At 71.5% G+C, this 43,302-nt stretch carries 38 protein-coding genes (1 of these 38 only partly in view); 18 read left to right on the top strand and 20 right to left on the bottom strand.

Going from position 1 to position 43,302, the window contains the following annotated elements; genetic code table 11:
• Positions 1–99: 99 nt before the first annotated feature.
• From AB0M54_RS07140 to AB0M54_RS07125, 4 genes are all read right to left on the bottom strand, one after another.
• On the bottom strand, positions 100–369 hold the full coding sequence (locus AB0M54_RS07140) for a hypothetical protein (RefSeq protein WP_364320472.1): 270 nt from the start codon (positions 367–369) through the stop codon (positions 100–102).
• A gap of 390 nt (positions 370–759) precedes the next feature.
• Positions 760–3,042: a TIM-barrel domain-containing protein gene (locus tag AB0M54_RS07135; RefSeq protein ID WP_364469672.1), complete on the bottom strand. Its 2,283-nt coding sequence runs from the start codon at positions 3,040–3,042 to the stop codon at positions 760–762.
• Positions 3,042–4,220, bottom strand: coding sequence for a class I SAM-dependent methyltransferase (locus AB0M54_RS07130; protein WP_364320468.1), 1,179 nt, complete (start codon positions 4,218–4,220; stop codon positions 3,042–3,044). Before AB0M54_RS07130 ends, AB0M54_RS07135 begins: the two co-directional genes overlap by 1 nt.
• A 63-nt stretch (positions 4,221–4,283) precedes the next feature.
• Positions 4,284–5,303 (bottom strand): LacI family DNA-binding transcriptional regulator, encoded by a 1,020-nt coding sequence (locus AB0M54_RS07125; protein WP_364320466.1) that lies wholly within the window; start codon positions 5,301–5,303, stop codon positions 4,284–4,286.
• A gap of 177 nt (positions 5,304–5,480) precedes the next feature.
• Here AB0M54_RS07125 and AB0M54_RS07120 point away from each other — a divergent pair, with 177 nt between their 5' ends.
• Genes AB0M54_RS07120 through AB0M54_RS07100 form a run of 5 tightly spaced genes read left to right on the top strand, consistent with a single transcriptional unit; the run spans position 5,481 to position 10,234 of the window.
• Positions 5,481–6,704: an extracellular solute-binding protein gene (locus tag AB0M54_RS07120; protein ID WP_364320464.1), complete on the top strand. Its 1,224-nt coding sequence runs from the start codon at positions 5,481–5,483 to the stop codon at positions 6,702–6,704.
• Positions 6,704–7,585, top strand: coding sequence for a sugar ABC transporter permease (locus AB0M54_RS07115; RefSeq protein WP_364469670.1), 882 nt, complete (start codon positions 6,704–6,706; stop codon positions 7,583–7,585). Before AB0M54_RS07120 ends, AB0M54_RS07115 begins: the two co-directional genes overlap by 1 nt.
• 8 nt (positions 7,586–7,593) lie before the next feature.
• Positions 7,594–8,397 carry a carbohydrate ABC transporter permease gene (locus tag AB0M54_RS07110; RefSeq protein WP_364320460.1) on the top strand — a complete coding sequence of 268 codons (804 nt, stop codon included), beginning with the start codon at positions 7,594–7,596 and terminating at the stop codon, positions 8,395–8,397.
• Between the two features lie 9 nt (positions 8,398–8,406).
• On the top strand, positions 8,407–9,183 hold the full coding sequence (locus AB0M54_RS07105) for a ThuA domain-containing protein (RefSeq protein ID WP_364320459.1): 777 nt from the start codon (positions 8,407–8,409) through the stop codon (positions 9,181–9,183).
• On the top strand, positions 9,176–10,234 hold the full coding sequence (locus tag AB0M54_RS07100; protein ID WP_364469668.1) for a Gfo/Idh/MocA family oxidoreductase: 1,059 nt from the start codon (positions 9,176–9,178) through the stop codon (positions 10,232–10,234). Before AB0M54_RS07105 ends, AB0M54_RS07100 begins: the two co-directional genes overlap by 8 nt.
• 57 nt (positions 10,235–10,291) lie before the next feature.
• Here AB0M54_RS07100 and AB0M54_RS07095 read toward each other — a convergent pair whose 3' ends face one another.
• The 3 genes from AB0M54_RS07095 to AB0M54_RS07085 form a co-directional block, all read right to left on the bottom strand.
• Complete coding sequence (locus tag AB0M54_RS07095) at positions 10,292–10,666, bottom strand: hypothetical protein (protein WP_364320454.1); 375 nt, start codon at positions 10,664–10,666, stop codon at positions 10,292–10,294.
• Between the two features lie 203 nt (positions 10,667–10,869).
• On the bottom strand, positions 10,870–12,306 hold the full coding sequence (locus tag AB0M54_RS07090) for a GGDEF domain-containing protein (protein ID WP_364469666.1): 1,437 nt from the start codon (positions 12,304–12,306) through the stop codon (positions 10,870–10,872).
• A gap of 80 nt (positions 12,307–12,386) precedes the next feature.
• The gene (locus tag AB0M54_RS07085) at positions 12,387–13,394 is read right to left on the bottom strand and encodes an alcohol dehydrogenase catalytic domain-containing protein (protein ID WP_364469664.1); all 1,008 of its coding nucleotides are present in this window, start codon (positions 13,392–13,394) and stop codon (positions 12,387–12,389) included.
• 151 nt (positions 13,395–13,545) lie between these two features.
• Here AB0M54_RS07085 and AB0M54_RS07080 point away from each other — a divergent pair, with 151 nt between their 5' ends.
• The 4 genes from AB0M54_RS07080 (at position 13,546) to AB0M54_RS07065 (ending at position 17,245) form a co-directional block, all read left to right on the top strand.
• Positions 13,546–14,241 (top strand): hypothetical protein, encoded by a 696-nt coding sequence (locus tag AB0M54_RS07080; RefSeq protein ID WP_364469662.1) that lies wholly within the window; start codon positions 13,546–13,548, stop codon positions 14,239–14,241.
• Positions 14,238–14,702 carry a helix-turn-helix transcriptional regulator gene (locus AB0M54_RS07075; protein ID WP_364320446.1) on the top strand — a complete coding sequence of 155 codons (465 nt, stop codon included), beginning with the start codon at positions 14,238–14,240 and terminating at the stop codon, positions 14,700–14,702. The genes AB0M54_RS07080 and AB0M54_RS07075 overlap by 4 nt, the downstream gene beginning before the upstream one ends.
• A 129-nt stretch (positions 14,703–14,831) precedes the next feature.
• Positions 14,832–16,655 (top strand): multicopper oxidase family protein, encoded by a 1,824-nt coding sequence (locus AB0M54_RS07070; protein ID WP_364469660.1) that lies wholly within the window; start codon positions 14,832–14,834, stop codon positions 16,653–16,655.
• Between the two features lie 188 nt (positions 16,656–16,843).
• Complete coding sequence (locus tag AB0M54_RS07065; RefSeq protein WP_364469658.1) at positions 16,844–17,245, top strand: hypothetical protein; 402 nt, start codon at positions 16,844–16,846, stop codon at positions 17,243–17,245.
• A gap of 205 nt (positions 17,246–17,450) precedes the next feature.
• Here AB0M54_RS07065 and AB0M54_RS07060 read toward each other — a convergent pair whose 3' ends face one another.
• Together AB0M54_RS07060 and AB0M54_RS07055 are read right to left on the bottom strand one after the other, a co-directional pair.
• Positions 17,451–18,611, bottom strand: coding sequence for a hypothetical protein (locus AB0M54_RS07060; protein WP_364469656.1), 1,161 nt, complete (start codon positions 18,609–18,611; stop codon positions 17,451–17,453).
• Between the two features lie 107 nt (positions 18,612–18,718).
• Positions 18,719–19,453 (bottom strand): SDR family oxidoreductase, encoded by a 735-nt coding sequence (locus tag AB0M54_RS07055; RefSeq protein WP_364320436.1) that lies wholly within the window; start codon positions 19,451–19,453, stop codon positions 18,719–18,721.
• Between the two features lie 103 nt (positions 19,454–19,556).
• Here AB0M54_RS07055 and AB0M54_RS07050 point away from each other — a divergent pair, with 103 nt between their 5' ends.
• Positions 19,557–20,378 (top strand): helix-turn-helix transcriptional regulator, encoded by an 822-nt coding sequence (locus AB0M54_RS07050; protein WP_364320434.1) that lies wholly within the window; start codon positions 19,557–19,559, stop codon positions 20,376–20,378.
• A gap of 110 nt (positions 20,379–20,488) precedes the next feature.
• Positions 20,489–23,722, top strand: coding sequence for a S8 family serine peptidase (locus AB0M54_RS07045; protein WP_364469654.1), 3,234 nt, complete (start codon positions 20,489–20,491; stop codon positions 23,720–23,722).
• Between the two features lie 69 nt (positions 23,723–23,791).
• Here the strand turns inward: AB0M54_RS07045 and AB0M54_RS07040 are convergent, their stop codons facing one another.
• Both AB0M54_RS07040 and lepB read right to left on the bottom strand, forming a co-directional pair.
• A complete protein-coding gene (locus AB0M54_RS07040) occupies positions 23,792–24,016 on the bottom strand; it encodes a hypothetical protein (RefSeq protein ID WP_364320430.1) in 225 nt (74 codons plus the stop codon).
• Between the two features lie 23 nt (positions 24,017–24,039).
• The gene (lepB, locus tag AB0M54_RS07035; RefSeq protein ID WP_364320428.1) at positions 24,040–24,675 is read right to left on the bottom strand and encodes a signal peptidase I; all 636 of its coding nucleotides are present in this window, start codon (positions 24,673–24,675) and stop codon (positions 24,040–24,042) included.
• 131 nt (positions 24,676–24,806) lie between these two features.
• On the opposite strand from lepB, the gene AB0M54_RS07030 reads away from it, so the two are divergent.
• A complete protein-coding gene (locus tag AB0M54_RS07030) occupies positions 24,807–25,739 on the top strand; it encodes a helix-turn-helix domain-containing protein (RefSeq protein WP_364320426.1) in 933 nt (310 codons plus the stop codon).
• A 30-nt stretch (positions 25,740–25,769) separates the two neighbouring features.
• Here AB0M54_RS07030 and AB0M54_RS07025 read toward each other — a convergent pair whose 3' ends face one another.
• Entirely contained in the window at positions 25,770–26,510 is a 741-nt protein-coding gene (locus AB0M54_RS07025) for an SDR family oxidoreductase (protein WP_364320424.1), read from the bottom strand.
• A gap of 107 nt (positions 26,511–26,617) precedes the next feature.
• Positions 26,618–26,857, bottom strand: coding sequence for an Atu4866 domain-containing protein (locus AB0M54_RS07020; RefSeq protein WP_364469688.1), 240 nt, complete (start codon positions 26,855–26,857; stop codon positions 26,618–26,620).
• Between the two features lie 52 nt (positions 26,858–26,909).
• Between AB0M54_RS07020 and AB0M54_RS07015 the strand changes: the two genes are divergently transcribed.
• The 4 genes from AB0M54_RS07015 to AB0M54_RS07000 all read left to right on the top strand — a co-directional run bounded on the left by AB0M54_RS07015 (position 26,910) and on the right by AB0M54_RS07000 (position 32,667).
• Positions 26,910–27,548 carry a helix-turn-helix domain-containing protein gene (locus AB0M54_RS07015; RefSeq protein WP_364469652.1) on the top strand — a complete coding sequence of 213 codons (639 nt, stop codon included), beginning with the start codon at positions 26,910–26,912 and terminating at the stop codon, positions 27,546–27,548.
• Between the two features lie 193 nt (positions 27,549–27,741).
• Positions 27,742–30,741 (top strand): TIM-barrel domain-containing protein, encoded by a 3,000-nt coding sequence (locus AB0M54_RS07010; RefSeq protein WP_364469650.1) that lies wholly within the window; start codon positions 27,742–27,744, stop codon positions 30,739–30,741.
• Between the two features lie 32 nt (positions 30,742–30,773).
• Positions 30,774–32,369: an acetolactate synthase large subunit gene (locus tag AB0M54_RS07005; protein WP_364469648.1), complete on the top strand. Its 1,596-nt coding sequence runs from the start codon at positions 30,774–30,776 to the stop codon at positions 32,367–32,369.
• 106 nt (positions 32,370–32,475) lie between these two features.
• On the top strand, positions 32,476–32,667 hold the full coding sequence (locus AB0M54_RS07000; protein ID WP_364469646.1) for an SDR family NAD(P)-dependent oxidoreductase: 192 nt from the start codon (positions 32,476–32,478) through the stop codon (positions 32,665–32,667).
• A 323-nt stretch (positions 32,668–32,990) separates the two neighbouring features.
• Here AB0M54_RS07000 and AB0M54_RS06995 read toward each other — a convergent pair whose 3' ends face one another.
• Both AB0M54_RS06995 and AB0M54_RS06990 read right to left on the bottom strand, forming a co-directional pair.
• The gene (locus AB0M54_RS06995; protein WP_364469644.1) at positions 32,991–34,136 is read right to left on the bottom strand and encodes an acyltransferase; all 1,146 of its coding nucleotides are present in this window, start codon (positions 34,134–34,136) and stop codon (positions 32,991–32,993) included.
• A 102-nt stretch (positions 34,137–34,238) separates the two neighbouring features.
• Positions 34,239–34,925, bottom strand: coding sequence for an SDR family oxidoreductase (locus AB0M54_RS06990; protein WP_364469643.1), 687 nt, complete (start codon positions 34,923–34,925; stop codon positions 34,239–34,241).
• A gap of 260 nt (positions 34,926–35,185) precedes the next feature.
• Between AB0M54_RS06990 and AB0M54_RS06985 the strand changes: the two genes are divergently transcribed.
• Positions 35,186–37,153 (top strand): right-handed parallel beta-helix repeat-containing protein, encoded by a 1,968-nt coding sequence (locus AB0M54_RS06985; RefSeq protein WP_364469641.1) that lies wholly within the window; start codon positions 35,186–35,188, stop codon positions 37,151–37,153.
• 10 nt (positions 37,154–37,163) lie between these two features.
• Here the strand turns inward: AB0M54_RS06985 and AB0M54_RS06980 are convergent, their stop codons facing one another.
• A complete protein-coding gene (locus tag AB0M54_RS06980; RefSeq protein WP_364469639.1) occupies positions 37,164–38,198 on the bottom strand; it encodes a peptidoglycan bridge formation glycyltransferase FemA/FemB family protein in 1,035 nt (344 codons plus the stop codon).
• A 166-nt stretch (positions 38,199–38,364) separates the two neighbouring features.
• Here AB0M54_RS06980 and murJ point away from each other — a divergent pair, with 166 nt between their 5' ends.
• The gene (gene murJ, locus AB0M54_RS06975) at positions 38,365–40,056 is read left to right on the top strand and encodes a murein biosynthesis integral membrane protein MurJ (protein WP_364469637.1); all 1,692 of its coding nucleotides are present in this window, start codon (positions 38,365–38,367) and stop codon (positions 40,054–40,056) included.
• Between the two features lie 9 nt (positions 40,057–40,065).
• Here murJ and AB0M54_RS06970 read toward each other — a convergent pair whose 3' ends face one another.
• From AB0M54_RS06970 to AB0M54_RS06955, 4 genes are all read right to left on the bottom strand, one after another.
• Positions 40,066–40,758: a hypothetical protein gene (locus tag AB0M54_RS06970; RefSeq protein ID WP_364469635.1), complete on the bottom strand. Its 693-nt coding sequence runs from the start codon at positions 40,756–40,758 to the stop codon at positions 40,066–40,068.
• Positions 40,755–42,704 carry a peptidoglycan-binding domain-containing protein gene (locus tag AB0M54_RS06965; protein WP_364469634.1) on the bottom strand — a complete coding sequence of 650 codons (1,950 nt, stop codon included), beginning with the start codon at positions 42,702–42,704 and terminating at the stop codon, positions 40,755–40,757. Before AB0M54_RS06965 ends, AB0M54_RS06970 begins: the two co-directional genes overlap by 4 nt.
• A gap of 99 nt (positions 42,705–42,803) precedes the next feature.
• Positions 42,804–43,250 (bottom strand): GtrA family protein, encoded by a 447-nt coding sequence (locus AB0M54_RS06960; protein ID WP_364320403.1) that lies wholly within the window; start codon positions 43,248–43,250, stop codon positions 42,804–42,806.
• Positions 43,251–43,282: 32 nt separating this feature from the next.
• A protein-coding gene (locus tag AB0M54_RS06955) for a hypothetical protein (RefSeq protein ID WP_364469632.1) crosses the window boundary here: on the bottom strand, positions 43,283–43,302 show its final stretch. The gene runs 811 nt beyond the window's last position; the window shows 20 of its 831 coding nt (coding positions 812–831); its start codon lies beyond the right edge, outside the window — the gene reads right to left on this strand; its stop codon occupies positions 43,283–43,285.

Here is a 43,302-nt window from a genome sequence, read left to right as displayed (position 1 = left end):
AGCCCACGACCTCGTACGGATCAAGGAGACACGACGTCAGCGAGCGACCAACACCCATTTTCAGCCCGGAACGGGCCACCTCGCCAGAGGCGACACGGACTAGCCCCGGCTGTTCACCGCCGGGGCGGCGAGCGGGCTCCGCGGGTCCCGCGCGGCCCGGCGGAGGTTGCCGGCCAGGACGCGCCATAGGATCCGCGGCCTCAGCAGCGTCGCCGGCGGGTCCACCAGAGAGCTGACCCGGTGGAACTGCTTGACCACGACGTCATCGTGCTCGGCCGCGACCAGGAAGCGGTTCAGGTAGGCGCCGGCGACCCGCTCACCCGGCGACCGCGGCAGACCGAGTTGCGCCCGGTCGGACCGGACGGCCATCTGCCACGCCGGTTCGATGGACCGGGCGGCCGCGGCGAAGAAGCGGTGGGCGACGCCCTCGCGCCCATCAGCGAGGGTTCCAGCAGTCCCGGGAACAGCCCGCCGATCACCTGCGCGCCCCGGGGAAGCAGCGAATGCAGATGGCGGGCCTGAGGCACCCCCTTGCGGTCGCGCGTGTCGCCCTCGAGTGAGTCACGTTCCACGACCGTCACCCGCTCATGAGTGCCGGCAAGCACGCGCGCGGCCAACAGACCGGCAACGCTCGCCCCGAGTACAACGGCATGCCGGTCGACGCTTGAGTCCATGCGACAAGAACGGCGCGTGGCCGAGGAAGGTTCAGTCGACGCGGCTCCCGGTTCACCGATCTCGACCGCATCCTGGGGTGGCCGCTCAGGGACCGCTGACGAGAACCTCGGTCATAGCGCTGAGCAAGGGCTCGGGGACGTCCAGGGACTGGAGGCCGGAGAGCTTGCGCACGTCGTCGGCGTCGGCGGTGAGGATGGTCCAGGCGGCGAGTTTGCTCTCGTGTTGCCACTGGGATCGGGCCAGGATGTCGAACAGCCGGTCGGGGCGGCGGTCCGGGGCGGGGCCGGGGCGTACCCGGATGTGTTGTTCGGTGTCGGTTGCGGCGTCCTCCAGGGTGAGGACGTCGCCGGAAGGGCCCAGGACGCGGATGGTCCAGGTTCGGCGGGCGGGGACCACGGATGGGTCGGAGGCGGGGCCGACGGTCAGGGTCTGTGCGGCGTCGTCCCAGATCAGGGGGGTACGGGAGACGCGGTCGCCGTCGTCCTCGACGAGGTCGCGGGCCCCGTCGGCGCCGGGCAGCAGGAGCAGCTCGAAGGCCGTCGGGTTGGTGTCGGGGCGGGTGGAAGCGTCCGCCGCCAGGGGCAGCACCGCGCCGGCCCGCAGCAGCACCGGGATCGACTGCTGGTCGCGGTGCAGCCGGAGGTGCTGGCCGCCGGCGTGCGCGCGGTAGACCGTACCGGTGAAGATGTCGGCCCAGACGCCCTCCGGAAGCCACACCGGGGTCGATCCCATCAGGGTCGTCGGGTCGTCGGGGTCGGTGATCGGCGCGACCAGCAGCGAGTCGCCGAACAGGAACTGGTTGGGCACCTCGTAGGCGGCCGGCTCGGCCGGGTGTTCCCAGTACATCGGCCGGACCAGCGGGTCGCCCTGGGCCGCCCGGTGGTTCATGGTGTGCAGGTACGGGACCAGCCGGTGGCGGAACCGCAGCGCCGCGCCGAACGCGTCGCGGGCCGGTTGTGGGTAGGCCCACGGCTCCTTCTGCAGGAACGGGTTGGACGACGAGTGCAGCCGGTTGATCGGCGAGAAGACCCCGTACTGGAGCCAGCGGACGGTGAGCAGGTCGTCGCGTACGCCGAGGAGGTGGCCGCCGATGTCGTGGCTCCACCAGCCGTACCCGATGTTGGACGCGGTGGCCGTGAAGTAGGGCTGGAAGCGCAGCGAGTCCCAGGTGATGATCGTGTCGCCGCTGAAGCCGACCGGGTAGCGGTGGCTGCCCGGCCCGGCGTACCGGGAGAAAATGATCTTGTTGGTGGCGTCGGTGAAGTGCAGGTGGTTGAGCATCCACAGCGGATCGACGCCGGGCACGTTGGACAGCTGGCCCTGCTGCCAGTCGATCCACCAGAAGTCCACGCCCTGCTGCTCCAGCGGGTGGTGCAGAACGTCGAAGTACGCCTCGGCGAAGCGCTCGTCGGTGATGTCGAACGGCACGCCGACGTCGTCCGCCGGGTCGGCGCCCATCGCCTCGGCCATCGCCGGGAAGGCGTCCTCGAAGGGCTGGACGCCCTCGTGCGGATGCAGGTTGAGCGTCACCCGCAGGCCGCGACGGTGGAGCTCGGCCAGGAACGCCGCCGGGTCGGGGAACAGGGTCGGCTCCCAGCTGTAGCCGGTCCAGCCGGTGCCGTACCGCGGCGGGACGGACCCGACCCGGTGCCAGTCCATGTCGAGCACGGCCACCGAGAACGGCGCCCGCTCGGCCTCGAACCGGTCCATCAGCTCGAGGTATTCCGGGGCGCTGTACGCGTGGTAGCGGCTCCACCAGTTGCCCAGCGCCCAGCGCGGGAGGACCGGCGGCGCCCCGGACACCGCGTAGAGCGCCCGGACCGCGTCCGGATAGTCGTGGCCGTACGCGAAGACGTAGACGTCGCGCCGGCCGGACACCCGCCGGTCGATCCAGCCGTCGCCGGTGAACAGGAACGACTCGCTGTCGTCGAGCACCGCGACGCCGTCCCGCGACACCACGCCGTCGGCCAGCGGGATGGCGCCGTCGGCGTCGTCGAGCGTCCGCCCGGTGCCGCCGAGGGTCCGCGGTGCCGTGCCCCAGCGCCAGGTCGCCCGGTGCTTGCTGACCGCGCCGCGGACCCGCACCGACAGCCCGGCCGGGCTGAACGGCCGGCGGTCCCAGGCCAGGTGCAGCCGCTCGGTGATGATCTCGAGCTGCTCGTCCGACTCGTTCACGGTGAACGCCGGGGTCGGATGGTCGCGGTGGACGGCGAACGTCGACGCCCGGTCCTCGAAGCCGTCGTCGTCGCTCCACTCCAGCCGCAGCAGGCCGTCGAGCAGCACGGTGATCCGCCAGTGGTCCCCGGACAGCACCGACTCGGGACGGGCGGTCGGACGGGACCCGGTGAGCGCGAAGCGACCGGGCATCAGACCGCCGTTCCGGGGGCCGGGAGGCGTTGCAGGGTCCAGCGGTACGCCTGGACGAGCCGGGTGTCGAAGCCGGACGCCGAGCCCCACAGGAAGATCCGGAACCGCCGGTACAGCTCCTCACCCCAGCGGGCGGTGATCTCCTCGCGCCGGGCGTCCAGGCGCTCGGCCCAGGCCCGGCAGGTCAGGTAGTAGTTGTGCCGGTCGTCCTGCACGTTGAGCAGCTCGAACGGCGAGTGGGCGACCTGGCGCAGGTAGGAGTGCAGGAGCAGCGGCGCCGACCGGCCCGGGTAGACGTGCTGCTTGAAGAACGTCGACACGTGGAACTTGCTGCGCATGGCCAGCGCGTCGAGGTAGACCCGGCCGCCGGGGCGCAGCAGGCGCGCGTACGCCCGCAGGGAGGCGCGGTAGTCGGGCAGGTGCTCGGTCACACCCATGTTGACGATCGCGTCGTACGGCTCGGCCGACGCGTACCGCAGAATGTGCTCGCGTACGACCGTGACCGGAAGCTGCTCGCGGGCGAACAACCCGTTGAGGTACCGCTCCGACTCGGCCGCCAGCGTCACCGTGGTCACGTCGATGCCGCGGCGGGCGGCGTGCTCGGCGAACGCGCCCCAGCCACCGCCCACCTCGAGCACCCGGTCGCCCGGTTTGACCTGGATCGCGTCCAGGGCGAGGTCGAGCTTGCGGGTGACCGCGTCCTCCAGCGCCTCGTCGTCCGCGGCGAACACGCCCTGGGTGTAGCAGCGGTGCCGGCTGTCGAGGAAGGTCAGGAAGAACTCGGAGTCGAGGTCGTAGTGCTGGGAGATGGTCCGCCGGTCGTGGCCGGTGCGGCCCTGCCACAGCGACGGCATCCACCGGCCGAGGAAGGCGATCGGGTGCCGGTCGGAGAAGAACTTGCGGACGCTCAGCGCGGCCGCGATGTCGCCCTCGACGTCGAGGTGCCCGCCGAGGTAGGCCAGCGCGACCTGGAGCTGGTCGAGCGAGACCAGCGCGCGCTGACCGGGCTCGTCCCGGGCGACCAGGGTGAACAGCGGTTGGTCGCCGCCGAACGAGTGGGTCCGCCCGTCGCGGGTCACCACCTCGAACGGCACCGGCGTGCGGTCACGGAAGTATTCGTCGTAGCGGCGGCCGTAGACGCCGGCCAATGTCGTGGATGTCGAACGTTGAGGGTTCACTGCTGGCCTCCAGACGACCGAAGCACACCCTGATCAACATACGAAGTCCGGGCCTCGCGCGCACTACCGTGATTCGGCCACGGGGCCGGTTGAGGCGCCGATCACAAGCCGGCCGGTGGCGAGGACCGGTTTGACCGGAAAGCCCTCGAGATGCCGCAGCAGGGCCTCGACGCCCAGGGCGCCCAGTTCGGTGCCGGGCGTCGTGACGGTGGTCAGGTTGGGCGTGGACATCGCGGCCACGTTGACCGTGCTGTACATCGACATGACCGAGATGTCGCCGGGCACGGACCGGCCGCGCTGGATCAGCTCGGCGGTCAGGCCGGGGGCCGGCAGCTCCTTCATCACCAGGACGGCGGTCGCGTCCGGGAAGTCGGTCAGCAGCCGGCCGGCCGCGGCGCGGCCGTCGTTGACGGTCTGGCCGCAGAGCATCACCGCCGCCTCGAGGCCCCACTCGGCCATGATCGTGCGGTACGCGGCCTCGGTGCGCACGTACGGGCCGTACCCGTAGAGGTTGCCCTGGGCCGGGTCGCCGTTGACCAGGACGATCCGGCGGTGGCCGAGCCCGAGCAGATGGTCGAAGGCGAGCCGCACCGAGGCGTCGAAGTCGATGTCGACGTGGGGCAGGGTCTCGGCGTCCCGGGTGCGGCCGATCAGGGCGACCGGGACACCGATCTCGCCGAGGACGTCGACCCGCGGGTCGTCGGTGCGCACGTCCATCAGCAGGATGCCGTCGACCAGGCCCTGCTCGGCCAGCTTGGCCAGCTCGTGCCCGTCGTCCTCGACCGGCCACACGACCAGGTGGTAGTCGTGGTCGGAGGCGGTGCGGGCGGCGCCGATGATGAAGAGCCGCGCCGACGGGGACTCGTGGTGGTCGCTGAACGGGTAGGCCAGCGCGATGAGCCGGGACCGGCGGCTGGCCAGGGCGCGCGCGACCGGGTTGCGGCGGAACCTGAGCTCGGCCATCGCCTGCTCGATCCGCTGCGTGGTGTCGGGGGTCAGCGGCTTGGTGTCGTTGAGGAAGTAGGACACGGTCGCCGGCGACACGCCCGCGGCGCGTGCCACATCGCGAATCGTTGCCGCCATGCCGAGCAGCATACGGCACCGGTTATCCGGTTCACCAGGCGCCTTGACAGGCCCAATGTGACGCGGCACACTCCAGACCACTGGTGATCCGGTTAACCACATCGTCAAAAAGAACAGCTTTCTTAACTGAAAACGGTGCGCCGGTTATCCGGTTCACCGGAGGGAGAAACAGTTGTCATGAAGCGCTTCGTAGCGGCCGCCGCCCTGGTGACGCTCGCACCTCTGGCTCTGGTCGCCTGCAGCGGCGGCTCGGACGACAGCGGCGGCGGCGACTCGGCGGCGGTCGACAGCCTCACTGTGCTGGACTACTACAACGACGAGCCCAACAAGAGCGAGATCGGCGCCATGCTCAGCGCCTGCGGCACCTCGATCGGTGTCGCGAAGGTCGACCACCAGTCGGTGCCCGGCCCGACCCTGATCCAGAAGGTGCTCCAGCAGGCGTCCTCCAAGACGATGCCGGACGTGCTGATGCTCGACAACCCGGACATCCAGCAGATCGCCGCCACCGGCGCGCTGGCCCCGCTCTCCGACTTCGGCCTCAACGCCGACGGGTTCGCCAAGGGCCCGGTCGCCGCGGCCACCTACCAGGACAAGCTGTACGCGCTCCAGCCCGGCGCCAACACGATCGCGATCTTCTACAACAAGGACATCCTCACCGCCGCCGGCGTGCAGCCCCCCACGACCTGGGACGAGCTCAAGACCGCGGCGAAGAAACTGACCAAGGGCAGCCAGTACGGCTTCGCGTTCAACGCCACCGCCGACTACGAGGGCGCCTGGCAGTTCCTGCCGCCGATGTGGACCAACGGGGGCGACGAGACCCAGCTCAAGACGCCGCAGGTGGCTGAGGCGCTGCAGCTCTGGAAGGACCTCGTCGACGCCGGCTCGGCCTCCAAGAGCGTCATCAACTGGAGCCAGGGCGACGTCAACGACCAGTTCATCGCCAAGAAGGCGGCGATGATGCTGAACGGCCCGTGGCAGATCCCGGCGCTGGTCAAGGCCAAGGTCAACTACGGCGTGGTGCCGTTCCCGGTCAACCAGGCCGGCCAGACCTCGACCGCGCCGCTCGGCGGCGAGGCGTGGACCGTCCCGCTGACCTCCAGCGAGGCCAAGATGAAGAAGGCGGCCGAGCTGGTCGCCTGCATGAACACCGACGAGAACCAGCTCAAGCGGGCCAAGGAGGGCGGCATCGTGCCGACCAAGCTGGCCCTGGCCGACAAGTACAAGGCCGACAACCCCACCATGGTCGGCTTCGTCGACCCGGTCGCCAACGCGCGGTCGCGCACCGGCAAGCTCGGTGACAAGTGGCCCGACCAGGCGAAGATCATCTACACCGGCATGCAGCAGGTGCTGACCGGACAGGCGACGCCGGCCGACGCGATGGCCAAGGCGGGCGCGAGCTGATGCGGAAGGAGGCGATCGCCAAGGTCTTGTTCGTCGTACCAGCCGCCTTGGCGATCGTGTTCCTGTTCGGCTACCCGGTCGTCAAGAACGCGGTGATGAGCTTCCAGGACTACGGCCTGCGGACGTTCTTCACCGGCCGGGCCGACTGGATCGGGCTGGACAACTACGTCGCCGTCGTCAACGAGAACGTGTTCAGCAAGGCCGTGCTGAACACCGCCCTGTTCACGGTGGGCTCGATCGTCGGGCAGTTCATCCTCGGCATGCTGCTGGCGCTGTTCTTCAAGAAGAACTTCCCGCTCAACGGCGTCCTCCGGGCCCTGTTCCTCCTGCCCTGGCTCCTGCCGCTGATCGTCGGCAGCGCGGCCTGGCGGGCGATCATGGAGCAGGACAGCGGCATCGCCAACGTGGTGCTGCAGGGGCTCGGCCTGGCCGACCAGCCGGTGCCCTGGCTCACCTCGCCCGACGTGGCGCTGGTGGCGGTCATCCTGGTGAACATCTGGCTGGGCATCCCGTTCAACCTGACCCTGCTCTACAGCGGCCTGCAGGACATTCCCGACGAGCCGTACGAAGCCGGGGCGCTGGACGGCGCGAGCGGCTGGAAGGCCTTCTGGTACATCACCTGGCCGCAACTGCGGGCGGTGGTCAGCATCACGCTCATGCTGGGCGTCATCTACACGCTCAAGGTGCTGGACATCATCCTCGGCCTGACCAAGGGCGGGCCGGCCGAGGCGACCCAGACCATCGCGCTGCAGTCGTACCAGCATTCGTTCGTCTCGTTCAAGTTCGGCCAGGGCGCGGCGCTCAGCAACATCCTGATCGTGATCTCGCTGGTCTTCGCCGTCGTCTACCTGCGCGTCAACCGGCGCCGGATCGACGAGTAGGGGGCGTGATGGTCAAGAAACGGCTCCGCACCGCGATCGCGATCGTGCTGCTCGCCCTGATGCTCTTCCCGGTCTACTGGATGCTGAACATCTCGCTGCTGCCCAACGGCGGGGCGCTGCCCGAGTCGCTCTTCCCGAGCAGCCCCACCCTCGACGGGTACGTCACGGCGATCCACGACCAGGGCCAGAACCTGATCACCAGCCTGCTCGTGGCGTCCGGCACGGTGGTGGTCTCGCTGATCATCGCCGCACCCGCGGCGTACGCCCTGGCGCAGTTCCGCTTCCGGTGGATCAACTGGGCGCTGCTGACGATCCTGATCTGCCAGATGATCCCGGGCATCGTGATCGCCAACGCGCTCTACACGCTCTTCGAGAGCATCGGGCTGCTGAACAGCATCCCGGGACTGATCATCGCCAACACGGCCAACGCGATCCCGTTCGGCGTACTCATCATGAGGTCTTTCATGATGAGCATCCCGTCGTCGATCGTCGAGGCGGCACGGGTCGACGGGGCCGGCCTGGTCCGCTCGTTCGTGTCCATCGTGGTGCCGATCAGCCGCAACTCGCTGATCACAGTCGGCCTGTTCGCGTTCCTGTTCGCGTGGAGCGACTTCCTGTTCGCGCTGACCATGTCGACCAAGGGCCAGATCACGCCGGTCACCCTCGGCATCTTCACCTACCTGGGTACGAACGTCTCCCAGTGGAACGCGGTCATGGCCACCGCCATGCTCGCCTCCATCCCCGCGATCATCCTGCTGGTCATCGCTCAGCGCTACATCGCCGCCGGCGCAACCGGCGGCTCGGTCAAATGAGAGGTCATTGTGGCTGACAACCAAACCCTGCGCGTGCTCGTCTGGGGCGAGAACCGCCACGAGCAGATCGAGCAGCACGTCCGCGACATCTACCCGGACGGCATGCACTCCACGATCGCCGCGGGCATCTCGGAGAACCTGGGCGACGCGGCCCGGGTCACCACCACGACGCTGGACGAGCCGGAGCACGGGCTGACCGAGAAGGTGCTGGCCGACACCGACGTGCTGGTCTGGTGGGGGCACGCCGCCCACGGCGAGGTGGCCGACGAGGTGGTCGAACGCGTGCACCAGCACGTGCTCTCCGGCCTCGGCCTGGTCGTGCTGCACTCCGGGCACTGGTCCAAGATCTTCGGAAAGCTGATGGGTACGTCGTGCACGCTGCGGTGGCGCGGCGAGCACGACCGCGAACTGGTGTGGACGGTCAACCCGACGCATCCGATCGCCCAGGGCGTACCCCATCCGATCGTCATCCCCGAGCAGGAGATGTACGGCGAGTTCTTCGACATCCCGGCCCCGGACGAGCTGATCTTCCTGTCCACCTTCAGCGGCGGCGAGGTGTTCCGTTCCGGCTGCACGTTCCGCCGCGGCCACGGCAAGATCTTCTTCTTCTCCCCCGGCGATCAGGAATACCCGGTCTACCACCACAAGGACGTACGCCGGGTGATCGCCAACGGCGTCAGCTGGGTCCGCACCGACCTCCCGGAGCGGAAGATCCCGACGCTGCTGCGCTACAACACCGGCGAGTTCTTCACCGGGCACGGCTACACCGGGCCGATCGATGAGTGACATCGTTCGCCTGCTCCAGGTCGGCGCCGGCTCGATGGGCCGGGCCTGGCTCGGCGCCATCCGGGCCAACCCCGACGTGGAACTGGCCGGCCTGGTCGACCTCGACACCGGGCTGGCCCAGACCGCGGCGGTCGAACACGGCTACCCCGACGTCCCGGTCGGCGCCGACCTGACCGAGATCGCGGCGGCGGCCCGCGCCGACGCCATGATCAACGTGACCATCCCCGAGGCGCACCGGGACACCACGCTCGCCGCCCTGGCCGCCGGGCTGCCGGTGCTGTGCGAGAAGCCGCTCGCCCCCACCGTGGCCGAGGCCCGGTCGATGGTCGACGCCGCCGAACGCAGCGGCCGCCTGCTGATGGTCTCCCAGTCGCGCCGCTACTCCCCCCAGGTCGCCGCCTTCCGCCGGCTGATCGCCCGGATCGGCCCGCTCGGCACCCTGAACTGCCAGTTCTTCAAGGCGCCCCGGTTCGGCGGCTTCCGCGAGACGATGGCCGACCCGCTGCTGCTCGACATGGCGATACACCAGTTCGACCTGGCCCGCCTGCTGACCGGCGCCGACCCGCTCACCGTCAACTGCGACGCCTACAACCCGGCCTGGAGCTGGTTCGCGGGCAACGCCGCGGCCGAGGCGACGTTCGTGTTCGCCGACCACACCCGGTTCACCTTCAGCGGCAGCTGGGTCGCGCCCGGCCTGGAGACCTCGTGGAACGGCGCCTGGCGGGTGATCGGCGCCAACGGCACCGCCACCTGGGACGGCGACCACCCGCCGGTCGCCCGGCTGGCCGACGGCACCACCCTGACCGCCGACCTGGACGACGAGCCCGAGGGCATCGCCGGCTCGCTGGCCGAGTTCGTCCAGTGCCTGCGCACCGGCGCCCGCCCCGACGCGGCGGCCGCCCGCAACATCGTCAGCCTGGCCATGGTCGAGGCCGCCGTCCGCTCCGCGACCGACCACCGAAAGGTCACGATCGCCGACATCCTCACCACCGACCGCGTCCAGGAACCGGCCGCGGATCTGGCCTCGAGGCGACCGGCGGCCTCGCCATGATCGGGCTCGCGGGCCGGCTCGCCGCCGAACGCTGACCGGCCGCCCGCCCGGCGACCGTCACGCGCAGGCGGCGGCGACATCCTCCCGGGCGGTGGCGAACTTGGGCTCGAACTCCTGGAACTTGGGCGTCAGCGTGGTGACGCTGTTGTCGGACGTGAGGTTGGCCTGCTGGATGGTGTCGGCCAGGCCGACGATCGAGGTCTTGACGTCACCGGTGGCCGGGGCGGCCACCTCACGGAACTTCTTCTCGATGGCCCCGAGCAGCACCGCGCGGATCTCGACCACCGTGTCCTTCTGCGCGTCATACGCGCCGAGCAACGCCTGGACGTCGTTGCAGGCCTTCTCCGAGGCGGCGTCCCGGCCGCTGCCACAACCCGCCGCGACCATCGTCAGCGTGAGCGCCGCACCCCATGCCGCCCGTCGAATCCGCACCAGCAACCTCCGAGAGGTAGACATTCATCGAGCCCTGTTCCTCCACAGTGCACGACGACGTCCACAGGCAACTGTCAGCGTGTGGTCATGGCAGCGGGCACGGGTGGGTCGGGCCGGGTCCTTGGCGAGCGCCGCCGCTGGGCCTGGGCGCTGGGGCCCGCCGCCGGGCCTGGGCGCTGAGGCCCGCCGCCGGGCCTGGGCGCTCAGGTGCTCGCGTAGGTCGGGCTGAGCGCGACCCGGCCCTTGCCCGCGGCCTTCGCCTGGTAGAGGGCCGCATCGGCGTCCGACAGCAGCATCCCCACCGTGGCCCGGCCGGACCGCACGTAGGTCAGCCCGATGCTCGCGCCCACCCCGGTGGCCGAAGCGCCCACCTCCACGGTGATCCGCTCGGCGATGTGCCGGGTCTCCTCCGGTGACGGAGCCGGGCCCAGCAACACCACGAACTCGTCGCCGCCGAGCCGGGCGATCAGGTGGCCCGGCGGGACCACGGTACGCAGCACCTCGGCCACGGTCACCAGCACCGTGTCACCCGCCGCGTGGCCGTACCGGTCGTTGACCTGCTTGAAGCCGTCGAGGTCGATCAGCATCAGGGCCACCGGCTCACCCGCCGTGAACGAGGTCCGCTGGTAGAGGTGCTTGCGGTTGCTGAGCGCCGTGAGGTGGTCGTGGGTCGCCTGGTACTCGAGTTGCTCGCGCTGCCGTTCGACCTCGGCCAGCAGCTGGGCGTTGCCCCGCAGGGCGAGGAACTGCCGGACCAGCACCAGCGCGAAGAGCAGGAACAGCGCACCGAGCATGGCGCCGTCGCCGTGACCGCCGAGATACTGGGCGCCGGCCACGATCAGGGCGAGAACCACCGGCGCGTACGGCAGGCCGGCCCGCGCCCCGGTGGCGATCGGCAGCCACGCGCTCTCCACGGCGGGAATGTCGTACCAGGCGACCGCGGCCAGGACGACCGTGGCGGCGAAGAAGACGCCCGAGGCCGCGGCCAGTTGCCAGGTGTGCGCGTACAGCGTGATCGCGCTGAAGGCGATACCGCACACCGTCAGCGCCGCGTAGCCGAGCGCGAGCATCGTGTGCGCCGTGATCACGCGTGCCCGCGAGCGCGACAGCAGCACGATGGCCAGCGACAACGTGACCATCTGGACCGAGCGGACGGCCACCACGAAGTTCCCCTGCTCGGCGCCCGCCTGCTCGTACACGGGTCGCAGCAGGTAGGGCCACGCGACCACGAACAGCGCGCTCGCCGCCATCGCCCCGTCCAGGATCATCCGGATCCGGACGTTCCACGACAGCCGCGCGCCCGGCCCGATGAGCAGGCTGACCACGGGCAACCCCACGCTCACCAGGACGAGCAGGTCGACCGGCCGGGGCAAGACGCGCTGGATGCCGGCGGCGGCGTCGACCAGTTGCAACACCGAGGTGATCACCCAGGCGGCCAGCGCGATCGAGTTGCAGACCCAGGACCGGCGTTCCGCCCCGGACGAGCCGAGCGCTCGCCGAGCGTGCGCGACCAGCCCGACCAGCGCGGCGGCGAGCACGAGCGCGCCACCCACGACCACCAGGGGCTGGGCGAATCCGGTCGCGATCAACGCCGCCTGCAACGCCGCGCCGGCGACAACCCCGACCGCGACGGGTCTCATGCCAGTCCCTTCGGCCGCGATCCGGCGAAGATGAACGTTTCCGGTAGCGCGCGGATCGGGCTGATCCTCGAGAACCGGCGTCAGAAGGTGACGACCGCCTTGAAGCGGGCCCGGCCGGTGCTCGCCGCCTGGTACGCCTCGCCGACGCGCTCCTTCGGGAACAGGTCGACCATCGGCCGGACGGCGCCGCTCGCGACCAGGTCGAGCGCCTCGACCAGGTATTCCATGCCGTTGTGGGCGGAGCCGACGACCTCGTACCCCTGGAAGGCCAGCGGACCGGCCGGCAGCAGCATCTCGTCGGTGGCCACGCCCATCACCACCACCTTGCCCCAGGGCCTGAGGCCGGCCATGGCGTCCACGACGGCGGCGTGCGAGCTGGCGGTGTGCAGCAGGACGTCGGCGCCGCCCGCCTCCTTCAGCGCGGCGCCGTCGGCCACGACCACGTCGGCGCCGAGCCGCCGGGCCAGATCGTGCTTGCCGGGCGTACGCGTGACGGCCGTGACGTGGTAGCCGGCCGCCTTGGCGTACTGGATGGCGAGGTGACCGAGCCCGCCGACCCCGACCACCGCGATCCGGGCGCCCGGGCGCGGACCGGCCTTGCGCAGCGCCGCCCACACCGTGTAACCGGCGCACAGGGTCGGGGCCGCGTCCTCGTACGAGATGCCGTCCGGCAGCAGCACCGTGCCGTTGGCGTCGGCGGCGAGGTACTCGGCGAACCCTCCGTCCACATTGACCCCGGTCAGCCGCGAGTTCACGCAGTTCACCGCGCTGACGAAGCTGAGCGGGCGCCGCTGCCGGCAGAAGTCGCAGACCCCGCACACCTTCTGCGCCATCGGGACGCCCACCCGGTCGCCGACCTTGCGGCTGGTCACGCCGTCGCCCACGGCGACCACCTCGCCGACCCCCTCGTGGCCGAGGATCAGTGGGAACTCGTGGAACGACAGCGTGCCGCCGGCCATCCACACGTCGGTGCCGCAGATGCCGCAGGCCCGGATCCGCACCAGCACGTCATTCGGCCCGGCCTCGGGCACCTCCCGGTCCGCCAGCACCCAGGGGGCGCCGGCCTCGGCGATGACAGCAGCCTTCATCCGCGTCACGATCGGTCCTTTCGTCGTACCCGTCGATTACGGGTTCGACTTCACCACCGCGGACGGCTTCGCGGGGCGGTCGGACAGGCCCACCCATGCCTGGGTACGGGAGGGCCACCCAGCTGCCTAGCCCGGCGGATGTAGGCAATGCTTGTCCTCCCGGGCGCGCGCCCGGGAGGACGACGATCGCTGGCTGATCTCCGCGGCGGCGCGCGAACGACCGCTCCTGTGCCTGATCGACGACGCGCAATGGCTGGACGCCGCGTCGTCCAAGGCGATGGCCTTCCTCGCCCGCCGGGTCGGCGCCGACCCGATCGCCATCCTCTTCGCGCTCCGGTCACCGGCCCCGGCGACCGAGCTCGACGGGCTCCCTCGGCTGCCCGTCCCCGGGCTGGGCGATGAGCTCGCCAAGGAACTGCTGGCCGCCCGGAGCCCCTCGCCGCTGGACGAACGGGTGCGGAACCGGCTGATCGCCGAGGCCCACGGCAATCCGCTCGCCCTGCTTCAGCTCCCCCGCGCCGGCGGCTTCGAGCCGCCCGCGACCTCGTCGGTGCCGAACCGGATCGAGCTGGCCTTCCAGGGCCGGCTGGCCGGCCTCTCCCGGCCCGCCCGGCTCCTGCTCACCATCGCGAGCTCGGAGCCGACCGGCGACCCCGGCCTGCTCTGGCCCGCCGCGGGAGCGCTGGGCATCGACGTCGGACGCGCCTGTGCCGAGGCCGCCGCGGTGGAGCTGGCCGAGTTCTCGACGCGTATCCGGTTCTGTCATCCGCCGCCTTCACCGAGCGTACGCAGGCCGGCGGCACCGCGACCGGCCGAGGTGTCGCCGCCTACACGCGAGGGCTCGTGACCGGCGTCGAGGAGCACTACGTCGAGGCGGTGGAGTTCCTCGCCGAGGGACCCCTGATTCCCTACCGCGGCCGCGCCCACCTCCTCTATGGAGAGTGGCTCCGCCGCAACGGCCGCCGGAAGGACAGCGTCGCGCAACTGAGGATCGCCCACGTGATGCTGACGAAGGCGGGGGCCGACGCCTTCGCCCGCCGGGCCGCGGACGAGCTACGCGCCGTCGGTGAGCGGGTCGACCAGCGGGCCGAACCGACCCACGAGACGCTCACGCTCCAGGAGGTCGCCGTGGCCCGCCTGGTCGCCTCGGGCGCCACCTCGAACGAGGTGGCCGTCCAGCTGTTCATCAGCAAACGAACCGTCGACGCCCACCTGAGGAACATCTTCCGCAAGCTCGGCGTGAGCTCGCGCCGGCAGCTCAAGGACCATCCCGGGCTGGTCACGCCCGGCCCGTCGCCGGCAGCTTGATACGTGGATCTGCTCTCCGGTGGCACCGGCCGAGCGTACGGCCGCCGGTCGTCATCTCCGGTGCCTAGATCGTCGTTTAGGCGATTACTGCCGACGCGAACCGGCGGGCCCCGGCCGCATCGTGGTCAGGTGCAGCTCATTCTCATCTACCTCGACCTGACGCTCGCCGTCCTCACCCTGATCGCCGCGCCCATCGCCGGCGTCAAGGCGACCCGGCGCTGGTTGTTCATCGTCGCCGGGCTGGCGGCGGCCCGCCTGGTCATGGCCGGCCTGCTGCTGCTGGCCGGAGGCCTGCTGCTCGCCGACTCACGGCTGAGCATCCAGGTGCCGCTGGCGCTCCTGCCCGCCGTCTGGGCGGTGTGGCGGCCGAGCCGGACAGCGGCCCACGTGAGCGCGACCGGCGGGGTCCTGTCCGTGTGGTGGCAGCTGACGCCGACCGCCCCCGAGGACATCCCGCTGGTGCTGGCCGGATCGGTGGCGGCGGTGGCGCTGATCGCGGTCCTCTCGATCACGGTCGGCCGCTGGCGTGCGCGCGAATCGGCGTCGCGCGTGTCCCGCCTGCCCTGGTTGCTGGTGGCGTCGCTGCTCGTCCCGGCCGGGTCGCTGGTCATCGCCGGGCAGGCGAACGCGGCCGCGGGCGACCACCTGCACGGCGGGGCCGGCGAGCTCAGCGTCGAGCAGCTGACCGGTCCGCGGGACCAGACGCCGGACACCCGGATGACGCTGACCGCGGAGCAGACAGAGGTGAAGCTCGACTCGGGCGCCACCGTCGACGGGCTCACCTTCAACGGGACGGCGCCGGGCCCGGAGATTCGGGTACGCAAGGGCAAGCTGCTCGAAGTGACCCTGGTGAACCGGAACGTCGAGGAGGGCGTGACCGTGCACTGGCACGGCGTCGACGTGCCCAACGCCGAGGACGGGGTGCCGGGCGTGACGCAGGACGCCGTCCCGCCGGGCGGCAAGCACGTCTACCGGTTCATCCCGACCCGGGCGGGAACGTTCTGGTACCACGCCCACAAGGCCGCCCTGGAGAACGTCAAGCGGGGGCTCTTCGGCGCGCTGATCATCGAGGACGGCCCGGCGTTCGACGGGGTCGAGCGTACGGTCTTCACCCACGCCTGGCCCGTCTCCAACGGTGACGTCGGCGCGCTCGACCGCGGCGACCAGCCGGCCGGCCAGGCCGTTCCCGCGGGCCGGAAGGTGCTGCTCCGGACCATCAACAGCTCCGCCGAACCGCAGAGCGTCCAGGTCAGCGGCGCCCCGTTCCAGGCCGCCGCGATCGACGGCAACACGGTCGAGGGCGCCACCCCGATCGAGCCGGGCACCGAGCTCCTGCTCGCCGCCGGCGGCCGCTACGACATCGCCTTCACGATGCCTAACGGCCCGGTGACCGCCGCGATCGCCGGCACCGAGGCCTCGCTCACCCTCAGCCCCGGCGGCCAGGCCGATCCGGCGCCGGTCTCCGGCGGCGGGAGCTTCGACCCGCTGACCTACGGCTCGGGGTCGCCACCGGCCTCCGGCTCCTACCAGCGGACCTACAACCTGCGCCTGGACGACGGATTCGGGTTCAGCCAGGGCAGCCTCGGGTGGGTCAGCAGCTCGATCAACGGCCGCCTCTACCCCGCCGTGCCCACCCTGGAGGTCAAGCGAGGTGACCGGGTGCGGGTGCGGATCGCCAGCCGCAGCATCATCAACCACCCGTTCCACCTGCACGGCCATCGCGTACGGGTGCTCTCACGCAACGGCGAGGCCGCGTCCGGCAGCCCGTGGTGGACCGACACGCTCAACGTCGGCAGCGGCGAGGTCTTCGAGATCGAGTTCGTCGCCGACAACCCGGGCATCTGGATGGACCACTGCCACAACTTCCAGCACGGCGCCAACGGCATGATCCTGCACCTCGCCTACCAGGGCGTCACCACGCCGTACTCGGCCGGGCACGATCTGCCCGAGTGACCGGCGGACCGAGACCGGGCGGGGTCGTGGGGCGTGCCCCCGCGGCCCCGCTCGCTGTGTCTGCCCACGACCTAGGGTGGGTGACATATCCCCTGTTGACTTCGGAAAGGGCAACTGCGACATTCGTTCCGCTATTCGACGGGGAGGAAAATATGCGCGGAAAATCTGTTGTCCGGCAAGCTTCGCTGGTGACCGCCGTGGTCGCTCTCGCACTGGGCTCGGCGCCCACGGCGGCACCGGCGGCACCGGCGGCCGACGGCACCACCACGTTCAACGCTCACGGCTCCGGCGGCGAGTCGTCCGGCAGCATCAGCTGGTTCAACCGCTCGGTGACCGTCCAGGGTTCGGTGACCGACTTCGCCGGCGGGTGGGGCACCACCCAGGTCATCTTCGAGTTCTGGCAGGGAAACCCGCTGAGCGACGACAGCGCCACCAAGATCGACACCCAGACCCGGTCCGTCTCCGGCGGGCAGCGCTCCTTCAACTTCCCCCAGAACGCGCCGTCCGGCGGAATCACGGACATCTTCTACTACGTCTGTAACTCCACCCAGAGCGCGTGCGGCGAGGTGGAGCTCACCGAGCGTCCGTAGCCGCTGGACGACGGGTTCACCACTCGGCCGGCGCTGAGCAACGCTTCGCGCACCAGGGTCAGGTGCGGGCCGCGGCCCGGGCCGCGGCCCGCTCGACCAGTTCCTCGACGCCACCGCGGTCGGCCACAGGGTCAGCGCCAGGACCGGTCTCGCGGCGGCTGGTCTCCGAGGCATGCCGTCAAGACAGCGACCATCGCCCCTGGCGTTACGTCGTCGGTTGCCCAGAGCTCAGCGGGCGACGGACGAGGTGGTAGGTCGTCACGATGAGGGCGGCCAGCATCAACGCGGCCGGGATCATCAGGTCGATCAGCGGCGCCTTCCGGCCGAAGAGGAACGGGCCGTAGGACAGCAGGGACGCCGCCTGCACCAGGAGGGGCACGTACCAGAGGCGTGGGCGGTAGAAGGCCAGCACCACGCTCAGCACGTCGGCCAGGAAGAAGTAGCGCTCGTGCATGCCGGGCAGGGTCCACGGCAGGAGGATGGCGAAGGTGGTCGCGGCGAGCACGACGCGGTCGGGGGTCAGCTCGGTACGGCGCGCCACCAGCACGTGACAGAGGCCGACGACCAGGGCGGCGGCCAGCACGTACCCCAGGGACTTGACCGAATCGACCCGCACGTCGACCGGGAAGAAGGCGTACGCCGAGGGCGCGTTCGACGTCAGATTGGGCACGTGGATGGCCTGCCGGCCGGGGTCGTAGAGGGTTAGCAGCTCGATCGGGTCACGTCCGGCCAGGAACGCGGGCAGGCACAACGCCACGTAGACGACCGGGACGGCCAGGAGCGTGCGCCACGGCAGGCGGCCGGCCACGGCGAGCAGCAGCAGGAGCGGGAAGATGAAGATGCCCTGGGGCTTGAACGCCAGGGCGACCGTACACATCGTAACCGCGAGCCAGGGTCGCTCCCGCAGCAGGAAATAGACGCCGGCGAGGGCGAAGCCCGCCCACATCGCGTCGGTCTGGCCCCAGAACGACGCGTTGACCACCACCGTCGGCAGCAGCGCCACGACGAGGGCGGCGAGCAGCGGGATCCGCCGGCCGGGCCGGCGCAGCGCCACCAGCCGGTAGGTGAAGAAGACCAGGAGCAGGTCGAACGCCACCCAGACCAGCTTGATCTTCAGGACCATCGGGCCGGGCAGGATCGTGGTCAGCGCCAGCAGGTAGAGGAAGGGCGCGTTGTAGTTCCCGATCTCCTCGCCCAGCGAATGCCAGACGCCGCCGGACTCGAGGTCGGCGTACCAGGCGTAGAAGGTACGCATGTCGATCGTCACCTCGCCGCGGCCGGCCAGGCGGGCCAGCACGGCCAGGACGATCAGCGCGACGATCAGCGGCGCTTCGGTGCGCAGGGAGCGCCGGGAGTCGATGGACACGAGAGCGGGACGGTAGCCAGAAGATCGTCAAGACGCCAATCCATCGGCGTCTCTCACCACATTGGATAAATCTTGGCACCCGGCGCAACATTTCCGACCGCGATGCGTCAGGGGCGCTGGGCCGCCGGCCGGACGATCATCTCGTTGACGTCGACGTCGGCCGGCTGGTCGATGGCGTACGCGACGGCCGAGGCGATCGCCGCGCCGGGGATGGAGTTCTTGCGGTACTCGCGCATCGCGTCCCGCGCGCCCGGGTCGCTGATGTGCTCGGCCAGCTCCGACTCCACCACGCCGGGCGAGATCGTGGTCACCCGTACGCCCGGGTCGATCTCCTGCCGTAGTCCTTCGATGAACGCCCAGGCGCCGTATTTGGTGGCGCTGTAGACGCCGGCCGTCGGCACCACCGAGTGCGCGCCGATCGAGGCGACCGAGATCAGGTGACCGGAACCCTGCCGCTTGAACACCGGCAGCGCCGCGGCGACACCCCAGAGCAGGCCCTTGAGGTTCACGTCGACCATCCGGTCCCACTCGTCGACCAGTGCTTCCTCGATCAGCGAGAGCAGCATCACGCCGGCGTTGGACACGAGCACGTCCAGCCGGCCGTGCCGCTCGACCGCGCCGGCCACGAAGGCGGCCATCGCCGCCCGGTCGGTCACGTCCAGGAAACCGGTGTCGATGGTGCCGCCGGCCGCGCGGACCTCCGCCGCGAGGGCGTCCAGCCGATCGGTGCGGCGGGCCCCGGCCACCACGATGTGCCCGTCGGCGGCCAGCCGGCGGGTCACCGCCTCACCGATGCCGCTGCTGGCCCCGGTCACCACCACTACTTTCCGCGTGTTCGTCATGGCGTCCACGATCCGGCCGCCGGGCCGGCCCGGGAAGGCCGCCGGACTCCCTGGGTGCAGTACTACCAGGCTCAACGGCGTCGGCTGACCTAGGCTCGAAGGCATGTCGACGACCCCGATGGGCGAGTTCCTGCGCCACCGCCGCGACGCGGTCCGGCCCGCCGAGGCCGGGCTGCCCGAGCGCGGCAACCGGCGGGTCACCGGGCTGCGCCGGGAAGAGGTGGCCCAGCTGGCCGGCATCAGCGTCGAGTACTACGTCCGGCTCGAGCAGGGCCGCGAACGCAACCCCTCGCCGCAGGTGCTGGAGGCGTTGGCCGCGGCCCTGCTGCTGGGCGACGACGCGCGCGCCCACCTGTTCCGGCTGGCCGGCCTCGCGCCCCGGGCCCACCGGACGTTGCCGGCCGAACGCGTCGACCCGTCCCTCGAGCAGCTGATGGCGGCGTGGCCGGCCAGCCCGGCCCTGGTCTACGGCCGCGCCTACGACGTCCTGGCCACGAACCCGCTGGCCGAGGCGTTGTTCGGCGGCTTCCCGCCCTCGCGCAACCTGATGCGGATGGTCTTCCACGACCCGGCCGCGCCACAGTTCTACGCCGACTGGCCGGGCGTCGCGGCGGCCACGGTCGCCGGCTTCCGGTTGAACCTGGGCCTGGCGCCCCACGATCCGCGCGTCAAGCAGGTGCTGCGCGAGATGTTGGACAGCAGCGAGGAGTTCGTCGAACTGTGGGAACGGCACGACGTGCGGGGCAAGCGGCTGGAGACCAAGTCGCTGCGCCACCCCCGGGTCGGTGACCTCACGCTGCGGGTCCAGATCTTCGATGTACGCGGTTCGCACGGCCAGGAGCTCGCCGTCTACCACGCCGAGCCGGGCTCGCCCAGCGCCGACGCGATCACCCTGCTGGGCATGCTGGCCAACGCCGAACGCTGACCGGGGAGATGACCACATGACGCCATGAGCCGCGTGCGTCATGGCTCCGCATTGACATTCATGATCATCGTGACGAACGCTTCCGGAGCCCGGTCGATACGGAGGCTCCGATGAAGTCAGCAGGCACGATTCTCGCCGCCGCGCTCGCGGTGAGTGTCGCCCTCGGCGCGAGCCCGGCGGCCGCGGCCGAGCCGGAGACTCCCGCGCGGAGGCCGGCGCCGGCCGGACGAACGGCCGTGACGCTGCTGACCGGGGACACGGTGACGGTCTCGGACGCGCACGGCGGCCGGGCGATCGGCGGCGGGCTCTCCATCGCCCGGGGCCCGGGCCGGGACCACGTGCGCTTCCTGGTGGAGAGCCGCCGCGGCCACACCTTCGTCCTGCCGACCGACGCCCAGCCGCTGGTCGCGAGCGGGCGGATGGATGAGCGGCTCTTCGACGTCACCGGCCTGATCGCGATGGGCTACGACGACCGGCGCCGGGCGACCCTGCCGCTGATCGTCACCGGCGCCACGGCCACCACCGGGCGCAGCCTGCCCGCCGTGGGCGGCCGGGCGGTCACCGTGCCCCGGAACGGCACCGCGTGGGCTGCTCTGACGATCGGCGACCCGCGCTCACGGCGTACCACAGGGAAGGTCTGGCTCGACGGCATCCGTAAGCCCACCCTGGACCGCAGCACCGCCCAGATCGGGGCGCCCGCGGCCTGGCAGGCCGGTCTCACCGGGGCCGGCGTCACCGTCGCGGTGCTCGACACCGGCGTCGACACCACGCACCCGGACCTCGCCGGAAAGGTGACCACCGCGGTCTCGTTCACCGACAACCCGGCGACCACCGACGAGTTCGGGCACGGCACCCACGTGGCGTCGATCATCGCCGGCACCGGCGCCGCGTCCGGGGGACGGTTCAAGGGCGTGGCCCCGGACGCGCGGATCGTGTCCGGGAAGGTGTGCGAGCCGCAGGGCTGCACCGAATCGGCGATCCTGGCCGGCATGCAGTGGGCGGCGGCCGAGGTGCGCGCGCCGATCGTCAACCTGAGCCTGGGCGGGCCGGACAGCGTGGGCGTCGACCCGCTCGAGGCCGCCGTCAACACCCTGACCGCCCAGTACGGCACCCTGTTCGTCATCGCCGCGGGCAACGAGGGCAAGGACGCGCCGGTGGCCTCGCCCGCGAGCGCCGACGCCGCCCTGGCCGTCGGCGCGGTCGACCGGGACGGGCAGCTCGCCGACTTCTCCCAGCCGGGGCCGCGGCTCGGCGACCACGCGCTCAAGCCTGACGTGACCGCGCCCGGCGTCGGCATCGTCGCCGCGAAGGCGGCCGGCACCGAGCTCGGCGAGCCGGTCGGGGACGCGTACGTCACGCTCTCCGGCACGTCGATGGCGACGCCGCACGTGGCCGGCGCGGCCGTCCTGCTGCGCCAGCAACACCCGGCGTGGGGTGCGGACTTCCTCAAACCGGCCCTGATGGGTACGGCGCGCCGGAACCCGGCGCAGACCACGTTCCAGCAGGGCGCCGGACTCATCGACGTGGCCGCCGCGATCACCCAGCCGGTGTCGGCCGACCTGCCGAGCCTGTCGTTCGGCGAGCAGCGGTGGCCGCACACCGACGACCCGGTGCTGACCCGCACGGTGACCTACCGCAACGCCGGCCCCACGGCGGTGACGCTGCCGGTCTCGATCAGCGGCAGCGGCCTGTTCCGGGCCGGCGCGACCTCGGTGACGGTGCCCGCGTCCGGTACGGCCGGCGTGACCGTCACGGTGGACACCCGGGCGCCGGGCGCGGACGGCACGGCCGAGGCGTGGCTGGTCGCCGGCGGGGTCACCACGCCGATGGTGGTGCTCAAGGAGGCCGAGAGCTACGACCTGACGCTGCGGCACATCGACCGGGACGGGTCGGCCGCGTCGCTCTACGAGACCGCCGTCGTGGGCGCGCGAAGCGATTTCTACCGGCGTGCGTACGACGCGAGCGGCACCGTGACACTGCGGGTGCCCAAAGGCCGTTACCTGATGTACTCGGTGGTCGGCACCCCCTACGGCGACGAGTTCGAGCGGCACACCGCGCTGTTCACCCGGCCCCGGCTCGACCTGACCCGGGACACCACGATCACGCTGGACGCGCGTACGGCCGGGACGTTCGCGCTGAGCATCCCGGAGAGGTCGGCCGAGCTGATCCAGATCGACGTCAGCGCCTATCAGGACACCGACGCCGGGCCGGTCTGGCTCTCGCTCTACGGCTACGCGGCCAAGGACGTCGCCACGAGACATCTCGGCGCCGCCGACCCGCGCTTCCTCGCCTCGGTCACGCACATCTGGGCCAGGCCGGACGGCGAGGGCTGGTACAACAACAGCCCGTATCTCTACACCCTGGCCGAGGCGCGCGAGGGCCGGATGTTCGACGGCTTCACGCGTACGTATCGGAAGCGGGACCTGGCGACGGTCCGCAACGACCTGCGGGCCGAACCGTCCGGCGTGGCGACCGGCCGCTGGATCGCGCCGATCTTCGGCGACAACGACCGGGCGCTCCAGCTCATCATGCCGGTGGCGCCGTCCGGGGTCCGCACGGACTACGTCAACGGCGGCCCCGGCCTGCGCTGGCACAGCGGCGTGATCTACCAGGCCGGCGCCTGGGACACCACGCACGAGTACCGCGACGGCCCGCACACCTGGCGGCCCGGCCGGACCTACACCGACGTCTGGAACGCCGGCCCGATCGGTCCCGCGTTCCCGCCGCGCACCTCGGGCGAGCCGTGGGTCCGGCGCACCGGCGACCGGCTGGTGGCCGAGCTGCCGTTGTTCAGCGACCGGGCCGGCCACCCGGGCCAGACCTCGCTGTTCGAGAGCACCCGGACCGCGCTCTACCGCGACGGCACGCTGGTGGACACCTGGGCCGGCCCGAACGCCGGGTTCGACCTGCCGGCCCGGCCGGCCACCTACCGGCTGGAGACCCGCGCCACCCGGGCCACCTCGGACCTGAGCACCGAGATCAGCGCCGCCTGGACCTTCCGGTCGGCGCCGAGCCTGAAGACCCGGGCCCTGCCGGTCACCGCGGTCCGGTTCGCGCCGGCGCTGGACGCCTCGGACGCGGCCCGCGGCGGCCGGGCCGTCATCCCGGTCCGGCTCGACCGGCAGCCGGGGTCGGCCGGTGTGGCCCGGCGGGTCGCGGTGGACGTGTCCTACGACGACGGCCGGACCTGGCGGGCGGCGAGCACCGTCGGGCTCGACGACCACTGGGTGACCACGTTGCGGCAGCCCGCCACCGGCTACGTGTCGTTGCGGGCGAAGGTCACCGACCTCGACGGCAGCACGACGACCCAGACGATCATCCGCGCCTACCGGCTGACGAGGTGACGTCGAGACGGCCGGAGCCGGCGGAGATCCGCACCTCCGGCCCACAGGACACGAGGACCGGCCCCGACGCTAGGCCTTGCGGCCGGCGAAGACCCACAGCCGCAGGGTGACGAACCGGGTCAGGCCGACCGTGGCGTTGACGCCGGCGATCAGCAGCACCCTCGCCCACCAGGCGTCGCCGATCGTGTCGCCCCACAGGGCCAGCGCGAGACTGGTCGCCACCAGCGCGGCCGCGGACAGCCCGTTGGTCAACCCGGGAACGGCGCATGCCGCCGGCTGATCAGCCGGCGGCATGCGGAAACCTTCGTGGTGGGGCGTCAGGCAGCGGGAACGCGGTCGAACGTCGGTGGCACGGTCAGCCACGTCGCCCGGTCGACCGGCCAGAACACGGTGAAGGCGCGGCCCACGACCGAGCCGGCCGGGATCGTCGCCTCCTGGATGTCGTGCCCGGACCGCCAGTGCTCGAGGGAGTCGGCGGACGCCTCGCGGTGGTCGCCCATCACCCAGATCCGGTCGCTGGGGACGGTGACGTCGAAGGGCTCACCGGCCGCCTGGTTGGGCACCCCGTCGGCGTCCTTGAAGAGGTACGGCTCGTCGAGGGCGTGGCCGTTGACCATGATGCGCTGCTCGGCGTCGCAGCACTGCACGTGGTCGCCGCCGACGCCGATGATGCGCTTGATGAAGTCTTCGCCCTCGTCGCCGGTCTGCCACTGCCGGGGCGCCTTGAAGACGATGATCTCGCCGCGCCGGGGGTCGCGGAACTCGTAGATGAGCTTGTTGACCAGCAACTTGTCGTCGATGTCGAGCGTGTGCTCCATCGAGGCCGACGGGATGAAGAAGGTCTGCAGCACGAACGTGCGCACGAGGAAGGCGACCAGGATCGCCACCACCACGAGGACCGGGAGCTCGCGCCAGAACGAACCGCGACGCTTCTCGGTCTTCTCGTCAGCCACGAACGGAGCGTACGCGGCCCACGCTCAGGCAGTTCCCTCCGGTCGGATCGGCAATTGTTGCCGAGGCGGCCGGGCCGACGTCACACCACCATGGTTACGGGCGCATCGTCGAGGACGGATACCTTTCACCCATGTATCGCTGGAACGAGCCGGGTGCGACGCCGACGGCCGGCGCCTGGCGGGACGCGTTCATCGACCTGCACGGGGCGAGCCGGGTCACGCTGACCGAGGCCGGTCCGTGGGCGGGCCGGCTGGAGTGGCAGCAGTCGCGTTCCTACGGCGTCGCGTTGTGTGGCAACGTCCGCGAGAAGTTCGTGCGGGAGCGGCGGCACATCCGGACCGATCCGCGCGGCGCGTTCGAGCTGCTGATGCCGACCGTGGGCACGGCCCAGGTGACCCAGGCCGGCGGCGCGGGGGCGATCCGGCCGGGCACCCTCGCGCTGTGTGATGTGGACCGTCCGTTCGAGTTCGCCCACGCGGAAGACTTCCAGTCGGTCGCGCTGATCTTCCCCGGCGAGGCGATCGAGCGCCGTCATCCCGCCGCGGCCCGCGACCCCCGGCCGCTCGACGGCACGGCGGGTGTCGGCCGGCTGATCCGGCAGACCGTGCTGACGCTGCAGGAGGAGCGGGAACAACTCTCCGAGGCCACCTTCGACCTGGCCTGCGAGCAGGTGCTCGACCTGGTCTGCCTGGCCGCCGAGGGCGCGTCCGACTCGGCGCCCGCGGCGCAGCGGAAGGAGGTCGAGGCGCAGATCCGGCAATACGTCCGCCGGCACGCCGCCGACCCCGGCCTCTCCATCGCCGGCATCGCACGGGCCCTGGGCTGGTCCGCGCGCTACCTCCAGGACGTGCTCCAGGCCGCGGGCACCACGTCCCGCGACCTGATCCGCACCGAACGGCTGCGCCTCGCCCGGACCCGGCTGGCCGGTCCCGCCTGGGACGACCGGTCGATCGCGCGGATCGCCTACGCGTCCGGGTTCGCCAGCCACGCGTCGTTCGCCACCGCCTACCGGCGCGAGTTCGGCGTGACGCCCCGCGAAACGCGTGCCGAACGCCAGGCGTGACCCCCCGGGCACGCCTGGCGGACGCTCGGCCTAGACCTGGACGGTCCCGCCGTCCACGAACAGCTCGATGCCGGTGACGAACCGGCTCTGCGCGGTGGCCAGGAAGAGCAGCACATCGGCCACGTCGTCCGGCTGACCGGCCCGGCCCAGCGGGATGCGCGACACCAGGTAGTCCATCACCTCGGCGCTGCCACCGATCGCGGTGCTGAGGCCCGGAGTGTCGATCGTGCCCGGGCTGACCGCGTTGACCCGGATGCCGCGGCCCTTGAGCTCGTTGGCCCAGGTGCGGGCGAACGAGCGCAGCGCCGCCTTGGTCGCCGAGTAGACGCCGAAGCCCTCCGGGCCCTCGACCGACCAGATCGAGGACGTCAGAATCACCGAGGCGTGATCGTTGAGCAGCGGCAGCGCCTTCTGCACGGTGAAGACGGTGCCCTTGACGTTCACGCCGAGCAGCAGGTCGAGGTGCTCCTCGCTGATCTGGCCGAGCGGCGCCACCTCGCCCACCCCGGCGTTGGCGAACAGCACGTCGACCCGGTTGCCGTCGGCGGCGATGCGCTCGTACAACCGGTCCAGGTCGGCCGGCTCGGCCACGTCACCGGCGACGCCGACCGCGCCCCGGCCGATCTCGTCGACCGCCTGGTCCAGCACGTCCTTGCGGCGCCCGGTCAGGTAGACCTGCGCGCCCTCCTCGGCGAAGCGGCGGGCGGCGCCCAGCCCGATCCCGGTCGAGCCACCGGTCACCACCGCGGTCTTGCCGTCCAGCTGTCCCACTACTGAATCCTCCATCGTCGACTACCCGTGCCTGTTCGACTCTGGCGGCTGACGATCGAGGGGTCTTTCGCCCCGGCGCACGGCACTTGCGCCCCGGCGCACAAACATCAGGCCCCTGGGGTACGCCTCGCGGCGGTGGCCTCGCGGTGGGCGGCGCTGCCCGCACGGTAGAAGAGGTATCCGCCGTGGCGCAGCACGTCGCCCTCGAAGTCACCGTCGGCCGTGAAGCCGCTGTCGTCCCAGTACTCGATGCGGGTGCCGGTCACCTCGTACCGGCCGGTGTAGGCGCCGGCCCGGTTGCCGCGGGCCTCGTCGTACCGCCCATCGGCCAGCAGCTCCTGCCGGATGTGGTTGTCCGCGGCTCAGCGCGGTTCGGCGCGCGATCGGTAACTTGTGGGCATGTCCCACACGCCTCGCTCGTACCACTCACCACTGCGCGAGCAGGACGCGCAGCGTACGCAGGAATTGATCCTCTCCTCGGCCCGCGAGCTGTTCGTCACTCAAGGTTATTCGCGGGTCACGATGTCCGACATCGCCGCGGCGGCCGGCATCGCGGTGAAGACGGTGTACGCGAGCGTGGGCACGAAGGCCGCGGTCCTGGAGTTCCTGCTGGCCTTCGACCCGGCGCACGCCCGGCTCGCCGAGGTGGACAGGCGGGTCACCAAGGCCGCCGGACTCGAGCCGGCCATCGCCCTCACGGCCGGCAGCGCGCGGGCGGACAACGAGCGCCTCCGGCCGTCGATCGATCTGCTGTACGCGTCGATGGCCAGCGACGAGGGCGCCCGGCAGGCCTGGAACAGCGTGGTGGCCGGCTGCCGTCAGGCGTTGCGCGCGATCGCCGGGCGGCTCGTCGAGCACCGGCTGGTGTCCGCGCACCTCGACGTCGGCGCGGTGGACGACCGGCTCTGGTTCTGCTTCGGCCCGGCCGCCTGGCGGACTCTCATCACCGAGTGCCACTGGTCCTACGAGGACGCCGAGCGTTTCCTGCGCCGCCAGGCCGTCGCCATGCTGACCGAGCCGCCCGACCAGCGCGCCTGAGGCTCCGGCGCGCCGGTCGGGCGGGGGCGGTCAGCGGAAGGTGGTCAGCCTGGCCGGATCCACGGGCGGCACCTCATGCCTAACCGGCGGCGTCGGCGAGCTGCCTAGGCATGCCCTTGGCAACTTCGATGCCAGGCGGATGCAATGAATTCTAACGTTGTAGATTAGATAGACGCAGCTCTATAGTCACGCCATGGGTTCGAGACGTGACTTTCTGAAGACAGCCGGTTTCGCGGTGGGCGGCGCGGTCGCCGGAACACCCTCGACAACGACGTTGCCGGCGACGGAGACCCTCGCCGGTTACGCGAGTCATACCTCGGACGGCCGCAGCGTGACCGTGACCAGCACCAGTGGTCAACGCACCCGGATCACCGCGTACGGCGGGCACATCGTCCGGGTGCGTCATGTCCGGGCCGGCGAGACGTTCTTCGCCGACGACCGCTACGAGATGGTCGACCCGGCCGCCCACGCCGGCCTCGGCGGCTCGCTGGCCGTACAGGAAAGCCCTGATGCTCTGACCATCACCACCGCCCCGGCCGCCGGCCTCAAGGTCGTGCTGCGGAAGAGTCCACTGCGGATCGCCTTCTACCGCCGCGGCGACGGGGCGCTGCTGGCCGGCGAGGACGCCACGCACAGCATGAGCTGGGGCGGAGAGAACAACAGCGTCGTCCGGCAGACCTTCGCCGCACCCCAGAAGGCCGAGCGGTTCGTCAAGGCCGGGCACGGCTTCTTCGGGCGGGCGCCGCGGGTCGAACGGACCGGCGAGATCGTCGCCCACAACTACGGGCTGGCCGGCAACCGCGGCGAGCAGTCACCCGCGATCGTGCAGATGTACCTGTCGTCACGCGGCTACGCGATCTTCGTCAACACCACCTTCGACACCACGTTCAACTTCGGCAACGGCGGGGTGTACGAGTTCTGGGCCGACGAGCACAACACCCCCGGCGTACGCCCGCAGATGGACTACTTCGTCATCAAGGGACCCCAGTTCGCCAAGCTGCTCGACCGCTACACCCAGCTCACCGGGCGGCCCCGCCTCCCCCGGCTGGGCATCTTCGGCCTGCAGATGTCGGACAAGAACTTCCCCACGGTCAGCGACCAGAACTGGTGGGTCACCAAGATCACCGAGATGCGCGGCCAGGGCTTCCCGCTCGACCTGCAGGTGCACGACAACCGCTGGCGGGCCGGCGGCGGCGGCTGGAACGGCTCCTGGTTCGAGTTCGACGCGCAGCGCTGGCCCGACCCGGCCGGGTTCAAGCGGTGGGCCGACGAGCAGGGCATCCTCACCTCGCTCGACTACAACCGCAACAACTCCCACCTGATGGCCGGCTGGAAACCCGGCCCGCCGCCCGGCTACAGCTTCCAGCCGGCCGACATCACCGGGGTGTCCGAGAACGACTCGGTGCCCGACTGGTCCAACCCGGCCACCCGCGAGTGGATCTGGAACGTGTTCTGGACCAAGGCGCTGAACCCGGCGCTCCGCTTCCCCGGCGACGCGTTGTGGCTCGACGAGCCGGACGAGATGGGACCCATCCCGTACGCCGCCCTCACCGCCAACGGCCAACGCTGGTCCGAGCTACGCAACGCGTACTTCCTCTACCTGGCCAAGGCGGCCGGCCAGGAAGGGTGGGACCAGCACATCGGCCCCGGCCGGCGCCCGTTCATCTTCAGCCGCGGCGCCACGGCCGGGCAGCAGCGGTACGGCCACCTGTGGACCGGCGACACCCAGTCCACGTACGGCGAGATGCAGCAGCAGATCCGCGGGATGCTCAACGCCGGGCTCGGCGGCTTCCCGTACGGCAACGTCGACGGCGGCGGCCACAACGGCAACCCGATCCCCCCGGACATGTACCGCAACTGGGTCGCCGCCTGGGGCGCCCTCTCGCCCATCTGGCGGCCGCACGGCTACGGCGACACCCTCGTGCTTGGGCGGCGCGCTTCCCGCTGGCCGACCGACCAGCCCGCCGCCGAGAGCGACGACTTCCTGCGCTACAGCCGCCTGCGCTACACCCTGCTGCCGTACGTCTACACCATCGCCCACGCCGCCCACGCCACCGGCATGCCGATGGCCCGCGCGATGATCATCGACCACCAGTACCAGCCGATGGCCTACTCGCACGACCAGCAGTACCTGTGGGGCCCGTCGATCCTGGTGATGCCGGTGACCACCGGGGTCGACGGCGCGACCCAGCGGGTCTGGCTGCCCGGCGGCGAGACCTGGTACGACTTCTGGACCGACGCCAAGACCGTGGGCTCGGACACCACCGAGAAGGCGCAGGTCACCCGGCCCGGCGAGATCATCATGTACGTCAAGGCGGGCGCGCTCCTCCCCCGCTACCGGTACGCCCAGAGCACCGCCTTCCTCGACAAGACCCACCTCGAACTGGACGTCTACACCGGCAAGGACGGAACGTTCAGCCTGTACGAGGACGACGGCGTCACCGAGGAGCACCGCACGGCCGCGGCGCGCGGCGTGACCGACCTGTCGTACGCCGACGCCACGCTGACGGCCACTATCTACCAACCAGTCGGTAACTACCGCGACGCCCCGGCCGAGCGCCGCTACGTCGTCCGCTTCCACGGCCTCTCCACGCCGGTCGGGATGCGGGTCGACGACTTCCCGCCGCTGCCCGCGTACACCAGCGAAACCGCCGCGGTCGTGGCCGGCTCCGGCCAGGCCTGGGACCCGGACCGCAAGATCCTGTCGGTGGTCACCCCACGGATCGGGGTACGGGCCGGCGGCAGCAGCGTCGCGGCCACCATCCGGCCGACCGGCCAGCCGTTCCCGGCCGTCACCGGTCCGGTCGTGTACCCGGCCGAGAACGCCGCGCTGACCGGCGTGGCCATCGGGACCCAGCACCGGGACTACACCGGCAACGGCTACGCCGACTACACCAACGCCACCGGCGACCACGTCGAGTGGACGGTCACCGTCGCGGCGGCCGGCGCACACACCCTGACCTTCCAGTACGCCAACGGCGGCTCGGCCGACCGGCCCCTCGTCGTCTCGGTCAACGGCACGACGGCGGCCGCCGCGCTCGCCTTCCCGCCGACCGGCGGCTGGACCCTCTGGCGGACCGCCACCCTGACGACGAACCTGCCGGCCGGCACGGTCCGGATCCGCGCCACCTCCACCGGCGCCAGTGGAGGCAACATCGACTGCCTGTCCCTCGAACGCTCGACCGGCGCCTGAACCCGGGCGCACCGGCCGACGTTGGTCAGGTCATGAGCGAGCTCGACATGAACGGCGCCGAGGCGATCCTTCGGACGCTGATCGACAACGATGTGCGGGTCTGTTTCGGCAACCCCGGAACGTCCGAGATGCAATTCGTGGCTGCGCTGGAACGGCACCCGGAGATGCACGGCGTGCTGTGCCTCTTCGAGGGGGATGCGACCGGGGCCGCGGACGGCTACGCCCGGATGACCGGCCGGCCCGCCGCCACCCTGCTGCACCTCGGCCCCGGGCTCGGCAACGGGCTGGCCAACCTGCACAACGCCCGCCGGGCCGGCTCCCCCGTGCTCAACCTCGTCGGTGACCACGCCGCCGGCCACAAGCCGCTGGACGCCCTGCTCGACTCCGACATCGACGCGGTGGCGGCCACGGTCTCGGCCTGGGTGCACCGGCCGGAACACCCGTCCGCCGTCGGCCACGACGTCACCGCCGCGCTCGCCGCCACCCTGGGCGGTCCGGCCGACGAGCACACCACGGGCACGTCCGGGCGGGTCGCGACGCTGATCGTGCCGGCCGACGTGTCCTGGTCCGGCGGCGGCCGGGCCGCGCCCGCGCTGCCACCGCCGGCGCCGCCCGGGACGGCGGTGACCGCCGGCGCCGTGACCAAGGTGCTGACCGGCGACGAGCCGGTGGCCCTGCTGCTGGACGGCGACGCGCTGACCGATGCCGGGCTGCGGGCCGCCGACCGGATCGCGCAGGCCACCGGGGCACGGTTGTTCTGCCCGACCTGGCCGGCCCGGCTGCGGCGCGGGGCCGGCGTCCCCGCGGTGACTCCCCTGGCCTACCGCGGCGAGGACGTGCGCCGCCAGTTCGACGGCATCCGGCACGTCGTCCTGGCCGGCGCACGCACGCCGGTCGCCTCGTTCGCCTACCCGGGCCGCGAGGGCGCCCTGATCCCGGCCGGGATCGACGAGCACGTGCTGGCACCGGAGTTCACCCCGGTCGCGGACACCCTGCACGATATCGCCGACCTCATCGCGGCCGGCGTGCCGCCGCGGGGCGCCTCAGCCGGTGTCCCCGCCGTCGCGGACGGAAGCCTGACCACCGTGAACTGGGCGCCGGTGGTCGCCGCGGCGCTGCCGGACAACGCGGTCGTGTGCGACGAGTCCATCACGGCCGGCCTGGTGAATCTGGCCGCGTCATTCGCGGGCGCGCCGGCGCACGACGCGCTCGGGCTGGTCGGTCTCGCCGTCGGCCAGGGCCTGCCCCTGGCCGCCGGCGTCGCGATCGCCTGCCCCGGACGGCCGGTGGTCTGCCTGGAGGCCGACGGCAGCGCGATGTACACGATCTCGGCGTTGTGGATCTACGCCCGGGAGAACCTGGACGTCACCGTGGTCATCCTCAACAACCGCTCGTACGCGATCCTGCGCGCCGAGCTCGACCGCGTCGGCGCGGGCGACCCGACCGGCCGGGCCCGGCGCATGATCGACCTGTCCGGGCCCGGCCTCGACTTCGTGGCGCTGAGCCAGGGCATGGGCGTCCCGGCGACCCGGGCCCGCACGGTGCGGGAATTGCGCGAGCAGTTCGCCGCCGCGGTCGCCGCGCCCGGCCCGCACCTGATCGACGCGATCCTCGAAGATCCGGCCTGACCGCGGAGGCCGGCAGCGTCAGGCCGGTGCCTAACCTCGGCGCCGGCCGGAAGTAGGCATTGAATGCCGACGCGGGTCCTCGCTCGGGTGCTCGATTCTCGGACCCATGGATCTGCAACTGGCTGGTAAGCGCGTCCTGGTGACCGGCGCGAGCAAGGGCATCGGGCTCGCGACGGTCCAGGCCTTCGTCGCCGAGGGCGCCGTCGTGGTCGGGGCGTCGCGGAGCCGGACGAGATCGCCCGCGCGATCCTCCTGCAGTGCTCGCCGGCCATGCCGAGCCTGGTCGGCACGAACCTGATGGTCGACGGCGGCTCGTTCAAGGCGACGTAACACTTGGCCGTGCAACAAATCGGCCGCCACCTTCATCCTCCGGGCTGAGTCGACAGTCTTCAGTGGAGTGAGCTAGCGGGGGTCGGGCCTGCTGGCGACAGGCGTGCCGCGCACCGAGCTCTGGTCTCGGCCGGCCTGGTCGTGCTGCCGGCCATCGTGGCGCCGGACGCGCCCGACACGATCACGGTCACCGCCGAGGAGCGAGCGGCCGCCACCTCCTGAGCAAACCTTCCTCCAGCCGCCGCCGGTTCACCGCCCGGCGTCGGAGCCCGCCCCCGGATCTGGGCGGGCTCAGCGGCTGACCGGCTCGGTCGCCTCCGCGGTGGTGTGCGCCGGCCCGGCGGCGACCGCGGGCGCCGGGTGCTCGTAGCGGCGGACCAGCAGGACCAGGCCGGCCAGGACGAGCGCCAGCACCGGAAACCAGCCGAGCCGGGCGGCGACCCAGCCGGGGTCGACCGGCCGGTCACCGAGGCCGGGCAGCGTGCCGAACCGGCGGGCGACCTCCGAGACGCCGGCCAGCGCCACCTGGTGCCAGCAGAAGATGCTCATCGCGCTCAGGTTGAGCGCCGCCACCACGGCCCAGATCCGGGGCCGCCGCAGGAGCCGCTCGATCCGGTCGCGCAGCAGCAGCGCGGCGCCGGCCTGGATCGCGGCCAGGGCCGGAACCATCAGCGACGGCGGGTTCGAGTTGGAGCGGGTGGAGCCGGTCACGCTCACGATGCTCACCGGGTACTTCAACGCGACCAGCAGGAACATGAACAGCGCCAGGCCACCGGCGAGCAGGCCGGCCGCGACCCGGCGGTCGACCCGCCCGGCCGACCAGGCCACGCCCAGCTGGTAGGCGAAGCCCCAGGCCGGCAGGACGCTCAGATACCCGACGAGGGCCGGCTCGACCGCCGGGCCGAAGCGCACCAGGTCGACCACGGCCACCACGCCGACCAACGCCACGACCACGCCGAGCCCGCCGCGCCGGTCGAGCCTGAGCGCGTACGGCGTAAGGGCGGTGACCACCGCGTACAGGACCATGAACCACAACGGCTGCAGGAACAGCACCACGGTGGTCCGCGCGGTGCCGGCGCCGAGCCCGAGGATGCCGAGCAGTGGCAACACCGCGATCAGGATCACCGTCGCGGCCACCACGGGCCGCCCGATCCGCCCCAGCCGGCGACGCATCCAGGCGGCGTCGGTCTCGCCGCGAGACCGGGCGCGGCGGAGTCCGGCCGCCGCCGTGTAGCCGCCGACCAGGAAGAACAGGCCCAGCAACTGGGAGAACCAGGTCAGCGGATGCAGCCACTCCTGGTAGCGCAACGGACTGTCGATCCGCAGGCCACCGGCCGGTGTCGCGACGAGCGCGCCGACCAGCCAGTGCCCACCCACGACGCCGAGGATGGCCAGCGCCCGGAGCCCGTCGATGAACCGGTCGCGTTGTCGCACCACGATTCCTCCCGTCGGCATCTCGTGCCACCGACGTTAGGGAGGATCACGGCGACGATCGATGGAGCTGACACCCCGGCGCCGGTAGGGGTAACACCCGTCTTTCTACCAGCCGGCCACCATGAACGGGTCGCCGGCCAGGGACGCCTTGATCTTGGTGGTCCATTCGTCGGCGAGAACCTCGGTCCTCCCGGCCTCCAGCCCGTCCAGGCCGGCGCGGACAGCGTCGGCGGGGTCGCCCTTCGGCCCGTCCATGAAGGCGGTCAGGTCGGTGTCGACGGTGCCCAGGTGCAGCGCGGTGACCTGAGTCTTCTGGCCGGCGAGCTCGACCCGGACGTTGTTGGTCAGGCCCCACTCGGCCGCCTTGGCCGTGGAGTGGCCGGTGACGCCGAGCAGGGCGAACCACGACAGCGCGGACAACACGTTGAGCATCGCGCCGTCCGCGAGGCCGGGTGCGAACGCCCGGATCACCCCGAGGGTGCCCCAGAAATGGGTCTCCATCTCGTGGCGCAGATCATCCAGATCACCGGTGACCAGCGAGGCGGCCGTGCCGACGCCGGCGTTGTTGATCAGCAGGTTGACGTCGGGCGCGGCCTCGCGGGCGGCCGCGATCGAGGCCGGGTCGGTGATGTCGAGACGCAGCACCGTCGCACCCGGGATGTCGACCGTCTCGGGACGACGGGCGGTGGCGTACACCTTGGCCGCGCCGCGCTCGAGCAACTGGGTGGCGAAGTGGCGGCCGAGGCCACGGTTGGAGCCGGTGACCAGGGCGGTTGCTCCAGAAATCTGCATGGCGCCTCTCTCGGGCGTGATGGGACATCGCTCCGCGGCCGGGCCGGGGCAGGCCGCGGCGACCACTCGATGGGGTCGTGTGTCGGTTCCATCGTGTTCCGCGGACGGTGCGCTCACATCGGCAAGAGTTGCCTACAGCCCTGCCGATCGCCGAGGATGGCGGCTCCCCAGCACCAGGAGTCACTGGCCGAGGCCCACCGGCAATTGTCCGGAAGTTTCGGACGTTGACACCGAATGTTTCGGACGATTACGTTGCCGACATGACCATCGTGTTTCACGTTGCCACCAACGGATCCGACGACGCCGAGGGCTCGGCGGAACGGCCGTTCCGCTCGATCAACAAGGCGGCCGACGCGGCCCGTCCGGGCGACACCGTCGTCGTACATTCCGGGGAGTATCGGGAATGGGTGACGCCGCGGCACGGCGGGCTGAGTGACAACCGCCGGATCACCTACACGGCGGCCGACGGCGAGCACGTCGTGATCAAGGGGTCGGAGCGGGTCACCGGCTGGGTGGCGGAGGCCGGCACGGTCTGGCGCGCGGAGGTGCCGAACTCGCTCTTCGGCGACTTCAACCCGTACGCCGAGGAGGTCGCCGGCGACTGGGTCGTCTACCCCGAGGGCGCGCCGCACAAGCACCTCGGCGACATCTACCTGAACGGCCGCAGCTTCTTCGAGGTCGCCGCCCGCGCCGAGCTGGACGATCCGCCGCTGCGCACCGAGGTGACCGACCACTGGACCGACCTGCCCGACCAGGTTCGCGACCCCGAGCAGACCAAACTCGTCTGGTACGCCGAGGTGGGCGCCGACACGACCACCATCTGGGCCAACTTCCAGGGCGCCGACCCGAACGCCGAGCTGACCGAGATCAACGTACGCCGATCGGTCTTCTCTCCCTTGGTTCCGCACCTCGACTACATCACCGTGCGCGGCTTCGAGCTGGCCCAGGCCGCCTCGCCCTGGACCCCGCCGACCGCCGACCAGCCGGGCCTGATCGGGCCGAACTGGGCCAAGGGCTGGATCATCGAGGACAACGTCATCCACGACGCGAAGTGTTCGGCGATCTCGATCGGCAAGGAGGCGTCGACCGGGCACAACTTCGCCAGCGAGCGCGGCGACAAGCCCGGCTACCAGTACCAGCTCGAGTCGGTGTTCGCCGCCCGGCAGATCGGCTGGGACCGCGAGCACATCGGCTCGCACGTCATCCGCCGCAATCACATCTACGACTGCGGCCAGAACGGCATCGTGGGCCACCTCGGGTGCGTCTTCTCCACCATCGAGGACAACCACATCCACCACATCGCGATCAAAAGAGAGTTCTACGGGTACGAGATCGGCGGCATCAAGCTGCATGCGGCGATCGACGTGGTGATCCGGCACAACCGCATCCACGACTGCTCGCTGGGCGCCTGGCTGGACTGGCAGACCCAGGGCACGCGCATCACCCGCAACGTCTTCTACCGCAACAACCGCGACCTGTTCGTCGAGGTCAGCCATGGTCCCTACCTGGTCGACCACAACCTGCTCGGGTCGCGGGCATCGTTCGAGTCGTTCAGCCAGGGCGGCGCGTTCGTCGGCAACCTGTTCGCCGGCACGCTGCTCGCCGAGCCGGTGATGGACCGGGCCACCCCCTACCACCGGCCGCACACCACCCAGGTCTCCGGCTACGCGGTGATCCGCGGCGGCGACGACCGCTTCATCGGCAACGTCTTCCTCGGCGGAGATGTCGGCGCCGCGTACGGCGCCGGCGCCCAGCCCGTGGCCACCCCCGGGTACGGGCTGTCCGGCTACGACGAGCACCCGGCGTCGTTCGAGGAGTACCGCGCCCGCCTCGACGCCCAGCCGCCCGGCGACCACCAGAAGTTCATCCCGGTGCTCCAGGCGGTCTACGCCCGCGACAACGTGTACGCCGCCGGCGCGACCCCGTTCGCCGGCGAGACCGGCGGCCACGTGATCGGCGACGCGACCGTGTCGGTGGTGGACGACGGCGACGAGGTCTACCTGGAGACGACCCTGCCGGCCGCCTTCGACGACGCCCGCGTCGGCGTGGTCGGCGGCCGGGACCTGCCCCGGGTGCGCTTCGCCGACGCCGACTTCGAGGAGCCGGACGGCCGCCCCGCGGTCATCGACGTCGACCTGACCGGCGCCCGGCGCGCCGCCGGCGAGACGGCCGCCGCGGGCCCGATCGCCGCGCTCGCCTCCGGCACCGGCCGGGTGCGGGTCTGGTGACCGCCGGCGGTCACTTCCGCTTGTGCATCTTCTCGGTGATGGACGCCTTGACGGTCTGGGCGCCCGTGTAGGCCGAGTAGGCGGACCGGTACAGCGGGTACCAGTTGCTGCACGGCACCTCCCAGGTGCCGAGCAGTTGCTTGTACTGGCCGCCGAACGATTTCTTGAACTCGGTGAGGCCCGCCCACTCGTGGTCGGGCTGGTCGGGCGGCGCCACACCGAGGGAGTCGAAGGTCCGCTGGCCCTGTTCCTTGGCGTCGAGGATCATCGTGGCCCGCATGATCGCGCCGGGGTGCAGATGCCGGGCCTTGTGCAGGCTGCCGGAGTGCGCGACGTGCCGAGTCGTCGGGCTGTCGAAGACGATGGCCGCGGACACCGGATCGTTCTCGTGCCAGGCGGTGTAGAGGGTCGCCGCGTTGCGCTCGGTCAGGGTGCGCGCCATCTGCACGAAGTAATGGTTCGGGTGCTGCACGATCTTGTTGTGTTCCGCGACCTCCTGCAGCATCCGCAGCAGGATCGGCACGTCGGCGATGTTCCGGCCGCCGACGATCCGGATGCCTTTCTTGTGCGCGTTGCGGTATCGCTGCCGGTTGTTCTTGGAGAACTCGGCGATCAGCTCGTCCCGTGACTTGCTCAGGTCCTGGACCCAGAGCAGCGAGGGCACGATCTCCCGGATCGCCGGCCGGTGTCCGAGCCGTTCGAGGTCCTCGGTCCGCAGCGGGACGTACGGTTCCACCCGGACGAACGAGGCGCCCTGCTCGCGGCCCAGGGCCTGGAGCGCGTGCACCGCGGCCACATAGCTCTCCTCGTCCACGGCCGTGGGACCGTACGGGCAGTACAGCCGGGTGGTCCGGTTCGTCCGCTCGAGGATGGCCAGGCCCTGCCAGCCGTCCCCCCGGCCGAAGAAGACCTCGTGACCGAGCGCCTTCTTGAAGGCCCCCCAGTGGGTGCTCTGCAGGAATTGGCCGTCCTGCGCGAACAGGTCACGATCCCAGGAGTCGTCCGGCAACTCCACCTGCCATTCGGCGTACGAGGGTCCGGGCATCAGGGTGCGGAGCCTTTCCAGACGACGGGCAAGAGGCCCATAGCACGGTACTAGATCTGATCCAGACGTAACTTGTCGTGTTTGCGCACCGCACCCGGAACCATCGTCGTGGCGGCGATCAACTACGGTGGCCCGGTTCACCCCGACATGCTCGACGGGAGTCCCGATGTATCGCCCAACCCCCGCCGAGGGCGCCTCACCGACCGACGACACCGTGGAGATCCCGGTCATCGAGCCGGCTGCGGCGACGGCGGAACGCACCACCGCCTCGAACAGCCTCGCCATGGCCGCGGGCAGTCTGGTCAGCCGGATCACCGGATTTGCCCGGACGGTCATGATCGGCGCCGCCCTGGGCGGCACCGTCGGCGGGCTGGGCGACGCGTACACGACGGCCCAGGTGTTGCCCGGCCAGATCTACGAGCTCGTGCTCGGTGCGGTCGGGACGAGCGTGCTGGTGCCGATGCTGGTACGCCGGCGTAAGAACGAACCGGACGGCGGCGAGGCGTACTCCCAGGGCCTGCTGACCTTCGCGGCGGTGATCCTCGCGGCGGCCGCGGCCCTCGCGGTGCTCGCCGCTCCCCTGCTCACCGCGGTGTACGCCGGCTCCCGGCCGGAGAGCTATCAAGACCTGGTCACCGTGCTGTCGTACCTGATGCTCCCGATGCTCTTCTTCACCGGCATGTCGGTGATCATCGGGGCGGTGCTGAACGTCCGCGGCCAGTTCGCGGCGCCGATGTGGGTGCCGATCATCAACAACCTCACGGTGATCGCGGCCTGCGGCGTCTTCATCGGCCTCCTCACCGGCCGGGTCGACACGACACGGATGACCCCCGCTCAGATCCTGGTGATCGGCGGCGGCACCCTGATCGGCATGGCCGCCCAGACCGTCGCGCTGCTGCCGGCGCTGCGCAAGGTCGGTTTCCGGTGGCGGTTCCGCTGGCAGCCACGGTCGCTGGGCCTGGGTGAGCTGGCCCAGCTCGGCGGCTGGATGCTGCTGTTCGTCGCGGCCAACCAGGTCGCGGTCTTCGCCGTCGTGAAGCTGCTCAACACGACCGACGCCGGCGCCGGCGCCGGCCTGCTGATCTACAACAACGTGTTCCTGCTGGTCATGATGGCGCACGGCGTCATCGGGGTGTCCGTGATGACCGCGCTGCTGCCGCGGATGAGCGCCGCCGCCGCCGACGGCCGGCTCCGCGATCTGGGCGGCGACGTCGCCCGCGGCATGCGTACCGTGATAGCCGCGGAGGCCCCGGTCGTCGTCGTCTACGCCGTGCTGGCCGTCCCCCTCTCGGTGGTGCTGTTCCGGTGGGGCGCCTTCAGCGCCGACGAGGCCGAGGCCACCGCCCGGGTGCTCGCCGTGGGCGCGCTGGCCGTCCTGCCGCTGTCGCTCGGCTACCTGGCCAACTTCTCCTTCTACGCGCTGCGCGGCAACCGGACCGTGGCGCTGATCAACGTGGTCGCCGTCGCGGCCCGGGTGGGCATGCAGATCGCCTTCGTGGCCATGCTCGACGATTCTCGGACGGCGATGTGGCTGATGCTGGGCACCGCGCTGTCCTACTTCGTGGGCGACGCCATCTCGCTGACCCTGCTCCGGCGCCGGGTCGGACGGCTCGGCCTGCGCGCCACCGCCGCGGCCGGGCTGAGGATCGCCGGGGCCGCGGTCGTCGCCGCCGGCCTGGGCTGGCTCGTCCTGCGGCTGCTGCCCGGCGGTCCGCAGCCGTCGTTGGGGGCGGCCCTCCTCCAGCTCGCGGTCGGCGGCGTGGTGATCCTGGTGACCTACCTGGCCCTCGCCCGGGCGCTCCGGGTCAACGAGATCACCGCCCTGCTGGCGATGGTCCGTCGCCGGCTCGGCCGCTGAGGGCGTGGGTTACGGCGGCGGGATCGCCGGGGTGTGCCGGGCGCGGACCGGGATCCGGGTCGTGCCGTTCAGGATGGCGAAGTCGGCGGTGAGGTGCACGACCACCTCGCCGTCGGCCGGTGCGGCGGCGGACTCCAGGCCGAGAGCCAGGTCGTAGGTCCACCCCGGCCCGGCCTCGACCTCGCCCGGCCCGGCGACCACCTCGGACCAGTCGCCGGCCGGCTCGTAGTAGCCGCGCCACGCCACCGCCCGCACCGCGATGGCGCTCAGGTCGAGACGCACCGGGTCGGCGCCCCGCTGGATCAGCCGGGCGACCCCGGGCGCGGGGTGGGACACCGCCACCGCGGCGCGCGGAAAGTCGGTCAGCCGGTCGAGCAACCCTCGAGCGGTGGCGGCGAGGCGCGGCCAGCCGTCCGTACCGTCGGAAATCCCCGCGATCGAGACCGGGCCGGTCGCGTCCAGCTCGAGCACCTCCTGGGCCGAGTCCGGCCGCGCCGGAACCTCGGGGGCGACCGGGCCGACGGCCTCGACCGCCGCTCGGACCGACGCCAGCTCGGCCTCCGGCAGCCGGCCGGCGAACCAGCCCGCCCCGCCGTCGCTGACGCTGCGCCAGCCGGACAGCGCGCCGTCGTCGCCGACCTCGACGCTCTCGGCGACGGCCGGTGACTGGCTGCCGTCCGCGATCACGAGACGCAGGATCATCGGCGCTTCGCCTCCCAGGTGCCGCCCAGTGCCCGGCCGAGGATAGCCATGAACTCGGCGATGTGACGTGGTTGGGTGCCGTGGTCGTGCGGGTCGTTCACCCGGCCGGGGTCACCCATGATGGATCCGCTGGAGTAGCTGAACGTCTGGATCGTCTCGTACCGGTCGCTGTCGTTGGGCAGCGCGACGTCGAGGTCGTGCAGCAGCTCGCCGGTGAGCGCCACCGCCGGCTGGGCCGGCACGGGCGGCGGGCCGGGTACCGCGGCCACCGCCGGAACGGTTCCCGGGCCCAGCTTCCGGTATTCCTCGACCACCTGCTGGGCGAACGCGCCGCCGGTGACCCCGGCCGTGTTGCTGGCGGCGAGCGCGTTGGCCGAGCTGCGGGCCATGATCGCGGCCCGGAGGTTGGCGGCGACGGTCGCGGCGACCAGGCCGGCGCCGGCCGTGTCGCCGACCGGTGGCTCGTGCCCGGTGACCCGCACGTAGTCGCCGGGGTGCAGCTGGTACTCGTCCTGGAGGCCGATCAGGTGGCCGAACTCGTGCGGGATGGTCGAGGCCGCGTTGGCGTCGGCCACGAACCACTCCCCGGCGTTGGCGCGTCCCGTACCCGGCTTGACCTGCACCGTCATCGCATCGCCGCCGGAGCCGCGGGTCATCCGGAAGTCGACCGGCATCTTCTTGCCGGACACGCTGTCGACGCCCATGTACTGGTTCCACACCGCCTCGACGAAGCCGAACCACGACCCGGGCGCGGGCAGCCCGACAAAGTTGACCTTGACGGTGACCTGCATCTTGGTCGGCAGGATCTCCCACGAGTACCGCGACGCGCTGGCCCCGACCATGCTGTACGTGTGTCCGCCGACCTCCTCGGTCCACTGCCGCTCGACGGCGCCGGTCATCGATCCGGGCGCCACCGTGTCGAGCGCGTCCCAGGTGGCCTTGTCGGCGGTGCCGGTGCCGGGCAGCGGCGGCACCCGGGAGGTCTGGAAGGCCTGCAACGCGGTCCGGGTGAGCGGCCCGAACGATCCGTCGACCTTCAGCGCGGGCGCGGCGCCGGCCGTGTTCAGCTTCTGCTGGAGTTCCTTGACGGCCGGGCCCTGGGTCAGCCCGCCGACGCCGGTGACCGGGTGCAGCGAGGTGCCGGCGACCTGGGTGCCGAGCGAGTCGGCGGTGCCGCTGTTCGTCTTCTGCTCGACCGGGGTGGCGGACTGGCCCTCCGGCGCGATGAACCCGCCCCGCACCCCGGCGTCCAGGGCCGCCCACATGGCCGCGTCGACCACCCCCGTCGGGAAGCGGTTCAGCGTGCCGAACTCGTACTTGATCACGGCGACCCACATGGCGCCGTCGTAGACCGCGTTGATGGCCAGCCGGGGCGAGGCGCCGAGGGCGTTGAGCTTCTGCTGGGCGAAGCCGACGTCGGGGCCGGTGGCGCCGAGCGAGAGCACGGTCCGGGCCGGTGGCGGCAGGGCCGCGAAGGCCGCGTCGAGGCGGGCCTTGGTGCCCGGGTCCAGGACGCCGGTCACCGGGGCGATGCCCTGGCTGGTCTGGAAGGTCCGCACCGCCGCCTCGGTCAGCGGGCCGTAGCGGCCGTCCTCGGTCAGTGGCTGCGCCGAGGCCTGCACGCGGCTGAGCTTCAGCTGCGCGTCGCGGACCTCCTCACCGTGGGCGCCCCCGCCGAGACCCGCCGGCGCCGGCGCCGCTCCCCCGCCACCCGGGGCCGGTGGCTCGCTGTCGCCCTCGACGAGCCGCGCGATCTGGGCATTTCCACCGAACATCGCCAGGTCAGGCAGGGCGGCCGGGCCCGACGGCGACCGTTGGATCATCCGCGCCAGGGCCGCGTTGCCCACGCCGGGCGTCATGATCGGCCCGGCGGTGTCCGGGTCAGGCTCGCGCACGTTCAGCGGACGCGGAACAGGTCGGGTCCGCTCGTCCGAGGCTTCAGGCACGGCACGGCTCCGATCAGTCCCGCCGGTTCAGGTGGCTGACCCGAGCATCGACCGTGGCGCGGCCGCGGCCAAGGGCGTTCGGGCGGCCTTTCGAGCAGATCAGCGGTAGGTCGGCACCGGCTCCGGCTCCGGCCGGGCGGTGACCGGGCTGGGGGCCGACCGGAAGGTCCACCATCGGTACAGCGCGTAGTTGAGGGCGAGCGTGGTGCCGGCGGCGAGGACGCGGGCCACCGGCAGCGCCAGCCCGAGCGCCTGGAACGCGAGGACCGCGCCCAGCGTCAGCACGAAGTCCAGCAGCACCTGAGGCAGGAACCGGATCAGCTGACGCCCGATCGGCCCGCGGTCGGCGTGAAAGGCGAAATGCCGGTTCAAGGCGAAATTCAGCGCGTACGTCAGCCAGAACGCGATGCTGACCACGGCGGCCGCCGGCAGGGGGGTGAACCGGTGCAGAATCGCGAGCAGCGTCAGATCGACGCCGAACCCGAGAGCCGCGAGGGCCAGGAATCTCGTCAGCGAGTGACGGGCGAGCTTCTGAAGCCGGCGCACGGGACGCAACACTAGCCAATGATCGCCTGGCGTCAGGCTGAGCCGGCCTTAC

The organism is Actinoplanes sp. NPDC051470 (assembly GCF_040682035.1).
In the GTDB taxonomy this organism is placed as follows: Bacteria; Actinomycetota; Actinomycetes; order Mycobacteriales; family Micromonosporaceae; genus Actinoplanes.
This window is presented reverse-complemented; position numbering and strand designations above follow the sequence as displayed.

Bases quoted from the DNA above. Each gene is read 5' to 3' on its own strand.
- AB0M54_RS07030 (WP_364320426.1), top strand. From the start codon at position 24,807: ATGTATCGCTGGAACGAGCCGGGTGCGACGCCGACGGCCGGCGCCTGG.
- AB0M54_RS07050 (WP_364320434.1), top strand. From the start codon at position 19,557: ATGTCGACGACCCCGATGGGCGAGTTCCTGCGCCACCGCCGCGACGCG.
- AB0M54_RS07140 (WP_364320472.1), bottom strand. From the start codon at position 369: ATGGCCGTCCGGTCCGACCGGGCGCAACTCGGTCTGCCGCGGTCGCCG.
- AB0M54_RS06990 (WP_364469643.1), bottom strand. From the start codon at position 34,925: ATGCAGATTTCTGGAGCAACCGCCCTGGTCACCGGCTCCAACCGTGGC.
- AB0M54_RS07045 (WP_364469654.1), top strand. From the start codon at position 20,489: ATGAAGTCAGCAGGCACGATTCTCGCCGCCGCGCTCGCGGTGAGTGTC.
- AB0M54_RS07110 (WP_364320460.1), top strand. From the start codon at position 7,594: ATGGTCAAGAAACGGCTCCGCACCGCGATCGCGATCGTGCTGCTCGCC.
- AB0M54_RS06970 (WP_364469635.1), bottom strand. From the start codon at position 40,758: ATGATCCTGCGTCTCGTGATCGCGGACGGCAGCCAGTCACCGGCCGTC.
- AB0M54_RS06980 (WP_364469639.1), bottom strand. From the start codon at position 38,198: ATGCCCGGACCCTCGTACGCCGAATGGCAGGTGGAGTTGCCGGACGAC.
- AB0M54_RS07040 (WP_364320430.1), bottom strand. From the start codon at position 24,016: ATGCCGCCGGCTGATCAGCCGGCGGCATGCGCCGTTCCCGGGTTGACC.
- AB0M54_RS07085 (WP_364469664.1), bottom strand. From the start codon at position 13,394: ATGAAGGCTGCTGTCATCGCCGAGGCCGGCGCCCCCTGGGTGCTGGCG.
- AB0M54_RS07010 (WP_364469650.1), top strand. From the start codon at position 27,742: ATGGGTTCGAGACGTGACTTTCTGAAGACAGCCGGTTTCGCGGTGGGC.
- AB0M54_RS07015 (WP_364469652.1), top strand. From the start codon at position 26,910: ATGTCCCACACGCCTCGCTCGTACCACTCACCACTGCGCGAGCAGGAC.
- AB0M54_RS07120 (WP_364320464.1), top strand. From the start codon at position 5,481: ATGAAGCGCTTCGTAGCGGCCGCCGCCCTGGTGACGCTCGCACCTCTG.
- AB0M54_RS07100 (WP_364469668.1), top strand. From the start codon at position 9,176: ATGAGTGACATCGTTCGCCTGCTCCAGGTCGGCGCCGGCTCGATGGGC.
- AB0M54_RS07090 (WP_364469666.1), bottom strand. From the start codon at position 12,306: ATGAGACCCGTCGCGGTCGGGGTTGTCGCCGGCGCGGCGTTGCAGGCG.
- AB0M54_RS07055 (WP_364320436.1), bottom strand. From the start codon at position 19,453: ATGACGAACACGCGGAAAGTAGTGGTGGTGACCGGGGCCAGCAGCGGC.
- AB0M54_RS07125 (WP_364320466.1), bottom strand. From the start codon at position 5,303: ATGGCGGCAACGATTCGCGATGTGGCACGCGCCGCGGGCGTGTCGCCG.
- AB0M54_RS06985 (WP_364469641.1), top strand. From the start codon at position 35,186: ATGACCATCGTGTTTCACGTTGCCACCAACGGATCCGACGACGCCGAG.
- AB0M54_RS07135 (WP_364469672.1), bottom strand. From the start codon at position 3,042: ATGCCCGGTCGCTTCGCGCTCACCGGGTCCCGTCCGACCGCCCGTCCC.
- AB0M54_RS07005 (WP_364469648.1), top strand. From the start codon at position 30,774: ATGAGCGAGCTCGACATGAACGGCGCCGAGGCGATCCTTCGGACGCTG.
- murJ (WP_364469637.1), top strand. From the start codon at position 38,365: ATGTATCGCCCAACCCCCGCCGAGGGCGCCTCACCGACCGACGACACC.
- AB0M54_RS07115 (WP_364469670.1), top strand. From the start codon at position 6,704: ATGCGGAAGGAGGCGATCGCCAAGGTCTTGTTCGTCGTACCAGCCGCC.
- AB0M54_RS07000 (WP_364469646.1), top strand. From the start codon at position 32,476: ATGGATCTGCAACTGGCTGGTAAGCGCGTCCTGGTGACCGGCGCGAGC.